The organism is Achromobacter ruhlandii (assembly GCF_902859695.1).
Taxonomy (GTDB): domain Bacteria; phylum Pseudomonadota; class Gammaproteobacteria; order Burkholderiales; family Burkholderiaceae_B; genus Achromobacter; species Achromobacter ruhlandii.
Genome location: NZ_CADIJL010000022.1, coordinates 56,590 through 100,411, shown reverse-complemented (window position 1 = coordinate 100,411; position 43,822 = coordinate 56,590). Strand labels below are relative to the sequence as shown.

The window sequence follows — 43,822 nt, the reverse complement described above, 5'->3', positions numbered from 1 at the left end:
CGGCCGCCGCCGCGCGGGCCGCCGCCTGCGCCGCCTGCTGCGCGGCCACCGCCGCCGCGGTGCGGTTCAGGTTGTCCAGCGAGCGCTGCAGCTGCTGGCGCGATTGCGCCTGCTGGCGGGCGCTGTTGCCAATGCCGGCCAGGCTGCCGTCGGGCATGCGGCCGGTGCGCTGCGCGGTGGACTGCACCGCGTTCTTGTCGGCGAACCAGCCGGGGCTGAAGGCCCGCGCCTGGGCCTGCGCCGTGCCGCTCCAGCCGCCGGCGATCAGCAGCACCGCCAGCGCCTGGCGCAGCGGCGTCGGGCGCCAGTCCGGACGGCGGCGCCCCGTCTTGCGCGCCATGAATGCCTTACCGCCGCGTTGCGCCAACCGTGCCTGCATGATCGTCTTTCCTTATTCCAATCGCGGTGTTCGCCACCTAGAACAAGACAGACGGATGGAAAAATGCCGACCAGAACCCTGTCATAAATAATTCACGAACCCCGCCGGGCCGCGGCGCCGGCCGGCTCAGGACAGCAGCACCACGCCGCCCGGCAGCCGGGTCACCTCGGCGCCATAGGCGTCGCGGATCAGCTGCTCGGCGTCCGCCACCTGCGCCAGCGCGAAGCGCGCCTGCACCCGGCGTTGGCCAAGCTGCCTGTTGAGCAACACCAGCCGGCCGCGCCGATAGCGGTTCAACTCGTCCACGACGTCCGCCAGCGGCACCCGGTCGAACACCAGCCAGCCGCGCCGCCAGGCGGTCACGGCTTCGGTATTCACCTTCGCCGGGGGCATCACCCGGCGGTCGTCGTAGCGCAGCTCCTGGCCGGCGCCGACCTCGTAGGTGCCCTGTGCGTGCGCCAGCCGCACGCTGCCGGCCAGGCAACACAGGCTGGCCTCGCCGCCCAGATAGCGCAGGTTGAACAGCGCCTCGCGCGCCGAGACCCGTCCCGCCCCCGCCACCACCTGCGCCACCGGCGCCGGCAGCGCGGGATTCGCATCGGCCTGCCGGCCGACGCGGACCTCGGCCTCGCCCGCGGCCAGCTCGATCACCGCGCCCGCCGAAGCCGCCGCCGACCGCACATTGATGCGCGTCTGCGTGTTCAGTTCCAGTTCCAGCGCATCCCCCAGCGCCACCCGGCGCTGCTCGCCGGTCGCCGTGCGGTAATCGGCGCCCAGCTCGTCCAGCCCGGGCCACAGCCCCAACGGCGGCCGCCACGCCAGATAGGCGGCCGATGCCGCCACCGCGCCGCCCAGGAACGCGCGCCGGCCCGACCGCGACGGACGCCGCGTCGTGGCCCGCGCCGCCGCTTCTTCGCGCACCGCCGGCCCCAGCGCCTGCCACAGCCGCTTCTGTTCGGCGAAGGCGGCCTCGTGCCCCGGGTCCGCCCGCAGCCAGGCGCGGAACGCCTCCGCATCCGCTTCGGTGGCGGCGCCCGAGGTCAGCGTCAGCAACCAATGGCGCGCATCGTGGTCGTGCGACGCCCGTCCGCGCCCGCGCCTTCCCGGCAGCATCATCAGCGCCATGATTCGTCTTCCTCGCCCGCGCCCCGCGCGGGTCCTTCCTGCGCTTGCAGCGCCTTGCCGCAATGGGCCAAGGCGCGCTTGAGCTCCTTGGATACGATGCGCTCGGACACGCCGTAGCGCCGGGCGATCTCGGCATGCGGCACATCGTGCACCCGGGCGGCCAGCAGCATCTGCTGGGTCCGCTCCGGCAGCTGCCGCAGGGCGCGGCGAAACGCATCGATCTGGCTGCGGCCCTGCGCGATGCGCGCGGGGTCCTCCGTCTCGTCCGTCGCGCCGACCAGCTCGATGATCTCCACCCCCGTCAACAGGCGCGAATCGCGGCGGCGCTGATCCTCGGCGATGTTCACCGCCACCCGGAACAGATAGGCCGCCGGCTGCTGGATCGACGAGCTCGATGGCATGTCGTTCACTTTCAGGAAGGCTTCCTGCATGGCGTCGTGCGCCAGGTCGTCCGACCCCAGGCGGCGCTTGAGCTGGCTGCGAAAATCGTTGTAGCGCTCCAGGAACAAGGCGCGCAGGGAACCCGCCGGCTTGTCATCCCGCATGGCTTGCCCCTCGCAGCGCGGCGCAATCATCCACATCGCTCGCCTGCAGCAGGATCGTCACCGGCTGCGCCATGCCGCCCGGCAGCGGTCCGGCCGTCACGCCGCGCAACGCGGCCTCCAGCCGCCGATTCAGCGGCGCCGATCCGGTATCCGATACCCAATCCACGCGGTCGACGCGCCAGGCCTTGTCGAACCACAGCTTGACCAGGGCGCGATAGCGGCCCGGCTCGGCGCCCTGTCCTTTGCACAGCGCCCGCTTGAGCGCGCCTTGCAGCGCGGCCGCGTACGGCGTGTCGCGCAGCCGCGCCGCGGCGGCCGACCGCGCGGCTGCCGTCTCGCGCGCCGCCACCAGCGTGAACGAATGCGCGCTGGCGTAGCGGATCGCCAATGGCGATCCCGCCAGGAGCTTGCGCAAGGCATCCCCGGGGGTATAGGTGCCGACTACCGCGGGCGCATGGCGGCCGGCGGTCAGGGCGCTGTCGACCAGCACCGTCAGGCCGCTGTCCAGGCTGTATTGCGCCAACGCCTGGTCCAGCGGCTGCGCGGCAATCGCGAACGCCATCTCGCGCGGCGGCGCCTCGGCGCGGCTCGCGCCGGCCAACGCCCACACCCCCAACGCCAGGCAGGCGTGCCGCATCCAGCCCCTGCCCGGCGGACAGGCGAAGGTCATCGACGCCAACATGGAGGAAAAATGCCAGGCATGGCCATTGTCGCGGGCGCCCGCGCACCCGTCTCGTAGGAAAGGCGCCATGCTAGGACGCGCGAATGACGCAATCGTGACACGCCACATCCGCGTCACGGCAGGCCGCCACGCAATCGTCACCTGCGCGGCGTCATCCGTCCCTATACTGACGGCATGGCGGCCCCGGGCCGCCGGGCCTTTTCAAAGGAGCCCGCATGCGCACACATCGCCCCTCTTCGCGCCACGCCAGCCTGCTGTTGCTGGCGGCGCTGGCGGCAACGCCCCTGCTGGCGGGCGCCCAGGCGACGCCCACGCCGGCGCCCCCGGCCGCCCAGCCGGCAGCCAAGCCCGCCGCCCGGGCCTGCATCGACACCGAGGTCAACGGCTACCATGCCCTGTCGTATGACTGCCTGAACCAGAAAATGGCGCCCGACGCCGCGCCCAAGCCGCCGCCCACGCTCGGCTCCGAAGCGATCACGCAGCGGCCGCCCAACCAGATGGGCCTGCCCACGCCCGCCACCATCGGCAACCGCATGGGCAACACCTTCGGCACCTCGGCCTACCCGCAGCGACCCGCGCCGTAACGGGCGCGCGCCGTCACGCGTGCATGCCACGGCGCTGTTCGAGCCGTGGCGGCGATTGTCCAGCGGGCTTCAGGCGGTGCGGCTGATGAAATAGATCTTCTTGACGAACTGGTCCACTTCCCAGCGGCCGGTATAGCCCTCCGGCATCACGAAGGCCTCGCCCACGGTCAGTTCATGCACGGTGCCGTCCGGATCGACCAGGCGCGCCGCGCCTTCGACGATGTAGCCGAACTCGATGTAGCCGGTGGTGTTGGACTGGAAACTGCCGGCGGTGCTTTCCCACACGCCGGCCTCGGCGCGGCCGCCATTGCCTTCGAAGGCGGTCACGGTGCGGAACGCCGCGTCGCCCGAAATGGGACGCTTGGGCTTGCCCGGCACCGGATTCTTCATGGGGCCGGCATCGATGCGGACCAGCCGCGATTGATCATGCTTCACTGCATTTTCCTTGGAATCAATGCGCCGCCACCACCAGCACCTCGGCCGCGCCGCGGCTGACCGTGCGCATGCGATGCGGCAGTTCGGAATCGAAATAGAGGGAATCGCCGGCGTCCAGGCGGAACGCGCGTTCGCCCACCTGGACCTCGATGGCGCCCTTGAGCACCAGCAGGAATTCCTCGCCGGGATGCGGAAAGACCGCGGCGGCGTCGGGAAATTCACGCGGCGGGTGCACGATGAAGGGTTCCATGGCCTTGACCTTGCGGCGCCCGGCCAGCGACTCGTAGTGGTATTCGTTGCCCAGGTCGCGCCGTTGCAGCGCCTCGCGATCGGCCACGCGCACCAGGCTGACGACCTCGTCCTGCGCCGCGCCATCGCCCCCCACCAGTTGCGACACGCCCACGCCATAGGCTTCGGCCAGGCGCAGCACGGTGGAGATCGAAGGTTCGCTCAGACCTCGCTCCAGCTTGGAAAGATAGCTCTTGGTCAGGCCCGTGCGTTCGCCCAGCTGTTCCAGGGACAGGGATTGCTGGCGGCGCAGCGCGCGCAGGCGATGGGGCAGGTCGATCATGGGCGGGAAAATGGCGGACACGACCGATAAGAATGCCCGAAAGCCGCCGTTGCGTCGAGCCAGGGTCCGCGTCGATCACGCATGGCCGGCGGAGCATCTCCCACGTCTGCGCTAGAATGCGACTGATTTGCATTTGCACAACTATTGCCACGCTCCATGCTTCCGCCCTCTCTCGTCCAAGACCAGGCCCTGCTGGTCCGCATCTACGCGCACGACCGGCCCTGGCTGCTGGGCCGCCTGTACTCGCGGCTACGCAATCTCGAGGACGCCGAAGACGTGGCGGGCGACACCTTCGTCCAACTGATCCAGACGCCCCGGCTGGCGTCCGTGCGCGAACCGCGCGCACTGATCATCACCATCGCCAAGCGCCTGGTCTGGAAACTCTGGCGACGCCGTGAACTCGAAGCCGCGTGGCTCGACAGCCTGCTGCAGCAGGACGAACCCTACGCCCCGTCACCGCAGGAACAGTTGTCGATCCTGCAGACGCTGCAGCGCGTCGACCAGATGCTCGATGGCCTGTCGGCAAAGGCGCGCGCGGCCTTTCTTTACAGCCAGCTCGACGGCCTGACCCACAAGGAGATCGCCGCCACGCTGGGAGTCTCGGTCAGCATGGTTCGGCAGTACATCGCGCAAGCCCTGCGGCGCTGCTACGCGCTGGCGGACGCGCCATGAGTCGGACTCCGCCCCCCGCCGAGACCGGCGACCGCGCCATCGGCTTCTGGCTCAAGCTGACCTCGGGCGACGCGACCGACGCCGACCGCGCCGCTTGCGCCGCCTGGCGTGCCGCTGATCCGGCGCACGAACACGCCTGGGTGCGGTTGCAGCAGGGGCTGACACAGTCGGTCGGTCGACTCGACACGGTGCTCAAGAACCGGCACGACACCCTGCGCCAGGCCCTGGTGCGGCCAGCCCGCCGGCGTGTCCTGTTGGGCGCAGCCGGCCTGGCGGGCGCGGCCGCAAGCGGTGCCTGGGTGGCCAATCGCGTGACGCCGCTGGCCAACCTGACCGCCGACCTGGGCACCGCGACCGGCGAACGCCGCCAGGTCACCCTGCCCGACGGCAGCCTGCTGACACTGGATGCCCGCAGCCGCGTGGACCTGGATTTCGCCGCGGGCGCGCGCACCGTGCACTTGCGGGAAGGCGCCGTGATCGCCCTGCCGCGCGCCGCCCTGGCCGCGGTCTTCTCGGTGCGTACACGGCATGGCGATGTGCGCAGCACCGGCGCAACCTACATGGTCCGGCAGGAAGCCCACGCCAGCCAGGCCGTCGCGCTCGGCGACGGCATCGACATCGTCACCCGCGGCGCCCGCCGCCTGACACTGGCCGCGGGCCAGGGCGCACGCTACGGCAACGACTGGATCGACGCGCCCGCCGCCGGTCAGGAAGGCGCGGCGGCATGGCGCACCGGCTGGCTGCAGGTGCGCGACCAACCCCTGGGCGACGTCATCGCGGCGCTTGGCCGGTATCGCGCTGGCGTATTGCGCGTCAGCCCGCAAGCGGCGGCGCTGGAGGTGTCCGGCAGCTATCCGCTGGACGACACCGACCGGGCGCTGAGCGCCCTGGCGCACACTCTGCCGCTGTCCGTGCGGCGCTACACGCGCTGGCTGACCCTGATCGACACCCACGCCATCTGAATCCGGCCAGTTTTTTTGCATCGGGACTGTCACTTTTCCGTTCTCGCGGCACATGTCTACATATCACTGTGCGCAACGTATCGGAGAACCTCATGCGCGTACTGCACCCTCGTCATCTGTCCTGCGCGGCCTTCGCCGTGGCGGTGTCCGTTTCCAGCCTGCCCACCCACGCGCAGACGCGCGCCGCCCTCGCCTTCGACCTGCCGGCCGCCAGCCTGGATGTCACCCTGACGGAGATCGCGCAGCGCGGCCAGGCCGTGCTGTCCTATGACCCGAAGATGGTCCGAGGCCGCCAGGCCCCGCCGATCCAGGGCCTGTACACGGTCGACGCCGCCCTGCGCCTGGCGCTGGCCGACAGCGGCCTGGAGCCTGCGCGAGTCGCCGATGGCACGCTGACACTGCGGCGCCGCCCCGGCGCCATCCCGACGCTGGCGCCGGTCACGGTCAGCGGCGCGGAACTGCCCGCGAGCACCGCCGGCACCTATGTGGTGTCGGCCAGCAACAGCGCCACGCGCCTTAACCTGTCGCCGCGCGAGACGCCGCAATCGGTCACCGTGGTGACGCGCCAGCGCATGGACGACCAGTCCATGCAGACCCTCGACGACGTGTTGCAGGCGACCACCGGCATCGCCATCGTGCAGAACGGCGCCGAGCGATCGGTCTATTTCGCGCGCGGCCAACTGGTCGACAACCTGCAGATCGACGGTATCGCCACCAACATCAGCAATGCCTATTCTTTCGACGCGATCAACAAGCCCACCACCGAGATCTACGACCGCGTGGAAGTCGTGCGCGGCGCCACCGGCCTGCTGGAAGGCGCCGGCAACCCCTCGGCCGCGATCAACCTGGTGCGCAAGCGGCCGACGGCCGCCCCCCACGGCACGCTGACCCTGTCGGCCGGCTCCTGGGACAGCTATCGCAGTATGCTCGATGTCTCGTCGCCGCTGAACGAAGCCGCGACCCTGCGCGGGCGCGCCGTCATAGCCTACACCGATGGCGGCGATTTCAAGCGTCGCGCGGACAAGGACAACCAGCTGTTCTACGGCATCCTGGAAGGCGACCTGGGCCCGGCCACCACACTGTCCGCCGGCATCAGCTACCAGAAGGACCGCAACCGCGGCTACGACTGGTCGGGGCTGCCCGTCCAGGCCGACGGCGATTTCTACCCCATGCGCCGCAAGACCTCGCTGGTGGGCAGCTGGAACTACCTGAACAAGCGCAACACCAACCTGTTCGCCGATGCCCGCCACGAGCTCGCCAACGGTTGGAAGCTGACGCTGGCCGGCAACTGGCTGTCCGCCAAGTCAGACTTCCTGGGCAACTACACCCAGCGCGTCGACGGCGATGTGTTCACGCTCAACCCGCGCCTGTTCCAGTACGACGACACGCAGTGGGGCCTGGACGCCTACGCCTCGGGTCCGTTCACGTTGCTGGGCCGCCAGCATGAACTGGTGGTGGGCGCCTCCAGCCGCAAGGACAACTTCGACTACCACGGGGGACGCGACGCCAGCTACCGCTACCTGGTTGACATGAACGACCTGGGCGCATTCGATCCCCCGGCGCCCACCGGCCTGGACGCCCACATGTGGAAGTACAACATCACCCAGAAGCAGCAAGGCGTCTATTCGGCCGGGCGCTTCAGCCTGACCGACAGCACCAAGCTGATCGTCGGCGCACGCGTCAGCTGGTTCGAGTTCGACCGCTATGCCCAGACCACCGTGCGCACCGAAAGCCGCTACGAGAAGCGCGGCAAGATCACGCCCTACGCGGGCGTGGTGCAGGACCTGAATCCGAACCTGTCGGCCTACGCCAGTTATACCGAGATCTTCAAGCCGCAGGAAAACATCGGCGTCGACGGCAACGTTCTCAAGCCCATGACCGGGCAGAACTACGAAATCGGCCTCAAAGGCGAATTCCTGGACCGCCGCCTGAATGCCGCGCTGGCGCTGTTCCAGGCCGACCAGAAGGGCCGCGCCAACCTGGTCAACGACAGCGACCTGTGCCCGCCAGGCATCTTCTCGTGCTACCGTGCCGCCGAGAAAGTGCGCAACCGCGGCCTCGACCTGGAAATAAACGGCGCCATCACGCCCGCCTGGAACGTCAGCCTGGGCTATACCTATACGGTCTCCAAATACGTGCAGGGTGAGCAATCCGGCCAGGCCTTCTCCAGCAACACCCCGCGCCACCTGTTGAAAGCCTCGACCGACTACCGCCTGCCTGGCCAGTGGAACAAGCTGCGCGTAGGTGGCTCGGTCTACGCCCAAAGCGGCATCTACGAATCGAGCAGCCCCGACGCGGACACGCCATACCGGATCCGCCAGGCGCCCTACACCCTGGTTGGCCTGCATGCGGTCTACGACGTCAATAAGAACCTAGCGCTGCAACTGAACGTCGACAACCTGTTCGATCGCACCTACTACCAGACCGTCGGCAACGACAACTACTGGAACTTCTTCGGACAGCCGCGCGCGATCCGGCTCGCGCTGCGAGCGACGTTCTAGCCCACCCTCCGAACAGCGCGAGTCATCGCGCGATCGATCCGCCCCGCGGCCTGGAGGTTAGGCGTCCAGCACGTCCGGGTGCTGGCGCAGCGCGCGCCGCGCGTAATACGAAAAGCCCACCTGCGAGCGCTTGGGCGTCAGGATCCAGTCGTGCGCCTCATGCCCCAGCGCCGGCGGAATCGGCTGGATCTTGCCGGCCGCCATCGCCAGCAGCTGCATGCGGGCGGCGCGCTCGAACTGCAGCGCCAGCACGCAGGCCTCTTCCACCGTGCCCGCGGCCACCAGCATGCCGTGGTGCGACAGCAGGATGGCGCGCTTGTCGCCCAGCGCCGCCGAGATGATCTCGCCTTCCTCGTTGCCCACCGGCACGCCCGGCCAGTCCTTCAGGAACGCCACGTCGCCGTACAGCGGGCAGTTGTCCATGTGCGAGACCTCCAGCGGCACCTCCAGCATCGACAGCGAAGCCGCGTGCAGCGGGTGCGTATGGATGATGCAGTTGACGTCCGGCCGCGCCCGGTAGATCCAGGAATGGAAGCGGTTGGCCGGATTGGGCATGCCGCCGCCTTCCTGCACCCGCAGGTCTTCGTCCACCAGCAGCAGATTGCCGGCCGTGATCTCGTCGAACCCCAGCCCCAGCCGCTGCGTGTAGTAGCGGTTGGGTTCCGGCGCCCGCGCCGTGATCTGGCCCGCCAGGCCCGAATCGTGCCCGCCGTCGAACAGGATGCGGCAGGTCAGCGCCAGGCGCTCGCGCAGCGTCCAGTCGGGCGTGTCGAACTGGCGCTGCATCTCGGCCTTGGCGCGCGCGATCAGTTCATCCTTGCCCAAGTGCATCGTATCGGCCATCTTTGACTCCTCGCTATGCCGTTTCCAACAACGGCGTAAAGCCCGGCAGGGCGCGCATGCGCGCCAGCCAGGCGTGGATATGGGTAAAGGCGGACAGGTCGTAGCCGCCCTGCTCCGCCATGCTGGTGTAGGGATAGAGCGCGATGTCGGCGATGGTCGGCGCCTCGCCCACCAGGAAGACGCGGCCCGCCAGATGCGCCTCCATCCAGGCCGCCGCGCGCATGCCGATGCGGCGCCACTCCACCATCGCCGGGTCATCCACCCGCGCCGTGCCGCGCAGGTGGATCAGCAGCCGCGGCTGCGCGAAGGCGTGCATGTGCTGGGTCTGCTCGAAACTCAGCCAGCTGGCCACCTGCGCCTGCGCCAGGCGCCCGTCCGGCAGCCAGGGCGTGCCCCGGCCCAGGTACCACAGGATCGCCTGCGACTCCGCCAGCCACACGCCTTCGGGCGTGCGCAGCGCGGGCACCTGCCGCCACGGATTGATGCGGCCGAAGGCCTCGGTCTCCAGGTCGCCCTGCACGATGTCGAAGGTGCGGCGCGTCAGCGCCAGCCCCATGTAGCCGCAGGCCAGCCGGACCTTCCAGGCATTGCCCGAACGCAGCGTGTCGGCCAGTTCCAGCGGCTGTCCCGCCAGGGGATGCGTCGTCATGCTCAATCCATCCTGATATCGGCGCGCTTGACGATCTCGGCCCATTTTTTCTTTTCGGCCGCGATGAAGCGCTGGTATTCGTCCGGCGCGCCGGTATGGAGCTGCGTGCCCTGCGCCGCCAGCCGCGTCTTCAGTTCGGGCGAGGCCAGCGTCTGGCGCAGCGCCGCGTTGAGTTTTTCCAGCACCGCCGGCGGCGTGCCGGCCGGCGCGAAGAACGCATTCCAGGAACTGATCTGCAGCCCGGCGTCGCCGGCCTCCCCCGCGGCCGGCACCTGCGGCGCCGACGACAGGCGCTGGTCCGCCGCCACCGCCAGCGCGCGCAGCTTGCCCGAAGCCAAGTGCGGCATGATCACCGGACTGGCGTCCATCACCACGTCCACCTGGCCGCCGATGGCCGCGTTGACCGCTTCGCTGCCGCTCTTGAACGGCACGTGCACGATGTCCACGCCCGCCGTCAGTTTCAGCAGCTCCAGCCCCAGGTGCGGCGAACTGGCCGTACCCGCCGAACCGAAATTCAGCTTGGCCGGATGCGCCTTGGCATACGCCACGAAGTCCGCGAAATTCGCCGCCGGCAGATCGCCGCGCACCGCCAGCAGATAGGGCGAGCCGGACACCAGCCCGACCGGCGCGAACTTGTCGGGGTCATAGCTGAGCTTGGCGTAGATCAGCGGGTTCACCACCTGCGTGCCCACCGTGCCCATGAAAATCGTATACCCGTCGGCCGGCGCCGTCGCCGCCACCTGCGCCGCGATCACGCCACCGGCGCCAGGCCGGTTTTCCACCACGACGCTCTGGCCGAGCGCGTCGCCCATGCCCTTGCCCACCTGGCGCGCCACGATGTCGGTGATGCCGCCGGCGCCGAACGGCACCACCAGCCGGATCGGATGATCCGGAAACGCGGCCTGCGCGCCGCTGCTTGCGGCCAGCGCCAGGGCGGCGGCCATGATGATGCGCTTCATAGGATTCCCCTTGTGTCCGCCGCTGGATCGCGGCTATGACACAAAGTGTCCTATAGAGCATTGATTTTCCGCAAGGGAAATGTGATTGGGGGAATCCCTGAGGGGCGGGAATAGCGTCCGCCTTTTTTTGTTGAAGTTCGCCTTTTGGCTTTGGCCGGCAACACCTGCTATTGCGCAGGCGTCTTCTCTTATTCTGTACGGATGGACGGCCTGCAGGCTAAAAAGGCGAACTTTGCAATAAACGCTATTGAACTGGCGCGACAGCCCAAGCTTGCAGATTCGGGATATGCCCGTACGGGCATCGGGAAGGAGGCACGGACGTCTCGGGCACTCGGCGATACGTTGGGGCTTGTAAGAGAAGAAAGCCGTGCCTTGTATGAAAGGCGCGGGGTCCTGTGGTCACTGGCTGCTTCCGGCCAGGAGCAGACCTTGAAAGTATCCCGCAAGTGACTGCTTCAGACTGACCCGAGTCAATCGCAGTTCCGACCTGGGCTACAGCATCCGCTGACGCCTATCATTGACTACCGGCAACCGCGACCGATAGGGACACCTTCGGAAGAGGTCGGACGGCTCGAGATACTTTCCGCCAAGGCTATTGCCAACTTCAGCGAACTAAATCTCAAGCTTAACGAAATTCGACAGTAGGCTTGAACCACGGCTTCCTGACCGGTCCGAACGCCAAAGAGAATCCGAACACCTGCGCAATCCGCTGCAGCTACGTAGATTGAAAAGCCAATGCGTTGTCAACACGAGGCTCGCCACATGCCCTGAGTTGTTCATTCGTTAGCGGTCACTGTGGCCGAAGTGATTTCGTATTTCAACGTCAGTGCCATTCGTATCGACTTTGTCAAGCCCTTGAGGCTGTAGACGGATGGCTGGCGGGCGGTGCCAGAGACTTCCGCCACGCGCTGGCGTCCGGCGTTGCGCGACCTGCCACCGATGCAAAGTTTAGGTGAGGCTACTGCCCAGCGTACTTTGGAGATCGGGGGCCGTACAGAATGCCCCCGGAAGTGCCGGCGCTGAGCAGCAGGTTGTTCGTCATGCCGGCGACGCCATAGCTACGATCGGAGATCGTATTGACGACCTGATCCACCACCGCCTGCACCAGCATGCCGATCAGGCCGCCGCTGCTATTGCTGGCTTGCACCATCTGCTTGCTGCCATCCCACAGCTTGGCGCCCGTGCGCAGGTCCACCAACGCGGCATCGATCGAAACCGTGATCGAACTGGACAGCACGGCATACTTCGAGCCGTACTCCTTGACAGTCATGTACAACGCGGCGTCCGCGCCGAAGATTTCGCGCAGGCGCGCGGCCGGCAGTTCGTGGATTTCGTCCGCGTTGGTCAGGCCATTTTGCTTGAAGGTCTCTTCCATGACGGCGACGGGCACGACGTAGTAGCCCGATTCCGCCAGAGGCATGGTCGCCTGCGCCAGCACCGCCGCGCTCGCCGCCACGTCCACCGAGGTATTCAGAGGCGGCAATACCAGGATCGACGCCGGCTTGCTTTCGCGGAAGGCGGCGTAGTCCACGTTGCGCTGCGGCGCGGCGCAACCCGCCAGCAACGCAACCAACGCCAATACGGCGATTCGCATGATTGTGTGCATGTCAGGCTCCCTGCTTGGCGGCTTGCGCGTTGGTGGACGTGGGCGCGGGCTTGGCGGCGGGCGCCGTGGACGGCTCGGGCGCAGGCGGCATGGCCGCTTCGGCGCCGCCCGCAATCTTGCTGGCATTGCGCAGCAGGAAATCCATGAAAGGCTTGGATTCGGGGAAAGCCGCCTTCTCGCCTTCCAACTGCTCCAGCCCCTTGTCCCCTTCGCCCAGCTTCAGGTACAGCATGCCCAGATGCGCGCGGAACCCCGGCGGCAATTGCATGTTGGTCGCCCGCGCGGTTTCGATGTTCTTTTGCATCGCCAGGCTTTGAGCCGCGTAGTCGGCGCCATCGTCCTTCAGATAGGCGTAGACCGAAGGTTGGTACGATTGCCAGCTGTACATGTTCTTGGGTTGCTGCGCGCACGCGCCCAGCAACGCCAGGGCAGCCACCGCCAATACGCGTCCCGTACGCGCGAACGCCTGCGGGCGAACCTTCACCGGATTGTTCGTCATGGGATTGCCTATCAGGGCTGGTTGGGCTGCCAGGCGCCCTGTTCGATACCGTCGACCAGCCGGTCGACGGCCTCACGGATCGCCAGGTCCAGCACCTTGCCGTTCAGCGTCGAGTCGTAGCCGGCGGTGCCGCCGAAGCCGATGACTTCGCGGTTGGACAGGCTGTATTCACCCGCGCCCGACGCGGAATAGACCACTTCGGAGGTCGTCACGTCGACCACGTTGAGGTCAACCTTGGCGTAGGCCACTTGTTCCTTGCCCCGGCCGAGGATGCCGAACAGTTGCTGGTCTCCGGTCACCTTGCGGCCGAACGCCGTGACGTCGCCCGTCACCACGTAGCGCGCGCCCTTGATCTGGCTGGCTTTCTTGTTGAACGCCGCTTCCTGGGCAATTTCAGACAGGTTGTCGCGGTCCATGACCTGGAATCGACCGCTGCGCTGCAAGTGGCTGACCAGGATGGTCTTGGCCTGGCCGCCCAGACGATCGACGCCATCGGAGAACACGCCGCGCAGGTAGTTGGTGCGGTTGTCGAACTTGCCCACCGAGATCGGGCTGCGCACGCCCTGGTAGGGCTTGCTGGCCGCGGCGACCGTGGGCACCGCGACCGACTGGGAACGTTCCGTGGCGCAACCGGCCGCAGACAAGGCCAGCACCCCCACCACTAACAACCTATTCAGCATCAATTGCTCCTGTTGTCTTGCACGTTTCGAACGACCATCGCTTTCCCCGCGCTCATTGCCGTGATCCGGCTGCGCAATCGGTTACCAAAAAGCAACTTCTTACAACCCTATAAAGCTGCGTGGCTGCCCCGCCTGCGCTAGGTGTGAGAAGCCACGCTGTTGGCTCGCACTCTAGCCGGCAGTTGATTGATTGAAAATCAGAGAATTCCGAAAATGGCGAAAGGGGCCAACGTGCGCGACTTGGAGTGCACGTCCACAAGCCTTGACCCACGAGCAAGGAGGCGGATACATTCCATTGGCCCCTGCACACGCAAGACACAGTCAGGCGAAGCTCCTAGAGCGCGTAGGCTTCAGATCCAAAGCGTATGCGACCTCGAATGACGCCGGTTTCAGCGAAAGGCAACCGCTGCCATCTGTGCCAGCGTGGATGCTACAGCGACGTGATGCGGCAGGAAGTAGTTGGCCTCATGCAGTAGGTTGATCTGGCCCAGCAACTGGCCGCGATGCATGACCGGCACGTTGAGCACGCTTTCGCACCCCAGCCCAAATATGCTGGAGGCGTCCAGGAAGTCAGCTCGCACGGCTGCGGCATCGGGCGCCAACTGCGCCCGGCCGGTTTCGAACATGCGCGTCAGCGCCGGGGCGCCACCGATCTGCTTGGAGCCGGAAGGGGGATAGGCGTCGGGTCGACTACTATAAAGCCGGATGGCCAGCCCCTCGGCGTGGCGGTACTGCAAAGCCGTGAACAACTTGTGTCCGACATGCCGGTCCAGCAAGCGGTCCAGGCAAGCCAGCAACGTGTGTCGCTCAGGGGCAGCCACGGCGTTTGCAAGGCCCTCCAGCTCCGTCCACGACACGCCCGCCAGCCGTCCAAATCCATTGTCCGTATCGTGTGTCGTCATGGGTTGTTCTTGTCAAATGCTAGCGGCAAGCTGATGCGCGATGCCTGCGCGGCGCCGTGGCCGACCTCCCACAATGGCGGTCTGCCGTGAGGCACTTGCCCGCAATGATCCCGGTCGGCCCCGGCAAGCGATACGCGTATCCGGCTACCCTTTGAAAACCGCCATGCGGTGGGCAGCAACGCGAGACGTATGTGTTCCTGCCGTCCCGGCGTCATGGGCGCGGCATCGGCTTTGCTGAACGTGCGAAAGGGCCAGGTCGTGCGATACGTGTCCGGGCACGACGATTCCTTCCTATGCAGCAACCGCAGCAACCCTTCCGTGACATAACGTTCGGTCCCGTCCGCCTCGACCTCGGTCAGGTACACAAACAAGGCGCCGTCGGGTTCGCTGCTGGTCAACCAGATATCGGCCACCGCATGCCCCGCCAGCTCGGCCGCACGCGCCAGCGGCTCGGATGTAAAGCTTGCCATGCGGTCTGTGCGGCCTTGCCAATCCGGATAGTATTCCGTGCTGTTGATGGCGGCAATGCGCTCATAGCGCGTTCCCCGCCCGGTGCCAATTGAAAAGTCGACCTGGTGGCGGCTGACGCCTGCTTCGGCGTCGGGACGGTTCGCCAGCTTAGCCCCCGCCTGCAGAAACAATACGGTCTCTTCAGCCGCGGACAATGGCGGCCACTGCGATGCGCTACGCCATTGCTCGGCATGCAGGGCGCAGTAATGCACCGGATCTTCTGCGTCCAGGCCTGTGGGCAGGCCCATCAGGTAATGGTCGAAGAACCTCAGCACTTCCGCCAGCCACGGAAAATCCGCCATCTGCGTGCCGCGCCACGGTGACACATCGATGCGGGCGCCGTGATCCCATGGGCCCAGCAGCAAATGCCGGGGGTTGTCCGCCAAGGTAAGAAATCGCGAGATGGCGCCGTTCATGTAACCCGCTCCGTCCATCCAACCCGACACCGACAGCACCGCGACGTCCTTGCCGATGCCAGACGAGACGCTGTACGGACTGAAGGATGCGGAACTGAACCCGGGGTCGTAAGGCAAGGGATCTTCGCGAAAGCGGAATTCGGGCATGAACTCCGTTTGCCGAAAGTTCGCCAAATGCTCCTGGATAGCTTGCGCTACCAGCACCCCGGAAGAATCGTCGTCCACTGGCTGCGGGCCCTGATAGGCCGGATTGGAGTAATACACCACGCTCGACAGCATATGGCGCTGATCGTGATCCAGCGCCACCATCAGATCGTCGTAGCTTTGCGTCAAAGCCTTCAAGGCGATGCCGCCCGGAAAATAGTTGTCGGTATAGGTATCCCACACAGAGAACAACGGCGCTATCGCTCGTACGGCAGGATGGCCCGTGCTTGCCAGGAAGTCCGAAGCAGCTCCCAGATAGGAAATACCCGTGGCGCCCACCGCCCCATCCGACCAGGGCTGCGCGACGATCCAGTCCACGACCTCGACGCTGTCATCGCGCTCGCGCGGCGAACGGAAGCTGTCGCGGGTCCCGAAGCTTGCCCCGGTGCCCCGCACGTCAATCACGACCAGCGCATAACCGCGAGGCACCAGATAATCGCGGAACTTGGCGATGTTGGGCGCACGCTCACCCTCGGCGCCGGGATCCATCTTGAAGCGCCGGTAATACGGCGTGAACAAGGTGATCGTGGGATAGCGGTTGCTGGCGTTGCCGGTGTCGCCAATGGGCTGCGGCACGTAAACATCAATGGCAAGGCGGCATCCGTCGCGCATCGCCAGATAGCGCGAGACAGGTTCGGGAATCGCGTGCGTGTTCGGACGCGAGTGGGCATAGGCGGCGGGCGTGACGTTCCAGGCTGAGGATTGGCTTAGGGTGGAATGCATGGCGGTCCTGATCATCGGCAATCCCCCCATCTTAGAAAGTGCGGAATCGGGAATCCAATACGGCATTTCTATACATGCATAGGGCAAACCTATAATTGGGGGGACGCGCGTGAAAACCCCTGAAAACCTAGGGTATTCACCAGGGATAAATGCCGTGAAACACATGTTCTGATAGCGGCCGAGATCAAGTAATAGGTATCGCTTATGGACCTGAGACAACTGCGCTACTTCACCCACATCGTCGAACTCGAGAGCATTACCGCCGCGGCGCAAGCGCTGCATATCGCTCAGCCCTCGCTCAGCCAGCATGTGGCCAATCTCGAAGCCGAATTCAATACGCGGCTCTTGGTGCGCAGCCCCATGGGCGTCAGCACGACCGACATCGGCCGCGTGCTGTACCGGCACGCGAAGATGGTGTTACGGCAAGTGGAAGAGGCGCGCGTCGCGGTCGAGCGCGGGCGCGATACGCCGGCGGGCCACGTCACGCTAGGCTTGCCCACCAGCACATCGCGCGTGCTGGCCGACCTGTTGATCGAAGCGGTGTCGGCGCGCATGCCCGAAGTGACGCTGGAACTGATTGAAGGTAGCAGCGCCGATTTGGGCGAAGCCGTGGCCCGCCAGCGCATGGACGTGGCGATCGCCATGGATGTGCAGCAGCAGCCCCGTATGCAGGTCACGCCCCTGCTGGACGAAGAACTGATGCTGGTCGGAGCGCGGTTGCCTGGCGGCGTCAAGGCCGTCTCGCTGCAAGAGGTGGCAGGGCTGCCGCTGCTGCTGCCCAGCTTTCCCAATTCCATTCGCGTGCTGATCGAGCGGGCATTTGCCGAGGCCGGGCTTCAGTACACGCTTGTCGCGGAAACCAGCGCGGTATCGATCCTGCTGGCCGCCGTACGCGCGAAGCGGGGCTGGACAATCCTGCCGACGTCGGCGCTGGCCGGCAGCGAAGCGCCCGGCGCATCCGTGACGGCCATTCCCATCAACGATCCAAACTTCCATCGGCGCGCCTCGCTGTGCCTGTCAGCCCAGGCACAGACCAGCCTGGGCTGCATGGCCATACACGATCTGGTCATCGAGACAATGCGCGACCTGGTGGCCACCAAACGTTGGCAGGGGGTTACGTGGCTTGGCGCATAGCGCCGCGCCTGTCATTCCGGATTGATGCCGGCGGACTTTGCGACCTTCCCCCATTGCTCCCGGTCCTGGGCCACCACCGCTTCGAACGCCTTGCCCGTCACACCGCCGGGGACCGCGCCTTGCGCCAGGAAGTACTGCTTCATGTCGTCCTCGCTCAGGACTTCCTTGAGGGTGCTCGTGATCTGCTCAGCCAGCGGCGCCGATATGCCCTTCGGCGCAAATAGTCCGAACCAGCCGGTGGCTTCGAATTCGGGATATCCCTGTTCGGCCACGGTGGGTACGTCAGGCAAGACGTCTACCCGCTCCTTTGATGTCACCGCTACGGCTTTCAGATCGCCTCGTTGGATATAGGGCAGCGACGTCATCACCACGTCCAGCATGAAATCGACATGGCCGGCCATGGTGTCCGTCAGCGCCGGGCCCGAACCGCGATATGGCACATGAGTGAACGGCACGTTCAGGCTGGAGCGCAGCACTTCGGTCGCCAGATGATTCGAAGACCCCTGGCCGCTCGATCCATAGCTGATCCCGCCTTGCCGCGAGCGGCCCTGCTTCACGAGGTCCGCCAAGGTCGAGATGCCCAAAGATTTGTTGACGACCACCACATTGGGCACGGTGGCGATCATTGCCAGCGCCGCGAAGTCCGTCACCGGATCGTACGTCAGCGATTTATACAGGAACGGCGCGACAGATTGCGTGCTGACCGTACCCAGGAACAAGGTGTAGCCGTCGCCCGGCTGGCTGCGCGCATAGGCCGCGCCGATCGTGCCGCCCGCGCCGGGCTTGTTTTCCACCACAACCGGCTGGCCCACCTTCTCGCCGAGCTTCTGGCCCACTTTTCGCGCCACAATGTCGGTAGAGCCGCCGGCCGCGAAAGGAACGATAAGGCGTATGGGTTTGCTCGGCCAGGCGGACTCCGCATGCGCGGCCGGCAGTCCGCCCGCCGCCACGACCACGCTCAGCCCAAAGCCGAATAGAGACGTCTTCATGCCATTCCTTGAACAAGAGAGTAGTGATCGCGCTATTCGGCCTGAACGCCGGCACGCTGGATGAAGGCGCCCCAGACTTCGGCATCCGTGGCGGCACGCTGTGCAATGCCCTGCGCCGTGCCCGGAATGGGCACCAGGTAAAGCGCGCGCAAGCGTTGCTGAATCGCCTTGTCGGCCAAGGCTTCCTGCACGGCCGAGTTCAGGCGGGACACCACGCCTTCGTCCATCGCGGCCGGTCCCACTACCGCGAACCAGCCCGGCATCACCGGCGCTTGAATTCCCGCTTCGCGCAGCGTGGGCACATCGGGCAAGTCTGGCGCGCGGCTGTCGGCCAACACCGCCAAGGGCACCAGGTTGCCTGCTGTCACCTGGGGCAACGCGGCGCCCAGCACACTGGTCATCACGTCCACCTGTCCGCCCAACACGGCGTTCAAGGCGGGGCCCGAACCTTTGAACGGCACATGCATCAGCTTGATGCCCGCCGCCTCCGCAATCATTTCCGTGGACAGATGGGTAGAGTTACCCGCGCCTGCGCTGGCGAAGCTCAGTGTGCCTGGTTTGGCCTTGGCGGCCGTCTGCAGTCCCTTCAGCGACTTGATCCCGCTGGTCTTGCTGGCGACCAGAAGAAAGGGGGTGTCCACTACTGGCGAGATATATGTGAAGTCCTTATCTGCCCGGTATGCCAGTGATTTGTACAGCCGCGGGTTGAAGCTCATCTGTGATACCCCGGCCAGCATCAGGGTGTAGCCGTCGGCGGGCGCCTTCGCGACAAAGCTGGCGGCAATGATGCCGTTGGCGCCCGGACGGTTTTCGATCACCACTGGCTGCCCCAGCGACGCGCCGATGCGCTCTCCCAGCAATCGGGCGACGACGTCGCCGCCCGACCCCGCGGATTGCGGCACGATCAATCTAACCGGACGGTCTGGGAATCGATCTGCCGCACTGGCTTGCGCGCCCCACAGCATAGCCACGCCACACAAGGCGCCAAGAAAACGACGTTCCCACTGCATAGTTATTTCCCCTGATTCGACGACTGAACGCGCCCTTCTGCCCGTTCTGGGCATGTCTAGAAATGGTAGGCGGCTCACGTATACGGCTCAAATACGGGATTGCGATGGGCCCATAGGAAAAACCTTTGATACGGGGAAATTCGGCACGAACCGGGCCCTGCGCGCGGGTTTGTCCCAATTGGAGCCTCGTCTCAAGTTCGCAATCCGCCCGCGTCGAAGTTCATTGAAGGTGGAAACTCGAATTCCTTTAAATCAGGAACCCAGCGAGATTGGACTCATTCACTCGGTAGCACGGGTTCATCGGACATGGCATTCCTCCGCCCGCTCCTCGACTTCGGATGCGCCTTGCTCCAACCCCTGCCGGTTATGCTTGTCATCGAGTCCATAAAACGCCGTCGCGTCTTCCATCACTTCTTTCACGCCGCTTCTCGACAGGCAATCCGAACCATGAAAATTCTTGCAGCAGCGTTGCTGAGCCTTTCGTTCCTGGGGGCGGCTCCCTGCGTCGCGGAGACTGACGCGGATCAAGCGGAGCTCCTGGGGACGCTGACGGGCGGAAGTTGGCATTCCAGCGACGGCCAGGGCTCCTACCGGGTGATCATAGAAAACGTGGGCTTCGAGCATGTGAGCTGCCGTGTTTGGATCGAGTGGCTGGCTACTACGTCATCCGGAAAGAAACAGCCCGGGCAACCGCCGCGCCTGGTCGCCAGGGCGTCGTACGACGAAATCTCCAACGGCTTCTGGTCTTGCAATCCGAAGAAGGTCGGGTTGGCCGGTGGCACGCTGACCATCCACGCCAAGCACACCTATTCCGGTGAAAACCACAAGTTCTGCGCCGTGCTGGGCGCACCGGGCGAGTACCGCAATCAGGGCTTATGTTGAGCCCGCCTCCCTATCGCGCGCGTCAGTGCCTGCGGCACACCTCGAACATTCCGATCCGTCTGGATCCCACGGCCCGGGAAGGGTCTGGAACGCGGCAATGCCCGGGTCTTCGTGCCTTGCCGCGACACGGCCCACGACAACGGTGTTCTTACGCAGGTCAAATGCTCTAAGACGCCCCGCGAACATTGGTGAGCGGCAGCTGCAAGGCACAAGGACCGCTTTGGGTCGCCGTGAAGCCTCACTTCCAATCTGCGAGCGGAGAACAGATCACGACTGTGCAGCGACAGGAAGCCGAAATGGCGCTCCCAGTCGATTGAACGCGTTCATCGCCGCGATCGTGATCGTGAGGTCAACCAGATCTTTGGGCGCGAAATGTGCCGAGGCGGCAGCATACGCCCCATCAGAGGCGTGCGTCTCGCCGACACGGGTCACCTCCTCAGCCCAGGCCAGCGCGGCGCGCTCCTGCTCGGAGAACAGATGGTGCACCTCGTCCCATACCGGTATCAAATTGATCTTATCTATCGACATGGTTTTCCTGAGATCGCGACTGTGCATGTCGATGCAGTGTGCGCAGCCGTTGATTTGCGAAACACGGAGGAATACCAGATGCACGAGTTCCTCAGGGAGGTTCGTCTTCTTCGTGACGTAGTGGTGGATACCGAAAAGTGCCTTCGCGCCTTCAGGCGCGATCTCTTGCCAGTTCAAGCGGGTCATCACAGTTCTTTCCTCTCGTTGAAGATTCGTAGAATCGAGGCCGGCGCGCCCCACAGGCCGCCTATCGACTTCGGCCTCGATCCATGTCATAAGCGGACATTACTCCACCGGGTATCGGAACAATAGGCCCAAAAACTGCGGAAACGACTGACCCAAGATGACTGAACCATATACGCCAGATGTGCTATCCATCCAGGTGGACCGATCCGCCGTCGCGCCAATCGGCGACCAGATACACGCGAGCCTCCGACAGGCAATCCTCGACGGCCGGCTTGCGCCAGGACAGCGTTTGCCATCCGGTCGGGATCTCGCCGCGCAGCTTGGCGTCGCGCGCGGCACCATCCGCGTGGCTTACGATCGGCTGATCGCCGAGAACCTGGTCTTCGGAGCCGGGCCCGCAGGAACGCGGGTGTGCACTCGGCCGTCCACGATCGAAGCGGTCGACGACGTGCCAGTCGACAGGCCTTTGGCGGCTTTCACCCGTCCATTCTCGAGCGCCCCGCTGCCGTTCCAAATGGGCGTCCCCGCTCATGACGCGTTTCCGGCCAAGCTATGGGGCCGTATGCGAGCGCGTGCGGTACGCGACGACGCCATCACTGACACGACCTACGCTGACCCGCGAGGCGAGCCTATGCTGCGAGCCCGGATCGCGAGCCACCTTGCCATTAGCCGGCAAATGCAATGCCAGCCCGATCAAATCATCATCACCGGTGGATACCGTCAGGGCCTGCTGCTTGCCCTGACGGCGCTACGCGCTCACGGGCGCAAGGCGTGGATCGAAGAGCCAGGTTATCCGCTGGGAAGACGCGGACTCGAGCTGATCGGCGCCACGCTCGAGCCTGTGCTCGTCGACGCCGAGGGGCTGCGCGTGGAAGATGGCATCGCCCGCGCGCCAGACGCCATGCTGGCCCTGGTCACCCCAGGCCAACACGCACCACTAGGCGTGACCCTGTCGCGCGCACGACGACGCGCCTTGCTCGACTGGGCGACCTCAAGCGGCGCCTGGATCATCGAAGATGACTATCTCGGCGAACTTCAGCTCGACGGGCGGGCGGCACCGGCCCTTGCCTCAGGCGCTGGCGCCGAACGCGTGGTCCACATCGGGTCGTTCAGCAAGACGCTCAGCCCGGCGCTTGGCCTCGGCTTCGTCGTCGCCCCACGTTCGCTGGCGGAACGTCTGGTCGAGGTTGCCGCCGTGCTGGCGCCGGCACCGAACCGGACTACCCAGTTGGCTGTTACGGAGTTTCTATCCAATGGGCACTTCCTGCGGCACCTGCGGCAGATGAAGGCTCTCTATACCGAGCGGCGCAACCTCGCGCTAATGCACGTTGGCAGGTTTCTGCCGGGCGCGCTGGCCGCTGGCCTGGGCGTGATCGCACCGCTGCAACAGACTGCCGACGACGTGGCCGTGGTGCGCATCGCCCGCGCACATGGCCTCGCGCCCTCGGCGCTCTCCGCTTGGCACCTTGGACGCGCTCACGCGCAACGGGGCTTGCTGCTCAGCGTGACGAACCTGCACAACGACAACATAGGCAGCGCATGCGCGACGCTTGCAAGAATCGTTGCGTCTCGTTAAGTCGTAGACCATCTATTCCCGTGGCCGACTCATGCGCATCGGCGCCAAGGGGGTAGAGCCTCATCGCCTCCTTGATCGTTTGGACGAGATAATTGGCTTCCTGACATGCCTCGAAGCTGGACGCATTGCCTTGCAGCACGCGCCGCAGCTCATCCCGCGCCAAGCTCTGGGCCCCAGGATTCGATGCCGTGCGACGGCCGCTCATTGCGAGAATGGCAATCCCTCGTCAAGACCGAAGGCTTGTTCTTCAATGCCCGCGCACAATTCGAGGCCGGAAGGTCTCTGGATTGGGCCGCAATCGCTCACGACGAAGGCTTCGCCGACCAAGCGCATTTGAGCCGCGCGGTGAAGCGCATCACAGGCTTTTCGCCCTGCGAATTTGCGCGACGATTCGCAGAGGATGAATCGTTCTGGTTGTACCGGCTATGGGTGTGATGGACCTTTGGCTGACCGAGACCTATCGGCGCTCCCAACTCAGCGCGGCGGCCAGCGCCAGCGACGCGGCCATGGCCAATGAAGCCGCTGCAAAAGCCAGCCGCACGGCCTGCGCGCTTGCGCCATCAGGCGCGATCGCGATGAACAGACCGCCGAACACCGCCACGCTTACCGCGGCGCTGATCTGCAAGGTGGCGTTCACCAGGCCGAGGCCAGCCCCGCCCAGCGTGTTTCCACATGGTCAACGTTCAGGCGCACCAGCGCGGGAAGGGCGATGCCTTGCCCCGCGCCAATCAGGAACAAGGGCGGCGCGAGCCAGGACGACGCCCCAGCGAAAGCCAGCGCCGCCACCATGAGCAGGCCGAGCACCTCCAGCACCATGCCAAACCCGGCGGCGCGCGGGCCCATACGCCGGGCGATGCGCGGGCCGCAGAACGGGCCGAGGAAGAACCCGATGCCAAGCGGCAGGATGGCCAGGCCGGCCGTCAACGCATCATGGCCGAGGCCGGCGTGTTCGTACACGGCGAACACCAGGAAGAACGCGGCGAGCGCATAGAAGAAGAACGTTGATGCCAGACTGCGTCGCAGTCCTCGCGCGGCCAGAAGCGAGGGCAGAACCAGCGGCGTTCCGCCGGCGCGCTCCTGTGCCTTCTCGTGCCGCCAGAAGATCCACAACAACGGCACGCTCAAAGCCAGCGGCGCCGTGCACCACCACGGCCAGCGGTGTTGCTGTCCTTCGATAGGCGGAACCACGAGCGCCAGCAGGCCGCCCGCCAGCAGCATCGCCCCTCGCACGTCCAGGCGCGGCGAGCGTTCGGCCCGGCTTTCACGCAGCAGTCTCATCGCGGCTGGAATGGCAAGCATGATGATGGGAAGGTTGATCAGGAAGACGCCGCGCCACCCCAGCCCCCATGGACTGGTCGAGACCAGCACACCCCCGAGCAGTTGGCCGCCCACGGACGCCAGGCCGAATGTGGCGCCGTACAGGCTCAACGCGCGGTTCTTCTCGCTTGGGGGAAAGATGGCGTGGATCGACGCCAATGATTGCGGCGCCATGATCGCGGCCGATATCCCTTGCAGCAGTCTGCCGGCGATCAGCATGCCCGGCGACGGCGCCAGACCGCACAACGCCGACGCGGCGCCAAAGCCGAGCATGCCCGCCATGAACACGCGCTTGCGGCCATAGAGGTCTCCCAGACGCCCGCCCAGGATCAGGGTGACGGCATAGGCCGCCGCGTACACCGAGATCACCAGCTGCGAGACGTCGGAGGAAGCTTGCAGGTCCGTCCGTATGGCGGGCAGCGCCACATTAACGATGAAGAAATCCAAGGGCGGCAGGAGCGTGCCCGTCAACAGGACGGCCAAGGCGAGCCAGCGACTAGCGTCAGGGGCCGGCGTCGCGGTGGCCTGAGTAAAAGTAGTCATGGTGCGATTCTTCAGGGCGCGGCTTGCAAGAGCGCGCGGCCGGTTGAGCATGGAGCCGCATGATGATCCAAACAATATTGTTCGGGTACTGACATTCCTGTATATTTTTTGAACATTTTTGTACAGGAAGGCTTGGTATGGAATGGAACGACGTCCGCATCTTCCTGGCAGTCGCCCGCGGCGGGTCCTTCGGCGAGGCCGCCCGGGCGCTGGGCGTGAGCCATCCGACAGTGGGCCGCCGGATCAAGGTGCTGGAGGACGAAGCCAGGCAACCGCTCTTTCGTCGAACAAAGGACGGACTGGTCCTCACGGATGCCGGCGACACCGTGCGGGCGCTGGCGGAGTCCATGGAGGATTCCGCGCTGTCCATGGAAAGGCGCCTGACCGGCAATGACCAACGTCTTGAAGGCATTCTGCGGATCTCGTCAGCGGACTGGTTCGCGGGCTACGTCCTGGCACCCGTCCTGGTCGAGCTGACGCGCCGTCATCCCGCTGTCGTGCCGGAAGTGATTGCCAGCCATCGGTTGCTAGATCTCTCGCGCCGGGAGGCCGACGTGGCCTTTCGCATCGTGCCGTTCAGCGAACCGGATATCGTTCAGCGCCGCCTGATGCGGATTTCATATGGGGTGTATGGGTCGATGGCAACCGCCCAGGCACTGGGCGATGATCCCGCATCCGTCGGGGTCATTCTCATGAATACCGCGCAATCGCATTTCCCCGACGTGGCGTGGGTACTGGAACGGTTTCCGCGCTGCCGACGCGCATTCACCAGCACCAACCGTTCGGTCCAGGCGCAGATGTGCCTGAGGGACATGGGCATCGCGGTGCTGCCCAGGGCGCTCGGTGATGCGGTGCCTGGATTACAACGCATCCACACGCCCGATCAACCGCCAACTCGGGACATCTGGGTAGGCTATCACCAGGATCTGCGGCACATGGATCGCTTGCGGGCGATGCTGGACATCGCCGACATGATGCTGTCTGAATCCTCCAGCGCGGCACATTCCCCGGGGGCCTGAACGCGGGATCGGCGAATGCGCGCGCATGCCTTGCGACGCGCATGCATATTCTCAAATGGCTGGAACGCTCCGCCTTTCGAGGCGATCAGACCGGCGCGCATGCGCTGCGCAGAATCCTCGCAAGCTGCGCCGCCCCCGGGGACGGGCGGCGCCGATCACCCCCAACTGATCGCGATGATCCCGACCAACACCACCACCGCGCCCGCGATACGACGGGCAAGATGGTTTTCGCGGAAAAGCCAGTACGCGAGCAACGCGCCGACAATGATCGATGACTCGCGCAAGGGCGCGACAAGCGCCACCGGCGCGCGCTGCATGGCGGTGAGAACAAGCAGGTAGGCCAGCGGGGAAAACACGGCCACGATGAGGATCGGCACGCGATCGACGCGCAGGGCGGCGGCAATCCGATGGCGGCGGCGCAGCGCAAGCGGGGTCAGCGCCAGGCCCTGCAGCAACAGCGTGCCGGCGTAGTAGCTCACGGGCGCCAAGTGCCACGAGGTCATCGAATAGCTGTCCCACAGCGTGTAGCTGGCGATGGCGGCGCCGGTCGCGGTGCCCCACAGCAAGCCCGGCAAGGGGCGCCGGCGCTGGCCGCTGAACGGATTGCCGGTGACGACGAGGATGCCCGCGACGATGAGAAGCGCGCCCAGCACGGCAACCGTATCGATCCGCTCCCCCAGCAGGAACACGGCGAACAACATCGTGAGCATCGGCCCCGTGCCGCGGGCCACCGGATAGACGACGCCCAGTTCGGCGCGGTCGTATCCGGCCTGCAGGGTCAGGGAGTAGGCGATGTGCAACGCCGCCGAGACGGCCGCGCCCGCCGCGAGCCGCCCATCGAAGGCCTGCTGGCCCGACGCCATGAGGACGAGCGCGATCGGAAGGCACCACAGCGCCGACACGCAGGTATAGGCCCAGACGAACAGCAAGGTGTCCCCCCGCTTGTACTTCGAGGCCAGGTTCCACGCCGCGTGGGCCATTGCCGCGACAAGAACCATTGCGACAACGGCGGGCGGCATCAGGAGAGATCGGGCAGGTCGATGCCCGCGCGCTCTGCCTTGCGGCTGCGCTGCGGGTCGCGCAGGGCCAGGGCGGCCACCAGCGCGTCGATGACAACCAGCTGAGCCAACCGGCTGCCCGCCGCGGCCATCTGCGCCGGCAGGGGCGCGCCGCCGACGACCAGCGCAATATCGGCCAGGTTCGCCAACGGCGTGCCGTACTGGTTGGTGATGGCGATGAGCGCGGCCCCGGCGGAGGTCGCCGCATCGGCGATGGCAAGCGTGGTCTCGGTGCGCCCGGTCGAGCTGACCGCGATCACCGCATCGCCCGGGCCGAGCAGACGCGTCGCGATCATGGCCGACAGGTGGTCCTGGATACCGAGGGTCATCACGCCAACCGCGCGCAGCCGGAACACGGCATCGGCGGCGACCGTCGCGGACGGGCCTGCCCCGAATGCGAGCACCTGCCGCGCGGACAGGATCTTGCCGACCGCCGTGTCGAATGCGGCGAGGTCAAGGGCGCCGCCCAGCGCCGTCAGGGCGTCGGCGCCCGCGCGGATGGAAGTCTGCAGCACGGCGGCCGACGGCGCGTCCGCGGCCAGCGCTTCAGGCGGCGCGAAGAACCGGGTCGTGCCGCGCGCGCGAGCGATCTCCAGCTTGAGCTCGGTGAACCCGCCGAAACCAATGGCGCGCGCGGCGCGGACCACGCTCGGCGGCGACACGCCGGCACGGGCGGCCACCTGCGCCGCCGTGCTGGCGCCGACGAACAAGGGATCGGCAAGCAGAAGCGCGACCACCTTCGCCTCGCTGGCGGCAAGATCGCCACTGCGGGCCTGAATCGCGCCGATCCATTGCCCGAGCCGCCCCTCGCTTTCTGAAATTTCATTACCGTTACTTGATTTCATGTGTAATATATTACGTAACCACCCCCGAACACGCAAGCCCGCTCGCGCAGCCGCTCCGCCACGCCGCCATTGAAGGCCCCTCCATGGATACAGAAAACCTTGCGTCCGTTGCTGTTGTCGGCCCGGGCGCCATCGGCACCACGATCGCCGCGGCGCTGCATGAAGCCGGCCGCGCGCCGCTGCTGTGCGGCCGCACGCCGCGCGATCATCTGGCGTTGCAGGCCGGCGACCGCCGCATCACCGTTCCCGGTCCCGTGCTGGCGGATCCCGCGCGGCTTGAACGCACGGTCGATCTCGTGTTTCTCGCGGTCAAGGCAACGCAGACCGAGGCCGCCGCGCCCTGGCTCGCCGCGCTGTCCGGGCCGCGCACCATCGTGTGCGCGCTGCAGAATGGCGTGGAGCAGGTGGAACGGGTGAGCCCGCATTGCCCCGGCGGGCGGGTCGTGCCCGCCATCGTCTGGTTTCCCGCGCAAGCGCAACCCGACGGGTCGGTGCGGCTGCGCGGCGAGGCGCGCCTGAGCGTGCCGGACCTCCCCGAGTCCCGGGTGATCGTCGAGGCGCTGCACGGCACCCGCTGTCTGGTCGAGCGGGCCGCGGATTTCAGATCCCTGGCGTGGCGCAAGCTGCTGCAGAACGCGGCGGCGGGGCTGATGGCGCTTACCCAGCGCCGCTCGGGCATGTACGCCCGGGCCGACATTGCGGCGCTCACCCTGCGCTATCTGCGGGAGTGCCTGAGCGTGGCGCGCGCCGAGGGCGCCGCGCTGGGCGACGAGGTGCCGCGGGCGATCCTCGACAAATTCCTGGCGTCGCCCGCCGACATGGGCACCTCGATCCTGGCGGATCGCGAAGCCGGCCGGCCGCTCGAATGGGACATCCGCAATGGCGTGGTGGCCCGCCGCGGCCGGGCCCACGGCATTCCCACCCCCATCAGCGACGTCGTCGTGGCGCTCCTGGCGGCGGCCAGCGACGGCCCGGGCTGACGCTCCCGCCACGCGCCCATGGCCGCCGCGCCGCATGAGCGCCACCGGCCGCCGCGCCGAATCAGCGCGCCTGGACCTGGGCGCCGCCCTTCGGCTCTCGCGCGCCATGGCCGAACTTGTCGCGGTAGGCGGCGGGACTGGTCAGCACGATGCGCCGGAAATGCCTGCGCATCGACTCCTCGGATCCGAAGCCGGCCAACTCGGCGATGCGGCCGATCGGCAGGGGCGTCTGCGCTTCAAGCATCTCGCGCGCCGCGGCCACGCGTTCGCGCACCAGCCATTCATACGGCGCCATGCCGGTGGCCTCGTGAAATTGCCGTTGCAGCGTGCGCGGACTCATCGCCGCCCGCTCCGCCAGCGCGCGCAACGTGTGCGGCAGCGCGGCATGCTGGCGCATCCAGTCCATCAGCCTGGCCAGGCGCCCGCTGTCGTCCGGCGGCATGGGACGCGGCACGAACTGCGCCTGGCCGCCCTCGCGGTGCGGCGCCACGACGAGCCTTTGCGCGACCCGGTTGGCCACGGCGCCGCCGTAGTCGCGCCGCACCAGGTGCAACAACATGTCCAGCCCCGCGGCGGAACCCGCCGAAGTGATGATCTGCCCTTCGTCGACATAGAGCGCGTCCGGCTCGACACGCACGCGCGGATAGCGCTGTTGCAGCTTTTCGGCGTAGCGCCAATGCGTGGTCACCGTCTTGCCGTCCAGCACGCCGGCCGCCGCCAGCACGAATACGCCGGAGCAGATGGAGCAAAGCCGGGCCCCGCGCCGGTAGGCCTGGCGGATCTTCTTGAGCAATGCCTCGGGCGGCGCTTCGTCCGGGTCGCGCCAACCCGGCACCACGATCGTATCCGCGCGATCGAGCCGCCTGAGCGCGTAGGGCGCGACCACCGTGATGCCGCCCGCGGCGCGCAACGGGCCGGGCTCGCTCGCGCAGACCGCGAAACGATACCAATCCACGCCCAGCTCCGGGCGTTCGAGCGCGAAGAGTTCGGTCACGCAGCCGAATTCGAAGGTGCAGAGCCGGTCGTAGGCCAGTGCGACCACGAGATGATTTTCCATGGCGTAATGTTACCGGTATTTGTCGATTACGCCACTTACCGGCATCGCCGCCCAAGGCCAGAATGACATGCCTGGATCTGCTCCAGACACTTACTTCACCGCACGAACCGCTCAGGGTTGAAACATGCCGACCACCAATGCCGTTAACACCATCCCCGCCGCCGACGCCGCGACCGCGCTCGGCCATTTCCGCGCCGCGCTGCAATTCGAAACCGACTGTTCCGATGTGGCCAGCGCGCTCGCGACAGGCACGCCCGGTTTTGTCCTGCTGGATGTACGCAGCCCCGCGCTGTACGCGCAGGGCCACGTGCCGGGCGCGCGCAACCTGCCCCACGGCAAGATCGTCGAGTCGAAACTGGCGGACTATCCCGCCGATACGCTGTTCGTCACGTACTGCGCGGGCCCGCACTGCAATGGGGCGACGCGCGGCGCGTTGCGCCTGGCGCAACTGGGGCGGCCGGTGAAGGTCATGATCGGCGGGGTGACCGGATGGCGGGACGAAGGCTTCAGTCTCGCCACGTGCGCCGCCTGACACACAGCGGCTGGCGAGGTCACAGTTCGTTCAAGGACTTGGCGCGCAAATGCTGCGCCAGGAAATCCAGCAGCGACCGCACTTTGCCGGCCATGAGCCGCTGGTGGGTCATCAACGCGAACACCGGCCGTGGCGGGGTTTCCGATTCCGGCAACAGCACTAGCAGGCGGCCGGCCGCGACGTGATCGGCGATGGCCCAGGCGGGCGCATGGACGATGCCGGCGCCGGCCGCGGCGGCCGTGACCACGCCGTCAACGGTATTCGAGCGCATGCGAGTGGGCACCCGCACGACGGTGGGCCTGCCCTCGTGCATCAGGGTCCAGGCGTCGTCGGTCGCCAGATGGCTGTACACCAGGCCGTCATGCTGCGCGAGATCGCGCAGGCCGCGAGGCGTGCCACGCCGCGCCAGGTAGTCGGGCGCGGCGCTCAATACCCAGCGGATGGATCCCAGGCGCCGGGCGACGAGGCTGGAGCTGGGTTGCTCGCCCACCAGCACCGCGAGATCGATGCCTTCCTCCAGCAGGTTGACGGGCCGGTCCAGCAAGTGCAGGTCGAGCGTGACCTTGGGATGCAGCACCAGGAACTTCGCCAGCAACGGCTGCAGGTGCACGCGCCCATACAGCGTCGGCGCCGTGACGCGCAGCCGCCCCGAGGGCTCGGCGGCATCGACCCGCATGCTGCTTTCCAGTTCGTCCATCTCGGCCAGCAGGCGCTTGGCCTCGGCGTAATAACGCTGGCCGGCCTCGGTGAGCCGCAGGACCCGGGTCGAGCGCACCAGCAGCCGGGTGCCGAGGCGTTCCTCCAGCGCGCTGATGTGGCGGCTGACCGAGGCCAGGGAGACCCCGCTGACGCGCGACGCGCCACTGAGACTGCCCTGGTCCACCGCCGCCACCAGCAGCGCCATGCCTTCCGATCGGTTCACCCTGCCCTCGCTTTGCGGCCCTTTCCGCCGCGAATCCTAGCGGCTCCAGTATTTCATATCTGCAAGGCTGCTTTACGGATTTTGCTATTCACCGCAAGAATCGCCGCTTCCATACTGGGGGCCGTTTTTTCAACCGTATGCCGCGATGTCCCTGCCTGCCACGCCCCCCTCCTCTACCCTGTCCCCTGCCGCGCGCCGCTACGCGATGCTGGCCGTGTCGCTATCGATCTCCATGGCGACGCTCGATACCTCGATGACGAATACGGCGCTGCCATCGATGGCGTCGCAGCTCGGCGTGAGCGCGTCCGATGTGATCGGGGTGGTCACCATCTATCAACTGGTCATGGTGGCGACGATGCTGCCGCTGGCCGCGCTGGCGGGAAAGATCGGGCACCGCCGGGTGTTCCTGCCGGCGCTGTGGCTGTTCCTGGCCGCCTCGGTCTGGTGCGGCGCGGCGCAATCGCTGTGGTCGCTGGAGGCGGCGCGCGCGGCGCAGGGCCTGGCCGCCGCGGCGCTGATGGGCTGCAACATGGCGCTGGTGAGCGCAATCTACCGCAAGGAGGAGCTGGGCCGCGGCATGGGCCTGAACGCCATGATCGCGGCGGCGTCGCTGGCCGGCGGACCGGTGCTGGCGTCGGCGATGCTGACCGTGCTTAGCTGGCACTGGCTGTTCTACGTGAATGTGCCCTTCTGCCTGGTGGCGCTGGCGCTGGCCGGCAGGCATCTGCCGCGCGCGCCGGGCGATGGCAAAGCGCTGGATGCGGGCGCGGCGCTGTTGTGCGCGCTGGCGTTCGGGCTGGCCGTGCTGGGCCTGGAACGCGCGGCCCAGCCGGATTGGGGCACGGCCCTGGTCTGGGCGTTCGGCGCGCTGAGCTGGGCGCTGCTGCTGCGCCGCGAACGCCTGAGCCCGCACGCCATCGTGCCGCTGGACCTGCTGCGCCTGCCTCCGTTCTCGCTGGCCGTGCTGGTCTGCGTGCTGGCCTTCGCGGCACAGGGCGCGGCCATGGTGGCGCTGCCCTTCCTGCTGAACCTGACGCTGGGGCGCGACATCGCCGACGTGGGCATGCTGATCGCGCCCTGGCCGGTGATGGGCGCCTGCCTGGCGCCGTTCTCGGGCAAATGGTCGGACCGCATGTCCGCCAGCCTGCTGGGCGCGATCGGGCTGGCGCTGCTGGCGGCGGGCCTGCTGGCCGTAAGCCGACTGCCGGCCGGGGCGCCGATGTGGGCGGTGATGCTGCCCATGGCGCTCTGCGGCACGGGCTTCGGGCTGTTCCTGTCGCCCAACCAGCGCTTCATCATGTTCAGCGTGCCGGCCCACCGCGCCAGCGTGGCCAGCGGCCTGTCCGGCCTGGCGCGGCTGCTGGGCCAGACGATGGGCGCGGCCTTCGTGGCGGCATGCTTTGTCTTCAGCCCCCGCGGCGGCGCCACCTGGGCCTTGTGGGTGGCGGTGGCGTTCGCGTTGCTGGGGTGCGTGGCGAGCGCCGCGCTGGAGCATCTGGCGCGACGGGGCCGGCAGGCCTTGGCGAGAGTGTCGGGCGGCGACGCGCGGGCGCAATAGAATCGCTCGCACGGCGGCGGCCGGCGCTTGACAATCCTTGACGGTTCCGCGCTGGCGACACATTGCGACACACTGTAATCTTTTTCGACACAGATTGTGTCAGTCAGGCATGGGCCGGACTGCATGGGTTCAACGTCTCCGCCTGTCTATGCCCGTCACCCTGCTTGAATGGTCCGTGCCCGCCGCGATCCTGATGTGCGCCACGGGTCTCTGGATTGTCTCAGCCAGGCATGGGCCGGACTGCGTGTGTTCAACGTCTCCGCCTGTCTATGCCCGTCACCCTGCTTGAATGGTCCGTGTCCGCGGCGATCCTGATGTGCGCCGCGGGTCTTTGGATTGTCTCAGTCAGGCATGGGCCGGACTGCATGTGTTCAACGGCTCCGCCTGTCTATGCCCGTCACCCTGCTTGAATGGTCCGTGCCCGCCGCGATCCTGATGTGCGCCGCGGGTCTTTGCGCCGCGCGTTTCGCCGGCTTCGACACGCTCCCGTGGGGCAGCGCCCTGGCCTGCCTGGGCGCGGGCTACGCCATCATGCTGGTGCAGGCCAGCGCGCTTTCCCCATACAAGCAGGTCGTCGAAGACGCCTTCATCCTGGGCGGCGTCATCCTTGCCTGTCGCGCACTGCAAGGCCGCCACCGCAGCCGGATTCCGCCCTATTTCGATATTGCGGTGCTGCTTGCCTCGACGGCAATGGTAGTGGTTTCGGTCGTGCTGTTCGCCAGCGCGAGGCTGGAGTCATTCTTCGTGCAGGCCTGTTGCGCGCTCGTGAGCTGGCGGACCATGCTGTCGTTCGCCAGGCAGGCCGTGAGCAAGTCGGACAGGCTGCTCGCCGCCGCCTTCCTCTTCATCGCGCTGGTGTTGACGGGCCAGTGCCTCCTGTACATCGCCGCCCCCACGCCCGCGCTCGCGGCGGGTGAATGGAGAACGTCCGTCTGGGGCATCCTGATCCAGTACACCGGATTGCTCGGCAGCATCGTGCTGACCTTCGCGGTCTTCATCGCGACGAGCTACGACGCCATAGAGAAATACCGTCGCCATGCCCATACCGACGCATTGACGGGCCTGCTGAACCGGCAGGGACTCGACAGTCTGCTGGCTGGCGCATCCGGGCGCCACCCGCATGCAGCGATGCCGACCGCGCTGATCATGGCGGACATCGACAACTTCAAGCGCATCAACGATGCGTTTGGCCACCCGTTTGGCGACAGGGTGCTGGCGCGATTCGGCGCCCTGCTCCGGGCGCGGGCGCCCGCCCCCGTTCACGCCGCCCGATTGGGAGGAGAGGAGTTCCTGTTGCTGCTGCCCGGCGCGGATCTGGAACGCGCCACCGCGATCGCCGAGCAAATTCGCGCGGACTTCGCCGCGCAGCGCTGGGCGCCGCACGCGCCCGGCGCGTGTTTCACGGCGAGCATGGGGGTGACGCTGATACAGGCGAGCGAGTCGTTCACGAGCGCGCTCGAGCGCGCGGACCACCTGCTCTACACGGCCAAGCGCCGAGGCCGCAATGGCACGGTCGCGGGTCACGCGCCAGCCGGCGACGCGCACGGCCTGGCCGCCTTTGGCGGCGCGCGGGCCGGCGACGATTACTGTGCACACGCATGAAATCCCCGCCATTGTCCAGGGCAGGGAAATACCTATTAAAAAAGCGCTGCCGCGTGTCGTATCGCTCGCGTGCGGCTCGCATCTACCTCAGGAGGGGCATCGTGGTCGAAGAACATCGCCATCGCGCGGGATGGCCGAAATGGATAATCCTGGCCGCATCCGCGGCCAGCTTCGCGCCGCTTGCCGGCGCGCAAACGGTCTCCGGTACTGGCGACGTGCAGCCAGGGCCAGTGGCATCACCGGACTGGGTCGTGGGCGGAGACCTCATCGTCGGAGACGCCGCCGCCGGCACGCTGACCATCAGCAATGGCGGGTCGGTGCGGAACGATTGGGCCTTCATCGGCAACCTCAACGGCGGCGTGGGCACCCTGACCGTGACGGGCGTCGACGGCAGCGGAAATGCGTCCCGCTGGACCAGCCTCGGCCCCGTCTATATCGGGGCCGATCCGGGCAGCGACGGCACCCTGCGCATCCTGAACGGCGGCGTGGCGCAAAGCGAATCGGGCACTCTTGGCGCAAGTGCCGGCAGCGTCGGCACCGTTGTCGTATCCGGGCCGGGGTCGAACTGGAATCTCAATACGGTCAATGCCTTCCTGATCGGCTCGGACGGCAAGGGCACGCTGCAGATCGACAATGGCGGCGCCGTGCGCAGCGGCCAGGGGGTCATCGGCTGGAACGCCGGCAGCGAAGGACACGTTACGGTATCGGGCAGCGCGTCAGCCTGGAACCCGTTCAACAATATCTACGTGGGCTTCAACGGCACCGGCGAACTGCTTGTCCAGGATGGCGCCACCGTGCACACGGAGGCGACGACCTCGCCCGGCGCCCCGGCATCGATCTACATCGGCCAGAACGCGGGCGGCGCCGGCACGGTCACCGTATCGAGCACGACAGGCGCCATCTCGACCCTCTCGGCCTCCGACCGCATCAATGTCGGCTGGGCGGGCACGGGAGCGCTCACCGTGGCAAAAGGCGGCCTGGCCATCGCGGCCACCGATACGTGGGTGGCGATTGACGGCACATCCACCGGCACGCTGAACCTGAACGGCGATGCCAGCGGCCGTGGCGTGCTGGAGACCGGCTCGGTCATCAAGGGCGCGGGCAACGTCAACGTCAATCTGGACGGCGGCATCCTGCGCGCCAACCGGGACGAGGCCAATTTCCTGAACGGGTTTGCCACGCAGGCGGTGGCTGCCGGGGGTGCCTGGTTCGATACGAATGGCCGCGAGGTCGGCGTGAGCACGGCGTTCTCGGGCACGTCCGTCTTCAACAAGCTGGGGGCCGGCAGGCTGACGTTGTCGGGCAACAGCGCCGCCTTCACTGGCAACACCGAAGTGCAGGCCGGCACCCTGCAGGTCGATGGCGTCCTGGGCGGGCCGGTGGCGGTGCTGGCCGGCGCGCGGCTGACCGGGACAGGACGCGTCGGCGCGACGACCAACAAGGGCACCATCGCACCGGGCCCGCGCAGCGGTTTCGGCGCCCTGACGATTGCCGGCGACTACGCCGCGCAGGGCGGCAACCTGGAAATCCGCACCCGGCTGGGCGGCGATGACTCGCCGACCGACAAGCTGGTGATCACCGGCGCCACCACGGGCAGCACGCCCGTCACGGTGACGAACATCGGCGGCGCCGGCGCGCAGACCCAGCGTGGCATCCAGGTCGTGCAGGTCAACGGCCTTTCCTCGGGCCAATTCAATCTTGCCAACGGCGACTACGTGATCGGCGGCCGCCCGGCGCTGGTGGCCGGCGCCTACGGCTATGTGCTGCAGCAGGACTCGGGCGACGGCAGCTGGTATCTGCGGTCGGCCCTGACTGACCCGGGATCGCCCCAAACCGGCGGCGGCTCGCCGCCCGCCACGCCGGGCCCGCTGTACCAGCCCGGCGTGCCGGTGTATGAAGCCTACGCCAACACGCTGATGCAACTGAGCAAGCTGCCCACGCTGCGCCAGCGGGTCGGCGATCGTCGCTACGATCCGCAGGGCGCCGGGCGCAACGGCGCGTGGGCCCGCATGGAAGGCTCGACGAGCCGGCTCGATCCCGCCGTGTCCACCACCGGCCAGCGCCAGGACATCGACGACTGGAAGATGCAGATCGGCGTTGACCGCATCCTGGCCGGACAACAGGACGGTTCGCGCCTGGTGGGCGGGCTGGCCCTGCACTATGGCATCTCCGACACGCGTGTGTCATCGGTGTACGGCAACGGCTCCATCGACACCACCCGCTACGGCCTGACGCCCACGCTCACCTGGTATGGCAGCGACGGCGTCTATGTCGACGCCCAGGCGCAGGCGACCTGGTTCGACAGCGACCTGAAATCCCGCCTCGCGGGCAAACTCAAGGATGGCGGCAAGGCCAGCAGCTATGGGTTCGGCATCGAAGCGGGCAAGGCGTACGGGCTGCGCGAAGGGCTGGCCCTGGTCCCGCAGGCCCAGGTGACGTACGTCTCGACACGCTTCGACCGCTTCAATGACAGATTCGGCGCGCGCGTCGAAAGCGACAAGGGCGACAGCCTGCAAGGCCGTTTCGGCGTCGCGCTGGACTACCGGAGCAATGGCCAAGGGGCGGGCGTCGACCGCCAGTCGAACGTCTATGGCGTGCTCAACCTCAAGCACGAGTTCCTGGACGGCTCGCGCATACAGGTCGCGGATGTGCCGATCGTCAGCCGCATGTCGCGCACCTGGGGCAATCTCGGCGTAGGCGCCGATTACGCTTGGGCCAAGCGGTACGCCGTTTATGGCCAGGTCGACGCGGACGCCGACTTCTCGGGCAGCTACGTCGTCACAGGCACGGTGGGTTTCAGAATGACGTTCTAGGTGTCTCAATGGAGCAGCGCGGCGGCGCTCACCATGGGCAGCGATGCCGCCGGGCACGCCAATTGCTGGTTGCGGCATCCGTTCATGCCGCCTGCCACCCATGCCCGACATCGCGTCCTCCCCCCTGCCGACGTTCTCTCTCGACCGCCTGCGAGCCCTCCTGGCCGACATCGGACCAGACGTTGAACCGGCGGGCGTGCTGCGCGCCCTGGTGCGCGCCGGTTGCGACCGCCTGCCCCTGCCCGGCCATGGCGAGACCCTGACGCGATGGCGCGCGCTCGCCGCGGTGGCGGCCGTCGACCTGTCGCTGGCCAAGTGCTTCGAAGGCCACACCGATGCCCTGGCGATTCTGGCGGAACTGCACGGGCCGGCCGCGCCGGCGGGCAGCATCTGGGGCGTCTGGTGCGCGGAGCCGCCACGCCAGCGTCTGACCCTGACGCCCACGGCCGATGGCGGTGTGACGCTGCAAGGCACCAAGGCATGGTGTTCGGGCGCCAACGGCGCCAGCCATGCCATCGTCAGCGGCTGGACGCCGGCCGGCGCGCCGTGGCTGGCCGCGGTGGAGCTGGCGCAACCGGGCGTGGCGATCCGGCCCGGCGGCTGGGCCGCCCCCGCCATGCGCGGCAGCGGCACGGCCAGCGTCGCGTTCGACCAGGTCGGGGCGCTGCCGGTAGGGGCGCCCGGCGCCTACGTGGACCGGCCCGGTTTCCTGCACGGGGGCGCTGGCGTCGCCGCCTGCTGGTACGGCGGCCTGGCGCGCATCTTCCAGCGCCTGCAGGCCGGTGCCGGCGACACGCCCGGCAATCCCTTTCGCCTCGCGCATCTGGGCGCGGCCGATGTGGCGCTCGGCCAGGCCCGCTGGGCCTTGCACGCGGCGGCCGCGGCCATCGATGCCGACCCGAGCCATGACTGCAGGCTGGAAACCGCCCGCGCCCGGCTGGCGGTCGAGGCCGCGGCCGAAGACATCCTGGGGCGCGCGGCGCGCGCGCTCGGCGCCGGCCCGCTGTGCCAGGACCGGGCCTTTGCCCAGGCCATGGCCGACCTGCCGCTCTACATCCGCCAGAGCCACGCCGAACGCGACCAGGCCGCCCACGGGGCGGTGGTGGCCGGCGCGGGGGAATCGGCATGGACGCTCTAGCCCGCCATTTCGACGCCCTGTACCGTGCCAGCGACGACCCCTGGCACGTGCGCGATGCGTGGTACGAATGCCGCAAGCGCGCGCTGCTGCTGGCAAGCCTGCGGCGCGCCCGCTACGACCACGCGCTGGAAACGGGCTGCGGCAACGGCGGCATGACGGGCGCGCTGGCGGCGCGCTGCCGGCGCGTGACCGCGGTCGACCTTTCCCCGGCCGCCATCCGCCGCTGCCGCGCCCACCTGGCAAGCCAACGGGCGAGCGGCGTGCAAGCACTGGCGTTGCGGCTGCCGGACGCCTGGCCCGCCGTTCCGCCCGGCGGCTTTGACCTGGTGGTGGTGTCGGAAATGGCCTATTACCTGGACGACGACGCGCTGGCGCGCTTCCTGGCCCGCGTCCGCGCCAGCCTGCGGCCCGGCGGCGAACTGGTGGCCTGCCACTGGCGCGGCGCCTTCAACGACCGCCGGCAGGACACCGAGGCGCTGCACGCCGCGCTGGGCGCCTTGCCCGGCCTGGCGCCGCTCCTGACGCATCAGGAACCCGAGTTCCGGCTCGATGCCTGGGCCCTGGCCCCCGACACGGAAAACACCGCCCCATGATCGGCATCTGCATCCCCGCCCACAATGAAGAACGCCACATCGCCGCCTGCCTGCGCGCGGTCACCCTGGCCGCGCGCCATCCCTTGCTGGGGGACGAGCCGGTGCGCATCGTCGTGGTGCTGGACCATTGCCGCGACGCCACCGCCCGGCTGGCGGCCGCCTGGCCGGTGCAGCGCCTGGCCATCCGCGCGCGCAACGTCGGCATCGCCCGCGCCACGGGATCGCAGTTCCTGCTGGATGCCGGGGCGCGCTGGCTGTCGTACACCGACGCCGACACCATTGTTTCGCCGCGCTGGCTGGTGGACCAGCTGTCGCTGAACGCGGAAGTGGTGTGCGGCACGGTCGGCGTCGCCGGCTGGGCCGCGCACGGCCGCAATGCCGGCGCGGCGCACAGCCACTTCGTCTCCCGCTACCAGGACCGGGACGGTCACCGCCATGTCCATGGCGCCAACCTGGGCATCGCCGCCCACGCCTACCGCCGCAGCGGCGGCTTCGCGCCCCTGCCTTGCAGCGAGGACCAGGCCCTGGTCGACCGGATGGCGCAGGCGGGGTTCACGATCGCCTGGACCGCCCGGCCGCGCGTCATCACCAGCGCCCGGCCCTATTCCCGGGTGGAAGGCGGCTTCGCCACGGCGCTGCGCGCGGCGGCGGGTGTGCCCGATAGCCCGGAGTCGATACCCTGGCCGAGTCGCTAGCCATGCACGAGCCTTGCGGACATCGCCGCAACGCGGTGACCTTTTCATTGCCTGCCCGACAATCCAAAAACGCCGGCGATGGCGCTCACGACGCCAGACGCGGGGTCAGGCGCCGCCCAGGCGTGCTCAGAACCGGTGGCGTATGCCGACCGCGTATTGCGCTTGATGCCAGGAAGGCGTCTCCCAGGCGCCCCGCATATAGCCATACACGGCGTACAGATTGGTGCGCTTGGACAGGTCATACGCATATCCCGCCGAATAGATCTGCTGGGTGTGGGTGGCGCCGTCGCGTTCCAATACCCCACCCCGCGGCAGGCTCGCCTGCCAGGACGCCATCAAGCTACCGGCGCCCTGGCGCCAGACCATGCCGGCCATCAGTCCATGCACCGTGGCGCCAGGAAAGTAACTGCGCTGGCCGGGCGACGGCACGGCCGGGATGGTCGAGCCGTCGCGCATCACCGAGATAGCCGCATACAGCGTGAAGGCATCCAGCGACGCGCGCCCCGCCAGGGTGTAGGCGTCCGGCTGGCGCGCTCCGCCCGCACGCGCCATCGCCGTGGACTGGGCGGTCCCCTCGGCCCAGCGCGCTCGCTCGTGGGTGGCGGCGATGGCGAAATCCGCACGTTCGTAGATCAACGCGGCGCTGTACAGCTTGCTGGTGGATGCAGTGCGGAAACCGCCGCCGCCGTCGTAGTCGAGGCTGGCATCGACACCGGCCCGCCACCCGTTCACCGAGGGACTCCAGTAGGCCACGGCGTGGTCGGCGCGGTTGGCGTTATAGGGCAGCAACGCGGTTTGCGCGCCGGTGATCAGATACGACGCCAGGAAGGCGTCGTAATCGGCCAGCGTCGCCGACGAGACGGATGTCTGGCGGCCCAGCCGCACTTCACCGGCGCGGCTCGACAGTCCCACCCAGGCGGCGCGGCCGAACAGCCGCCCCCCCTGGGCCGACCTGCCATTGTTGGCCAGGACGCCACTTTCCAACTGGAAGTTGGTGCGCCAGCCGTTACCGAGGTCCTCGCCGCCACGCAATCCCCAACGCGATCCCGACTGCACTCCCGACTGCATGTTCAGCGCCGTGCCGCGCTCCTGGGTCGAAAAACCGGCAACGCTCAGGTCCACCACGCCGTACAACGTGACGGGAGCCTGTTGCGCCCCGCTCTCGCACGGTCCGATCAGGATCGCCATGCCCACGGAAAGCTTGCGCAAGACCATCTCCGGCCTCACAAGTACTTGAGCCAGGCGATGTCGCGACGCGCGGCCTTCACACGGCCGAACCATCGCACCGGCCAATAAAGCGCCAGCGCCAGCATTATCGAGATCAGCCATACCGACCCCATGCCCGTCACGCCGAAATACTTGCCCTGGTTCAGCCCCCAGATGCCCTCGCCCGCCAGGTAAAGAGCCTTGAGCACGTACAGGTGCAGCAGATAGAAGAACATGGGCGCCGCGCCAAACACGCACAGCACCCGCACCCAGGCCGCGGCCTGCGCGCGCTCGATCCAGGCCAGCAGGCACAGGCCCAGGCCCAGCGTCAACAACAGGAACATCAGTGACGGCGGATACTTGGTGACGTTCAGAAAGCTCATCACGGTGCGCAATGTGTCTTCCTGCTCGGTCCAGCGCTGGGCTTGCCCGTAGCCATTGATGGCGCGCAGCACCAGGAAGCCCGCCACGGCGCCCAAGCCGGCCAGCCAGAGCAGGCGCCCGCGCCGCGCCGCTGGCACGTCCGCCCGGAACCAGGGCCCCGCCGCGTAACCCAGCGCAATCACGCCGATCCAAGGCAACAGGGGATAGGAAGTGCGCAGGCGCAGTGTGTCGCTCACGATGATCCAGCCCCGGTCGTGCAGCACCGCCCACGGCACATGCAGCGCCTCGCCCGCCGCGAAGTGCAGGCCATCCAGCCCGTTGTGGCCCGCGACGAGCACTGCGCCGACGGCCGCCAGCGCGGCCCGCGGCAGCCACAGCAAGGCCGCCAGGGCGAGCATGGACAGGCCGATCACCCAGATCACCTGCAAGTAGACAACCGAGGGCGGGAACTGGAATGTCCAGGCGAAATTGACAACCAGAAGCTCCAGCGCGACCAGGAAAGCGCCGCGCTTGGCCAGGAAGGCCGCCGTGGCGGCGCGGCTGCCGGCCTTGGCGCCATATAGCCAGGCCGACAGGCCGGTCAGGAAGACAAATACCGGCGCGCACAAATGGGCCGCCAGCCGCGAGAAGAACAGATCCGGCGGCGTGGCCGCGACGTCCATGGGATCGCCCACCTGGTGATGCAGGAAAAATGTCTCGCGCACATGGTCGAGCAGCATGATGACGATGACCAGGCCGCGCAGCGCATCGATGGCGCGCAGGCGTTGGCCGCTTTCGGGGGAAGGGATGGGGAGTACGGCTGCCATGGGGAGGTATCAACGAAGGGCGCCGGCACAGCACCCGGGACGGGCGCAGAGGTGATCGGCTACGGCCAGAATTAGAACGAAATAACGTTCTAATATCAAGTCAATAGCGGGGAGGGACGATGCGAATGGCGCACAGCTTCCCCGGCCGGATCGGCCGGCTCGACGCAGCGCTGGCGGACGCCTACGCCGCCCGCGGCTCGCGCGTCTTGGCGACCGCGACCGACAGCGTGGCCGGCAGCGCCACGCCGTTCTTGACGGCCAGGATCTCGGCCATGATGCTGACGGCGATCTCGGCCGGCGTGCGGCTGCCGATGAAAAGGCCGACCGGCGCCCGCAGGCGCCGCAGCGATTCCTCGGTTTCGTCGAAGTGCTCGATCAGCCGCTGGCGGCGCAGGTCGGTATTGCGCCGCGAACCGATCGCGCCGACATAGAACGCCGGGCTGTGCAGCGCTTCCAGCAGGGCCAGGTCGTCCAGCTTGGGATCGTGGCTCAGCGCCACGATGCAGGTGCGCGTGTCCGGCCGCAAGGCGCGCACGGCATCGTCGGGCATCTCGGTGGTCAGGTGCGCGCCGGGCACCGACCAGGCGCCCAGGTGCTCCACGCGCGGATCGCACAGCGTGACCGCGAAATCGTTGAACAGCGCCATGGTCGCCACATACTCGGCCAGCGCGCCGGCGCCGATGAGCAGCATGCGGTACTGCGGCCCCAGCGTGCTGGACAGCGTGGCGCCGTCGAAACGCAGGGCTTGCGGGGCGTCGGCCGGCGCCTGCCGCACCGCGCCCGTCGCACAGTCGACCGTGCGCTGCATCAACTGCCCCGCTTCCAGCTGCCGCACCAGGGCGTCCAGCGCGGCCAGGTGGGGATCGAACTCCAGCAGCAGTTCCAGGGTGCCGCCGCACGGCAGGCCGAAGCGGTGCGCATCGTCGGCATGGACGCCGTAGCGCACCAGCTCGGGCGCCGAACGCGGCATGCCGGCGCCGCCATGGGCGCGGGTATAGCGCAGCGCCAGGTCGTCCTCGATACAGCCGCCCGAGACCGAGCCGACGCAGCGGCCGTCCTCGCGCAAGGCCATCATCGAGCCCGCCGGCCGCGGCGACGAACCCCAGGTGCGCGCCACGGTGGCCAGCAGCACCCGCTCCCCCGCCGCCGCCCAATCGCGCGCGGCGCGCAGTACGCGTACGTCCACACTTTCCATTCAACCCCCTCCCGGCGACCGCATCATGCCCATCCCGCGGGCTTCAGGCAACGCTGCGCACCGGCAGGCTGCGCACCCGCTTGCCGGTGGCGGCGAAAATGGCGTTGCACAGCGCCGGCGCCACCGGCGGCACCGGCGGCTCGCCCACGCCTCCCGGCGGCAGGGCGTGGTCGTCATTGACCAGGTGCGTGCGGATCACGCGCGGCGACGCGTTGTGGCGCAGCACTTCGTAGTCATAGAAATTGTTCTGCCTGACGCGCCCCTTCTCGAAGGTGATCTCGCCCAGCAACGCCAGGCTCAGGCCCATGATGGCGCCGCCTTCCATCTGCGCGCGGATGCGCTCGGGGTTGATCTGCGGGCCGCAGTCCATGGCCATGTCCACGGCCAGCACCCGCACCTCGCCCTTCTCGTCCACCGCCACCTCGACCACGGTGGCCGTGTAGCTCATGAAGCTGTAGCAGAACGCCAGCCCCAGCCCGTGGCCCTTGGGCATTTCGCGGCCCCACCTGGCGCCACTGGCGGCCGCCTCGATCACGCCGCGCAGGCGGCCGGTGTCGTAGGGATAGCGCTCGGGCGATTCGCTGTAGTTCCAGGTGTCCGCCAGCGTGCCCGGATCGATGCGGCGGGCCGGGCCGATCAGGTCCAGCGCGTATTGCTTGTGGTCCTGGCCGGCGCGATGCGCCAGCTCGGCGATGAAGCACTGCGCCGCGAAGGCATGCGGAATGTTGGCCACCGAACGGAACCAGCCGATGCGGGCGTGGGCGGCGACCTCGGCCGTTTCGACCCGCACGTTCGGGATCACGTAGG

General features: G+C 67.4%; 42 protein-coding genes and 2 pseudogenes (1 of these 44 cut by a window edge). 17 read left to right on the top strand and 27 right to left on the bottom strand.

The genetic code is table 11. From position 1 onward, the window contains the following. From HV742_RS22680 to HV742_RS22665, 4 genes are all read right to left on the bottom strand, one after another. On the bottom strand, positions 1-379 hold a 379-nt coding region (locus tag HV742_RS22680; protein WP_175146418.1), incomplete at its 3' end, for a hypothetical protein. 126 nt (positions 380-505) lie between these two features. Further along, the gene (locus tag HV742_RS32475) at positions 506-1,504 is read right to left on the bottom strand and encodes a FecR family protein (RefSeq protein WP_175146417.1); all 999 of its coding nucleotides are present in this window, start codon (positions 1,502-1,504) and stop codon (positions 506-508) included. Continuing rightward, a complete protein-coding gene (locus HV742_RS22670; protein WP_068979954.1) occupies positions 1,495-2,049 on the bottom strand; it encodes an RNA polymerase sigma factor in 555 nt (184 codons plus the stop codon). The genes HV742_RS32475 and HV742_RS22670 overlap by 10 nt, the downstream gene beginning before the upstream one ends. Beyond that, positions 2,039-2,731 (bottom strand): STN domain-containing protein, encoded by a 693-nt coding sequence (locus HV742_RS22665; RefSeq protein ID WP_232732801.1) that lies wholly within the window; start codon positions 2,729-2,731, stop codon positions 2,039-2,041. Before HV742_RS22665 ends, HV742_RS22670 begins: the two co-directional genes overlap by 11 nt. 215 nt (positions 2,732-2,946) lie before the next feature. Here HV742_RS22665 and HV742_RS22660 point away from each other — a divergent pair, with 215 nt between their 5' ends. Further along, positions 2,947-3,315: a hypothetical protein gene (locus tag HV742_RS22660; RefSeq protein ID WP_175146416.1), complete on the top strand. Its 369-nt coding sequence runs from the start codon at positions 2,947-2,949 to the stop codon at positions 3,313-3,315. 69 nt (positions 3,316-3,384) lie between these two features. On the opposite strand, the gene HV742_RS22655 is transcribed toward HV742_RS22660, so the two are convergent. Then, positions 3,385-3,750, bottom strand: a complete 366-nt coding sequence (locus HV742_RS22655; RefSeq protein WP_054417395.1) for a cupin domain-containing protein — start codon at positions 3,748-3,750, stop codon at positions 3,385-3,387. Positions 3,751-3,766: 16 nt separating this feature from the next. After that, positions 3,767-4,321 carry a helix-turn-helix domain-containing protein gene (locus HV742_RS22650; RefSeq protein WP_054417394.1) on the bottom strand — a complete coding sequence of 185 codons (555 nt, stop codon included), beginning with the start codon at positions 4,319-4,321 and terminating at the stop codon, positions 3,767-3,769. 156 nt (positions 4,322-4,477) lie between these two features. Here HV742_RS22650 and HV742_RS22645 point away from each other — a divergent pair, with 156 nt between their 5' ends. The 3 genes from HV742_RS22645 (at position 4,478) to HV742_RS22635 (ending at position 8,456) form a co-directional block, all read left to right on the top strand. Beyond that, the gene (locus tag HV742_RS22645) at positions 4,478-4,993 is read left to right on the top strand and encodes a sigma-70 family RNA polymerase sigma factor (protein ID WP_175146415.1); all 516 of its coding nucleotides are present in this window, start codon (positions 4,478-4,480) and stop codon (positions 4,991-4,993) included. Next, positions 4,990-5,955, top strand: coding sequence for a FecR domain-containing protein (locus HV742_RS22640; RefSeq protein ID WP_175146414.1), 966 nt, complete (start codon positions 4,990-4,992; stop codon positions 5,953-5,955). The genes HV742_RS22645 and HV742_RS22640 overlap by 4 nt, the downstream gene beginning before the upstream one ends. A 92-nt stretch (positions 5,956-6,047) precedes the next feature. After that, positions 6,048-8,456, top strand: a complete 2,409-nt coding sequence (locus tag HV742_RS22635) for a TonB-dependent siderophore receptor (RefSeq protein WP_175146413.1) — start codon at positions 6,048-6,050, stop codon at positions 8,454-8,456. 57 nt (positions 8,457-8,513) lie between these two features. Here the strand turns inward: HV742_RS22635 and HV742_RS22630 are convergent, their stop codons facing one another. The 8 genes from HV742_RS22630 to HV742_RS22595 all read right to left on the bottom strand — a co-directional run bounded on the left by HV742_RS22630 (position 8,514) and on the right by HV742_RS22595 (position 16,447). Further along, positions 8,514-9,299, bottom strand: coding sequence for an aldolase (locus tag HV742_RS22630; RefSeq protein ID WP_175146412.1), 786 nt, complete (start codon positions 9,297-9,299; stop codon positions 8,514-8,516). A gap of 13 nt (positions 9,300-9,312) precedes the next feature. Then, the gene (locus tag HV742_RS22625) at positions 9,313-9,948 is read right to left on the bottom strand and encodes a glutathione S-transferase family protein (RefSeq protein WP_175146411.1); all 636 of its coding nucleotides are present in this window, start codon (positions 9,946-9,948) and stop codon (positions 9,313-9,315) included. A 2-nt stretch (positions 9,949-9,950) separates the two neighbouring features. Beyond that, entirely contained in the window at positions 9,951-10,907 is a 957-nt protein-coding gene (locus HV742_RS22620; RefSeq protein ID WP_175146410.1) for a Bug family tripartite tricarboxylate transporter substrate binding protein, read from the bottom strand. Positions 10,908-11,865: 958 nt separating this feature from the next. Next, a complete protein-coding gene (locus tag HV742_RS22615) occupies positions 11,866-12,513 on the bottom strand; it encodes a DUF799 domain-containing protein (RefSeq protein ID WP_068958692.1) in 648 nt (215 codons plus the stop codon). Position 12,514: 1 nt separating this feature from the next. After that, positions 12,515-13,012, bottom strand: a complete 498-nt coding sequence (locus HV742_RS22610; RefSeq protein WP_175146409.1) for a DUF4810 domain-containing protein — start codon at positions 13,010-13,012, stop codon at positions 12,515-12,517. Between the two features lie 11 nt (positions 13,013-13,023). Then, positions 13,024-13,692 carry a CsgG/HfaB family protein gene (locus tag HV742_RS22605; protein WP_068958696.1) on the bottom strand — a complete coding sequence of 223 codons (669 nt, stop codon included), beginning with the start codon at positions 13,690-13,692 and terminating at the stop codon, positions 13,024-13,026. A 389-nt stretch (positions 13,693-14,081) separates the two neighbouring features. Further along, positions 14,082-14,594 carry a GAF domain-containing protein gene (locus HV742_RS22600; RefSeq protein ID WP_068958697.1) on the bottom strand — a complete coding sequence of 171 codons (513 nt, stop codon included), beginning with the start codon at positions 14,592-14,594 and terminating at the stop codon, positions 14,082-14,084. Next, positions 14,591-16,447: a CocE/NonD family hydrolase gene (locus tag HV742_RS22595; protein WP_175146408.1), complete on the bottom strand. Its 1,857-nt coding sequence runs from the start codon at positions 16,445-16,447 to the stop codon at positions 14,591-14,593. Before HV742_RS22595 ends, HV742_RS22600 begins: the two co-directional genes overlap by 4 nt. A gap of 204 nt (positions 16,448-16,651) precedes the next feature. Here HV742_RS22595 and HV742_RS22590 point away from each other — a divergent pair, with 204 nt between their 5' ends. Then, a complete protein-coding gene (locus HV742_RS22590) occupies positions 16,652-17,581 on the top strand; it encodes a LysR substrate-binding domain-containing protein (protein ID WP_175146407.1) in 930 nt (309 codons plus the stop codon). 11 nt (positions 17,582-17,592) lie between these two features. Here the strand turns inward: HV742_RS22590 and HV742_RS22585 are convergent, their stop codons facing one another. Together HV742_RS22585 and HV742_RS22580 are read right to left on the bottom strand one after the other, a co-directional pair. Continuing rightward, entirely contained in the window at positions 17,593-18,570 is a 978-nt protein-coding gene (locus HV742_RS22585; protein WP_175146406.1) for a Bug family tripartite tricarboxylate transporter substrate binding protein, read from the bottom strand. 32 nt (positions 18,571-18,602) lie between these two features. After that, positions 18,603-19,580 (bottom strand): Bug family tripartite tricarboxylate transporter substrate binding protein, encoded by a 978-nt coding sequence (locus HV742_RS22580; protein WP_175146405.1) that lies wholly within the window; start codon positions 19,578-19,580, stop codon positions 18,603-18,605. Between the two features lie 345 nt (positions 19,581-19,925). Here HV742_RS22580 and HV742_RS22575 point away from each other — a divergent pair, with 345 nt between their 5' ends. Then, positions 19,926-20,462, top strand: a complete 537-nt coding sequence (locus HV742_RS22575) for a hypothetical protein (RefSeq protein WP_175146404.1) — start codon at positions 19,926-19,928, stop codon at positions 20,460-20,462. Positions 20,463-20,729: 267 nt separating this feature from the next. On the opposite strand, the gene HV742_RS22570 is transcribed toward HV742_RS22575, so the two are convergent. After that, positions 20,730-21,176, bottom strand: a complete 447-nt coding sequence (locus HV742_RS22570; RefSeq protein ID WP_175146403.1) for a carboxymuconolactone decarboxylase family protein — start codon at positions 21,174-21,176, stop codon at positions 20,730-20,732. A 157-nt stretch (positions 21,177-21,333) separates the two neighbouring features. Here HV742_RS22570 and pdxR point away from each other — a divergent pair, with 157 nt between their 5' ends. Continuing rightward, positions 21,334-22,752 carry a MocR-like pyridoxine biosynthesis transcription factor PdxR gene (gene pdxR, locus HV742_RS22565; RefSeq protein WP_063588912.1) on the top strand — a complete coding sequence of 473 codons (1,419 nt, stop codon included), beginning with the start codon at positions 21,334-21,336 and terminating at the stop codon, positions 22,750-22,752. Here the strand turns inward: pdxR and HV742_RS22560 are convergent. Then, positions 22,676-22,957, bottom strand: coding sequence for a cytochrome P450 (locus tag HV742_RS22560; RefSeq protein ID WP_156515988.1), 282 nt, complete (start codon positions 22,955-22,957; stop codon positions 22,676-22,678). The genes pdxR and HV742_RS22560 overlap by 77 nt on opposite strands. On the opposite strand from HV742_RS22560, the pseudogene HV742_RS22555 reads away from it, so the two are divergent. After that, positions 22,948-23,187 (top strand): annotated as a pseudogene (locus tag HV742_RS22555) (AraC family transcriptional regulator); the annotation flags it as partial. The gene HV742_RS22560 and the pseudogene HV742_RS22555 sit on opposite strands and share 10 nt — an antisense overlap. Before the next feature lie 22 nt (positions 23,188-23,209). Here HV742_RS22555 and HV742_RS22550 read toward each other — a convergent pair. After that, a pseudogene (locus HV742_RS22550) lies at positions 23,210-24,612 on the bottom strand (MFS transporter). 137 nt (positions 24,613-24,749) lie between these two features. Between HV742_RS22550 and HV742_RS22545 the strand changes: the two are divergent. After that, the gene (locus tag HV742_RS22545; protein ID WP_063582655.1) at positions 24,750-25,631 is read left to right on the top strand and encodes a LysR family transcriptional regulator; all 882 of its coding nucleotides are present in this window, start codon (positions 24,750-24,752) and stop codon (positions 25,629-25,631) included. Between the two features lie 155 nt (positions 25,632-25,786). On the opposite strand, the gene HV742_RS22540 is transcribed toward HV742_RS22545, so the two are convergent. Further along, entirely contained in the window at positions 25,787-26,650 is an 864-nt protein-coding gene (locus HV742_RS22540; RefSeq protein ID WP_175146402.1) for a DMT family transporter, read from the bottom strand. Further along, positions 26,650-27,534, bottom strand: a complete 885-nt coding sequence (locus HV742_RS22535; RefSeq protein ID WP_175146401.1) for a MurR/RpiR family transcriptional regulator — start codon at positions 27,532-27,534, stop codon at positions 26,650-26,652. Before HV742_RS22535 ends, HV742_RS22540 begins: the two co-directional genes overlap by 1 nt. 83 nt (positions 27,535-27,617) lie before the next feature. Between HV742_RS22535 and HV742_RS22530 the strand changes: the two genes are divergently transcribed. Next, positions 27,618-28,514, top strand: a complete 897-nt coding sequence (locus HV742_RS22530; protein ID WP_059271713.1) for an oxidoreductase — start codon at positions 27,618-27,620, stop codon at positions 28,512-28,514. Positions 28,515-28,575: 61 nt separating this feature from the next. Here the strand turns inward: HV742_RS22530 and ftrA are convergent, their stop codons facing one another. Further along, entirely contained in the window at positions 28,576-29,571 is a 996-nt protein-coding gene (gene ftrA / locus HV742_RS22525) for a transcriptional regulator FtrA (protein WP_054518730.1), read from the bottom strand. A gap of 124 nt (positions 29,572-29,695) precedes the next feature. On the opposite strand from ftrA, the gene HV742_RS22520 reads away from it, so the two are divergent. Further along, complete coding sequence (locus HV742_RS22520) at positions 29,696-30,103, top strand: rhodanese-like domain-containing protein (RefSeq protein ID WP_175146400.1); 408 nt, start codon at positions 29,696-29,698, stop codon at positions 30,101-30,103. Positions 30,104-30,122: 19 nt separating this feature from the next. On the opposite strand, the gene HV742_RS22515 is transcribed toward HV742_RS22520, so the two are convergent. Then, the gene (locus tag HV742_RS22515) at positions 30,123-31,025 is read right to left on the bottom strand and encodes a LysR family transcriptional regulator (RefSeq protein ID WP_063582650.1); all 903 of its coding nucleotides are present in this window, start codon (positions 31,023-31,025) and stop codon (positions 30,123-30,125) included. 145 nt (positions 31,026-31,170) lie between these two features. Between HV742_RS22515 and HV742_RS22510 the strand changes: the two genes are divergently transcribed. The 6 genes from HV742_RS22510 (at position 31,171) to HV742_RS22485 (ending at position 39,424) form a co-directional block, all read left to right on the top strand. Beyond that, a complete protein-coding gene (locus HV742_RS22510) occupies positions 31,171-32,583 on the top strand; it encodes an MFS transporter (RefSeq protein WP_236747402.1) in 1,413 nt (470 codons plus the stop codon). A 390-nt stretch (positions 32,584-32,973) separates the two neighbouring features. Beyond that, entirely contained in the window at positions 32,974-34,185 is a 1,212-nt protein-coding gene (locus tag HV742_RS22505; protein WP_175146399.1) for a GGDEF domain-containing protein, read from the top strand. 101 nt (positions 34,186-34,286) lie between these two features. After that, a complete protein-coding gene (locus HV742_RS22500; RefSeq protein WP_254601220.1) occupies positions 34,287-36,998 on the top strand; it encodes an autotransporter family protein in 2,712 nt (903 codons plus the stop codon). A 100-nt stretch (positions 36,999-37,098) separates the two neighbouring features. Next, positions 37,099-38,136: an acyl-CoA dehydrogenase family protein gene (locus HV742_RS22495; RefSeq protein ID WP_175146397.1), complete on the top strand. Its 1,038-nt coding sequence runs from the start codon at positions 37,099-37,101 to the stop codon at positions 38,134-38,136. Continuing rightward, positions 38,124-38,729: a class I SAM-dependent methyltransferase gene (locus tag HV742_RS22490; RefSeq protein ID WP_175146396.1), complete on the top strand. Its 606-nt coding sequence runs from the start codon at positions 38,124-38,126 to the stop codon at positions 38,727-38,729. Before HV742_RS22495 ends, HV742_RS22490 begins: the two co-directional genes overlap by 13 nt. Beyond that, a complete protein-coding gene (locus tag HV742_RS22485) occupies positions 38,726-39,424 on the top strand; it encodes a glycosyltransferase family 2 protein (protein WP_175146395.1) in 699 nt (232 codons plus the stop codon). Before HV742_RS22490 ends, HV742_RS22485 begins: the two co-directional genes overlap by 4 nt. Positions 39,425-39,550: 126 nt before the next feature. Here HV742_RS22485 and HV742_RS22480 read toward each other — a convergent pair whose 3' ends face one another. The 4 genes from HV742_RS22480 to HV742_RS22465 form a co-directional block, all read right to left on the bottom strand. After that, positions 39,551-40,633: a porin gene (locus HV742_RS22480; protein ID WP_175146394.1), complete on the bottom strand. Its 1,083-nt coding sequence runs from the start codon at positions 40,631-40,633 to the stop codon at positions 39,551-39,553. A gap of 14 nt (positions 40,634-40,647) precedes the next feature. Next, a complete protein-coding gene (locus HV742_RS22475) occupies positions 40,648-41,820 on the bottom strand; it encodes an acetyltransferase domain-containing protein (RefSeq protein WP_175146393.1) in 1,173 nt (390 codons plus the stop codon). Between the two features lie 181 nt (positions 41,821-42,001). Then, complete coding sequence (locus tag HV742_RS22470) at positions 42,002-43,015, bottom strand: XdhC family protein (protein WP_175146392.1); 1,014 nt, start codon at positions 43,013-43,015, stop codon at positions 42,002-42,004. Positions 43,016-43,058: 43 nt separating this feature from the next. After that, positions 43,059-43,822, bottom strand: the 3' portion of a protein-coding gene (locus tag HV742_RS22465) for a xanthine dehydrogenase family protein molybdopterin-binding subunit (RefSeq protein WP_175146420.1). 1,525 nt of this gene lie beyond the right edge of the window; 764 of the gene's 2,289 nt are visible here — the last part of the coding sequence; the start codon falls outside the window, past its right edge; it ends in the stop codon at positions 43,059-43,061.

What these genes read in the sequence shown, in the direction of transcription:
- HV742_RS22650 (WP_054417394.1), bottom strand. Translation starts at nt 4,321, where the DNA reads ATGATCGACCTGCCCCATCGCCTGCGCGCGCTGCGCCGCCAGCAATCC.
- HV742_RS22630 (WP_175146412.1), bottom strand. Translation starts at nt 9,299, where the DNA reads ATGGCCGATACGATGCACTTGGGCAAGGATGAACTGATCGCGCGCGCC.
- HV742_RS22540 (WP_175146402.1), bottom strand. Translation starts at nt 26,650, where the DNA reads ATGCCGCCCGCCGTTGTCGCAATGGTTCTTGTCGCGGCAATGGCCCAC.
- pdxR (WP_063588912.1), top strand. Translation starts at nt 21,334, where the DNA reads ATGACTGAACCATATACGCCAGATGTGCTATCCATCCAGGTGGACCGA.
- HV742_RS22570 (WP_175146403.1), bottom strand. Translation starts at nt 21,176, where the DNA reads ATGACCCGCTTGAACTGGCAAGAGATCGCGCCTGAAGGCGCGAAGGCA.
- HV742_RS22670 (WP_068979954.1), bottom strand. Translation starts at nt 2,049, where the DNA reads ATGCGGGATGACAAGCCGGCGGGTTCCCTGCGCGCCTTGTTCCTGGAG.
- HV742_RS22535 (WP_175146401.1), bottom strand. Translation starts at nt 27,534, where the DNA reads ATGAAATCAAGTAACGGTAATGAAATTTCAGAAAGCGAGGGGCGGCTC.
- HV742_RS22470 (WP_175146392.1), bottom strand. Translation starts at nt 43,015, where the DNA reads ATGGAAAGTGTGGACGTACGCGTACTGCGCGCCGCGCGCGATTGGGCG.
- HV742_RS22580 (WP_175146405.1), bottom strand. Translation starts at nt 19,580, where the DNA reads ATGCAGTGGGAACGTCGTTTTCTTGGCGCCTTGTGTGGCGTGGCTATG.
- HV742_RS22645 (WP_175146415.1), top strand. Translation starts at nt 4,478, where the DNA reads ATGCTTCCGCCCTCTCTCGTCCAAGACCAGGCCCTGCTGGTCCGCATC.
- HV742_RS22610 (WP_175146409.1), bottom strand. Translation starts at nt 13,012, where the DNA reads ATGACGAACAATCCGGTGAAGGTTCGCCCGCAGGCGTTCGCGCGTACG.
- HV742_RS22665 (WP_232732801.1), bottom strand. Translation starts at nt 2,731, where the DNA reads ATGTTGGCGTCGATGACCTTCGCCTGTCCGCCGGGCAGGGGCTGGATG.
- HV742_RS22495 (WP_175146397.1), top strand. Translation starts at nt 37,099, where the DNA reads ATGCCCGACATCGCGTCCTCCCCCCTGCCGACGTTCTCTCTCGACCGC.
- HV742_RS22585 (WP_175146406.1), bottom strand. Translation starts at nt 18,570, where the DNA reads ATGAAGACGTCTCTATTCGGCTTTGGGCTGAGCGTGGTCGTGGCGGCG.
- HV742_RS22635 (WP_175146413.1), top strand. Translation starts at nt 6,048, where the DNA reads ATGCGCGTACTGCACCCTCGTCATCTGTCCTGCGCGGCCTTCGCCGTG.
- HV742_RS22605 (WP_068958696.1), bottom strand. Translation starts at nt 13,692, where the DNA reads ATGCTGAATAGGTTGTTAGTGGTGGGGGTGCTGGCCTTGTCTGCGGCC.
- HV742_RS32475 (WP_175146417.1), bottom strand. Translation starts at nt 1,504, where the DNA reads ATGGCGCTGATGATGCTGCCGGGAAGGCGCGGGCGCGGACGGGCGTCG.
- HV742_RS22520 (WP_175146400.1), top strand. Translation starts at nt 29,696, where the DNA reads ATGCCGACCACCAATGCCGTTAACACCATCCCCGCCGCCGACGCCGCG.
- HV742_RS22660 (WP_175146416.1), top strand. Translation starts at nt 2,947, where the DNA reads ATGCGCACACATCGCCCCTCTTCGCGCCACGCCAGCCTGCTGTTGCTG.
- HV742_RS22620 (WP_175146410.1), bottom strand. Translation starts at nt 10,907, where the DNA reads ATGAAGCGCATCATCATGGCCGCCGCCCTGGCGCTGGCCGCAAGCAGC.
- ftrA (WP_054518730.1), bottom strand. Translation starts at nt 29,571, where the DNA reads ATGGAAAATCATCTCGTGGTCGCACTGGCCTACGACCGGCTCTGCACC.
- HV742_RS22625 (WP_175146411.1), bottom strand. Translation starts at nt 9,948, where the DNA reads ATGACGACGCATCCCCTGGCGGGACAGCCGCTGGAACTGGCCGACACG.
- HV742_RS22485 (WP_175146395.1), top strand. Translation starts at nt 38,726, where the DNA reads ATGATCGGCATCTGCATCCCCGCCCACAATGAAGAACGCCACATCGCC.
- HV742_RS22600 (WP_068958697.1), bottom strand. Translation starts at nt 14,594, where the DNA reads ATGACGACACACGATACGGACAATGGATTTGGACGGCTGGCGGGCGTG.
- HV742_RS22595 (WP_175146408.1), bottom strand. Translation starts at nt 16,447, where the DNA reads ATGCATTCCACCCTAAGCCAATCCTCAGCCTGGAACGTCACGCCCGCC.
- HV742_RS22490 (WP_175146396.1), top strand. Translation starts at nt 38,124, where the DNA reads ATGGACGCTCTAGCCCGCCATTTCGACGCCCTGTACCGTGCCAGCGAC.
- HV742_RS22590 (WP_175146407.1), top strand. Translation starts at nt 16,652, where the DNA reads ATGGACCTGAGACAACTGCGCTACTTCACCCACATCGTCGAACTCGAG.
- HV742_RS22545 (WP_063582655.1), top strand. Translation starts at nt 24,750, where the DNA reads ATGGAATGGAACGACGTCCGCATCTTCCTGGCAGTCGCCCGCGGCGGG.
- HV742_RS22510 (WP_236747402.1), top strand. Translation starts at nt 31,171, where the DNA reads ATGTCCCTGCCTGCCACGCCCCCCTCCTCTACCCTGTCCCCTGCCGCG.
- HV742_RS22505 (WP_175146399.1), top strand. Translation starts at nt 32,974, where the DNA reads ATGCCCGTCACCCTGCTTGAATGGTCCGTGCCCGCCGCGATCCTGATG.
- HV742_RS22640 (WP_175146414.1), top strand. Translation starts at nt 4,990, where the DNA reads ATGAGTCGGACTCCGCCCCCCGCCGAGACCGGCGACCGCGCCATCGGC.
- HV742_RS22475 (WP_175146393.1), bottom strand. Translation starts at nt 41,820, where the DNA reads ATGGCAGCCGTACTCCCCATCCCTTCCCCCGAAAGCGGCCAACGCCTG.
- HV742_RS22560 (WP_156515988.1), bottom strand. Translation starts at nt 22,957, where the DNA reads ATGAGCGGCCGTCGCACGGCATCGAATCCTGGGGCCCAGAGCTTGGCG.
- HV742_RS22530 (WP_059271713.1), top strand. Translation starts at nt 27,618, where the DNA reads ATGGATACAGAAAACCTTGCGTCCGTTGCTGTTGTCGGCCCGGGCGCC.
- HV742_RS22615 (WP_068958692.1), bottom strand. Translation starts at nt 12,513, where the DNA reads ATGCACACAATCATGCGAATCGCCGTATTGGCGTTGGTTGCGTTGCTG.